This is a genomic window from Pseudomonas syringae (assembly GCF_000737245.1).
GTDB classification, from domain to species: domain Bacteria; phylum Pseudomonadota; class Gammaproteobacteria; order Pseudomonadales; family Pseudomonadaceae; genus Aquipseudomonas; species Aquipseudomonas syringae_J.
Window position 1 is genome coordinate 1 of sequence record NZ_JPQU01000024.1, and the last position, 57,342, is coordinate 57,342.

The 57,342-nt window shown below is 58.5% G+C and carries 49 protein-coding genes (1 of these 49 only partly in view); 34 read left to right on the forward strand and 15 right to left on the reverse strand.

Annotation, left to right across the window (positions count from 1 at the left end; all coding sequences use genetic code 11):
- The 6 genes from IV01_RS27005 to araD1 all read left to right on the forward strand — a co-directional run.
- Window positions 1–268: hypothetical protein (locus tag IV01_RS27005; RefSeq protein WP_032627340.1), on the forward strand; the 268-nt coding region annotated here is incomplete at its 5' end.
- 127 nt (window positions 269–395) lie between these two features.
- Complete coding sequence (locus IV01_RS17530; protein WP_032627341.1) at window positions 396–1,739, forward strand: MFS transporter; 1,344 nt, start codon at window positions 396–398, stop codon at window positions 1,737–1,739.
- Entirely contained in the window at window positions 1,732–2,688 is a 957-nt protein-coding gene (locus IV01_RS17525) for an amidohydrolase family protein (protein WP_032627342.1), read from the forward strand. The genes IV01_RS17530 and IV01_RS17525 overlap by 8 nt, the downstream gene beginning before the upstream one ends.
- Window positions 2,685–3,689 carry a 4-hydroxythreonine-4-phosphate dehydrogenase PdxA gene (locus tag IV01_RS17520; protein ID WP_032627343.1) on the forward strand — a complete coding sequence of 335 codons (1,005 nt, stop codon included), beginning with the start codon at window positions 2,685–2,687 and terminating at the stop codon, window positions 3,687–3,689. Before IV01_RS17525 ends, IV01_RS17520 begins: the two co-directional genes overlap by 4 nt.
- A gap of 378 nt (window positions 3,690–4,067) precedes the next feature.
- The gene (locus IV01_RS17515) at window positions 4,068–5,243 is read left to right on the forward strand and encodes an L-rhamnonate dehydratase (protein ID WP_032627344.1); all 1,176 of its coding nucleotides are present in this window, start codon (window positions 4,068–4,070) and stop codon (window positions 5,241–5,243) included.
- A gap of 123 nt (window positions 5,244–5,366) precedes the next feature.
- Window positions 5,367–6,362, forward strand: coding sequence for an AraD1 family protein (gene araD1, locus IV01_RS17510; protein ID WP_032627345.1), 996 nt, complete (start codon window positions 5,367–5,369; stop codon window positions 6,360–6,362).
- A gap of 199 nt (window positions 6,363–6,561) precedes the next feature.
- On the opposite strand, the gene trmA is transcribed toward araD1, so the two are convergent.
- Together trmA and IV01_RS17500 are read right to left on the reverse strand one after the other, a co-directional pair.
- A complete protein-coding gene (trmA, locus tag IV01_RS17505; RefSeq protein ID WP_032627347.1) occupies window positions 6,562–7,653 on the reverse strand; it encodes a tRNA (uridine(54)-C5)-methyltransferase TrmA in 1,092 nt (363 codons plus the stop codon).
- Window positions 7,650–8,945: an NCS2 family permease gene (locus IV01_RS17500; RefSeq protein WP_032627349.1), complete on the reverse strand. Its 1,296-nt coding sequence runs from the start codon at window positions 8,943–8,945 to the stop codon at window positions 7,650–7,652. The genes trmA and IV01_RS17500 overlap by 4 nt, the downstream gene beginning before the upstream one ends.
- 734 nt (window positions 8,946–9,679) lie before the next feature.
- On the opposite strand from IV01_RS17500, the gene IV01_RS0124820 reads away from it, so the two are divergent.
- From IV01_RS0124820 to IV01_RS17490, 3 genes are read left to right on the forward strand one after another with little or no spacing between them, the layout of a single operon-like run.
- On the forward strand, window positions 9,680–10,216 hold the full coding sequence (locus IV01_RS0124820) for a (2Fe-2S)-binding protein (protein WP_032627350.1): 537 nt from the start codon (window positions 9,680–9,682) through the stop codon (window positions 10,214–10,216).
- Window positions 10,213–11,202, forward strand: coding sequence for an FAD binding domain-containing protein (locus IV01_RS17495; protein WP_032627351.1), 990 nt, complete (start codon window positions 10,213–10,215; stop codon window positions 11,200–11,202). Before IV01_RS0124820 ends, IV01_RS17495 begins: the two co-directional genes overlap by 4 nt.
- Window positions 11,199–13,397 (forward strand): xanthine dehydrogenase family protein molybdopterin-binding subunit, encoded by a 2,199-nt coding sequence (locus IV01_RS17490; protein WP_032627352.1) that lies wholly within the window; start codon window positions 11,199–11,201, stop codon window positions 13,395–13,397. The genes IV01_RS17495 and IV01_RS17490 overlap by 4 nt, the downstream gene beginning before the upstream one ends.
- Before the next feature lie 164 nt (window positions 13,398–13,561).
- On the opposite strand, the gene IV01_RS17485 is transcribed toward IV01_RS17490, so the two are convergent.
- Complete coding sequence (locus IV01_RS17485; RefSeq protein ID WP_032627465.1) at window positions 13,562–14,809, reverse strand: MFS transporter; 1,248 nt, start codon at window positions 14,807–14,809, stop codon at window positions 13,562–13,564.
- A 565-nt stretch (window positions 14,810–15,374) separates the two neighbouring features.
- On the opposite strand from IV01_RS17485, the gene IV01_RS17480 reads away from it, so the two are divergent.
- The 3 genes from IV01_RS17480 to IV01_RS0124825 are packed head-to-tail and all read left to right on the forward strand — an operon-like array spanning window position 15,375 to window position 18,053.
- Window positions 15,375–16,814, forward strand: a complete 1,440-nt coding sequence (locus tag IV01_RS17480) for a cytochrome ubiquinol oxidase subunit I (protein ID WP_032627353.1) — start codon at window positions 15,375–15,377, stop codon at window positions 16,812–16,814.
- Between the two features lie 3 nt (window positions 16,815–16,817).
- The gene (gene cydB / locus IV01_RS17475) at window positions 16,818–17,825 is read left to right on the forward strand and encodes a cytochrome d ubiquinol oxidase subunit II (protein ID WP_032627354.1); all 1,008 of its coding nucleotides are present in this window, start codon (window positions 16,818–16,820) and stop codon (window positions 17,823–17,825) included.
- A 57-nt stretch (window positions 17,826–17,882) separates the two neighbouring features.
- Window positions 17,883–18,053 (forward strand): DUF2474 domain-containing protein, encoded by a 171-nt coding sequence (locus IV01_RS0124825; protein WP_032627355.1) that lies wholly within the window; start codon window positions 17,883–17,885, stop codon window positions 18,051–18,053.
- A gap of 204 nt (window positions 18,054–18,257) precedes the next feature.
- Here the strand turns inward: IV01_RS0124825 and IV01_RS17470 are convergent, their stop codons facing one another.
- Together IV01_RS17470 and IV01_RS17465 are read right to left on the reverse strand one after the other, a co-directional pair.
- On the reverse strand, window positions 18,258–19,382 hold the full coding sequence (locus IV01_RS17470; RefSeq protein ID WP_032627356.1) for a methyltransferase: 1,125 nt from the start codon (window positions 19,380–19,382) through the stop codon (window positions 18,258–18,260).
- A 119-nt stretch (window positions 19,383–19,501) separates the two neighbouring features.
- Window positions 19,502–19,735 carry a LuxR C-terminal-related transcriptional regulator gene (locus IV01_RS17465; RefSeq protein ID WP_050507357.1) on the reverse strand — a complete coding sequence of 78 codons (234 nt, stop codon included), beginning with the start codon at window positions 19,733–19,735 and terminating at the stop codon, window positions 19,502–19,504.
- 516 nt (window positions 19,736–20,251) lie between these two features.
- Here IV01_RS17465 and IV01_RS17460 point away from each other — a divergent pair.
- Window positions 20,252–21,028 carry a ferredoxin--NADP reductase gene (locus IV01_RS17460; protein ID WP_032627357.1) on the forward strand — a complete coding sequence of 259 codons (777 nt, stop codon included), beginning with the start codon at window positions 20,252–20,254 and terminating at the stop codon, window positions 21,026–21,028.
- 149 nt (window positions 21,029–21,177) lie between these two features.
- On the opposite strand, the gene mscL is transcribed toward IV01_RS17460, so the two are convergent.
- Window positions 21,178–21,624 (reverse strand): large-conductance mechanosensitive channel protein MscL, encoded by a 447-nt coding sequence (mscL, locus tag IV01_RS17455; RefSeq protein ID WP_032627358.1) that lies wholly within the window; start codon window positions 21,622–21,624, stop codon window positions 21,178–21,180.
- Window positions 21,625–21,817: 193 nt separating this feature from the next.
- Here mscL and radA point away from each other — a divergent pair, with 193 nt between their 5' ends.
- On the forward strand, window positions 21,818–23,185 hold the full coding sequence (gene radA / locus IV01_RS17450; protein ID WP_032627359.1) for a DNA repair protein RadA: 1,368 nt from the start codon (window positions 21,818–21,820) through the stop codon (window positions 23,183–23,185).
- Window positions 23,186–23,310: 125 nt separating this feature from the next.
- Here radA and IV01_RS17445 read toward each other — a convergent pair whose 3' ends face one another.
- Window positions 23,311–23,679: a PilZ domain-containing protein gene (locus IV01_RS17445; protein WP_032627361.1), complete on the reverse strand. Its 369-nt coding sequence runs from the start codon at window positions 23,677–23,679 to the stop codon at window positions 23,311–23,313.
- A gap of 290 nt (window positions 23,680–23,969) precedes the next feature.
- Between IV01_RS17445 and IV01_RS17440 the strand changes: the two genes are divergently transcribed.
- From IV01_RS17440 to yjiA, 3 genes are all read left to right on the forward strand, one after another.
- Window positions 23,970–26,045, forward strand: a complete 2,076-nt coding sequence (locus IV01_RS17440; protein ID WP_032627362.1) for a carbon starvation CstA family protein — start codon at window positions 23,970–23,972, stop codon at window positions 26,043–26,045.
- Window positions 26,046–26,063: 18 nt separating this feature from the next.
- Entirely contained in the window at window positions 26,064–26,261 is a 198-nt protein-coding gene (locus IV01_RS17435) for a YbdD/YjiX family protein (RefSeq protein ID WP_032627364.1), read from the forward strand.
- 152 nt (window positions 26,262–26,413) lie between these two features.
- Window positions 26,414–27,391 carry a GTPase gene (yjiA, locus tag IV01_RS17430; protein ID WP_032627365.1) on the forward strand — a complete coding sequence of 326 codons (978 nt, stop codon included), beginning with the start codon at window positions 26,414–26,416 and terminating at the stop codon, window positions 27,389–27,391.
- 192 nt (window positions 27,392–27,583) lie between these two features.
- On the opposite strand, the gene glyA is transcribed toward yjiA, so the two are convergent.
- Both glyA and IV01_RS17420 read right to left on the reverse strand, forming a co-directional pair.
- The gene (gene glyA, locus IV01_RS17425; protein WP_032627367.1) at window positions 27,584–28,837 is read right to left on the reverse strand and encodes a serine hydroxymethyltransferase; all 1,254 of its coding nucleotides are present in this window, start codon (window positions 28,835–28,837) and stop codon (window positions 27,584–27,586) included.
- A gap of 381 nt (window positions 28,838–29,218) precedes the next feature.
- Window positions 29,219–33,067 (reverse strand): EAL and GGDEF domain-containing protein, encoded by a 3,849-nt coding sequence (locus IV01_RS17420; RefSeq protein WP_032627368.1) that lies wholly within the window; start codon window positions 33,065–33,067, stop codon window positions 29,219–29,221.
- Between the two features lie 451 nt (window positions 33,068–33,518).
- Here IV01_RS17420 and ettA point away from each other — a divergent pair, with 451 nt between their 5' ends.
- Window positions 33,519–35,183: an energy-dependent translational throttle protein EttA gene (gene ettA, locus IV01_RS17415; protein WP_032627371.1), complete on the forward strand. Its 1,665-nt coding sequence runs from the start codon at window positions 33,519–33,521 to the stop codon at window positions 35,181–35,183.
- Window positions 35,184–35,378: 195 nt separating this feature from the next.
- On the opposite strand, the gene IV01_RS17410 is transcribed toward ettA, so the two are convergent.
- From IV01_RS17410 to IV01_RS17400, 3 genes are all read right to left on the reverse strand, one after another.
- Window positions 35,379–35,876 carry a GreA/GreB family elongation factor gene (locus IV01_RS17410; RefSeq protein ID WP_032627373.1) on the reverse strand — a complete coding sequence of 166 codons (498 nt, stop codon included), beginning with the start codon at window positions 35,874–35,876 and terminating at the stop codon, window positions 35,379–35,381.
- Window positions 35,877–36,113: 237 nt separating this feature from the next.
- A complete protein-coding gene (locus tag IV01_RS17405) occupies window positions 36,114–37,967 on the reverse strand; it encodes a DUF4105 domain-containing protein (protein ID WP_032627375.1) in 1,854 nt (617 codons plus the stop codon).
- A gap of 97 nt (window positions 37,968–38,064) precedes the next feature.
- The gene (locus IV01_RS17400) at window positions 38,065–38,553 is read right to left on the reverse strand and encodes a DUF3015 domain-containing protein (protein WP_032627376.1); all 489 of its coding nucleotides are present in this window, start codon (window positions 38,551–38,553) and stop codon (window positions 38,065–38,067) included.
- A 282-nt stretch (window positions 38,554–38,835) separates the two neighbouring features.
- Here IV01_RS17400 and IV01_RS17390 point away from each other — a divergent pair, with 282 nt between their 5' ends.
- From IV01_RS17390 to IV01_RS17370, 5 genes are all read left to right on the forward strand, one after another.
- Window positions 38,836–41,271, forward strand: coding sequence for a Lon protease family protein (locus IV01_RS17390; RefSeq protein WP_032627379.1), 2,436 nt, complete (start codon window positions 38,836–38,838; stop codon window positions 41,269–41,271).
- Window positions 41,272–41,518: 247 nt separating this feature from the next.
- Window positions 41,519–41,848: a hypothetical protein gene (locus IV01_RS17385; protein WP_032627381.1), complete on the forward strand. Its 330-nt coding sequence runs from the start codon at window positions 41,519–41,521 to the stop codon at window positions 41,846–41,848.
- 162 nt (window positions 41,849–42,010) lie between these two features.
- On the forward strand, window positions 42,011–42,499 hold the full coding sequence (locus IV01_RS17380) for a TIGR00645 family protein (protein ID WP_032627382.1): 489 nt from the start codon (window positions 42,011–42,013) through the stop codon (window positions 42,497–42,499).
- Window positions 42,500–42,617: 118 nt separating this feature from the next.
- Window positions 42,618–42,923, forward strand: a complete 306-nt coding sequence (locus IV01_RS17375; RefSeq protein WP_032627383.1) for a DUF6482 family protein — start codon at window positions 42,618–42,620, stop codon at window positions 42,921–42,923.
- A gap of 216 nt (window positions 42,924–43,139) precedes the next feature.
- Complete coding sequence (locus IV01_RS17370; RefSeq protein ID WP_032627385.1) at window positions 43,140–43,757, forward strand: FKBP-type peptidyl-prolyl cis-trans isomerase; 618 nt, start codon at window positions 43,140–43,142, stop codon at window positions 43,755–43,757.
- 80 nt (window positions 43,758–43,837) lie between these two features.
- Here IV01_RS17370 and IV01_RS17365 read toward each other — a convergent pair whose 3' ends face one another.
- Window positions 43,838–44,080, reverse strand: coding sequence for a hypothetical protein (locus IV01_RS17365; RefSeq protein ID WP_032627387.1), 243 nt, complete (start codon window positions 44,078–44,080; stop codon window positions 43,838–43,840).
- A 300-nt stretch (window positions 44,081–44,380) separates the two neighbouring features.
- Window positions 44,381–45,349, reverse strand: a complete 969-nt coding sequence (locus tag IV01_RS17360) for a polyprenyl synthetase family protein (RefSeq protein ID WP_032627388.1) — start codon at window positions 45,347–45,349, stop codon at window positions 44,381–44,383.
- 240 nt (window positions 45,350–45,589) lie between these two features.
- Here IV01_RS17360 and rplU point away from each other — a divergent pair, with 240 nt between their 5' ends.
- The 5 genes from rplU (at window position 45,590) to IV01_RS17335 (ending at window position 49,530) form a co-directional block, all read left to right on the forward strand.
- Window positions 45,590–45,904 carry a 50S ribosomal protein L21 gene (gene rplU / locus IV01_RS17355; protein ID WP_003230856.1) on the forward strand — a complete coding sequence of 105 codons (315 nt, stop codon included), beginning with the start codon at window positions 45,590–45,592 and terminating at the stop codon, window positions 45,902–45,904.
- Window positions 45,905–45,938: 34 nt separating this feature from the next.
- Window positions 45,939–46,214 (forward strand): 50S ribosomal protein L27, encoded by a 276-nt coding sequence (gene rpmA, locus IV01_RS17350; RefSeq protein ID WP_002551972.1) that lies wholly within the window; start codon window positions 45,939–45,941, stop codon window positions 46,212–46,214.
- A 227-nt stretch (window positions 46,215–46,441) separates the two neighbouring features.
- Window positions 46,442–47,665, forward strand: a complete 1,224-nt coding sequence (gene cgtA / locus IV01_RS17345) for an Obg family GTPase CgtA (protein ID WP_032627389.1) — start codon at window positions 46,442–46,444, stop codon at window positions 47,663–47,665.
- Between the two features lie 103 nt (window positions 47,666–47,768).
- Window positions 47,769–48,887, forward strand: a complete 1,119-nt coding sequence (gene proB / locus IV01_RS17340) for a glutamate 5-kinase (protein ID WP_032627392.1) — start codon at window positions 47,769–47,771, stop codon at window positions 48,885–48,887.
- Window positions 48,888–49,059: 172 nt separating this feature from the next.
- A complete protein-coding gene (locus tag IV01_RS17335) occupies window positions 49,060–49,530 on the forward strand; it encodes a CreA family protein (RefSeq protein WP_032627393.1) in 471 nt (156 codons plus the stop codon).
- A gap of 178 nt (window positions 49,531–49,708) precedes the next feature.
- On the opposite strand, the gene rpsT is transcribed toward IV01_RS17335, so the two are convergent.
- The gene (rpsT, locus tag IV01_RS17330; protein ID WP_027899711.1) at window positions 49,709–49,987 is read right to left on the reverse strand and encodes a 30S ribosomal protein S20; all 279 of its coding nucleotides are present in this window, start codon (window positions 49,985–49,987) and stop codon (window positions 49,709–49,711) included.
- Between the two features lie 250 nt (window positions 49,988–50,237).
- Between rpsT and murJ the strand changes: the two genes are divergently transcribed.
- The 6 genes from murJ to ispH all read left to right on the forward strand — a co-directional run.
- Entirely contained in the window at window positions 50,238–51,776 is a 1,539-nt protein-coding gene (gene murJ / locus IV01_RS17325; protein ID WP_032627395.1) for a murein biosynthesis integral membrane protein MurJ, read from the forward strand.
- Window positions 51,777–51,909: 133 nt separating this feature from the next.
- The gene (ribF, locus tag IV01_RS17320) at window positions 51,910–52,836 is read left to right on the forward strand and encodes a bifunctional riboflavin kinase/FAD synthetase (protein WP_032627396.1); all 927 of its coding nucleotides are present in this window, start codon (window positions 51,910–51,912) and stop codon (window positions 52,834–52,836) included.
- Window positions 52,837–52,856: 20 nt separating this feature from the next.
- The gene (gene ileS / locus IV01_RS17315) at window positions 52,857–55,688 is read left to right on the forward strand and encodes an isoleucine--tRNA ligase (protein ID WP_032627398.1); all 2,832 of its coding nucleotides are present in this window, start codon (window positions 52,857–52,859) and stop codon (window positions 55,686–55,688) included.
- Complete coding sequence (gene lspA, locus IV01_RS17310; RefSeq protein WP_032627400.1) at window positions 55,681–56,184, forward strand: signal peptidase II; 504 nt, start codon at window positions 55,681–55,683, stop codon at window positions 56,182–56,184. Before ileS ends, lspA begins: the two co-directional genes overlap by 8 nt.
- Window positions 56,177–56,629, forward strand: a complete 453-nt coding sequence (locus IV01_RS17305; protein ID WP_032627401.1) for an FKBP-type peptidyl-prolyl cis-trans isomerase — start codon at window positions 56,177–56,179, stop codon at window positions 56,627–56,629. Before lspA ends, IV01_RS17305 begins: the two co-directional genes overlap by 8 nt.
- 63 nt (window positions 56,630–56,692) lie before the next feature.
- Window positions 56,693–57,342: the 5' portion of a 4-hydroxy-3-methylbut-2-enyl diphosphate reductase gene (gene ispH / locus IV01_RS17300; protein WP_032627402.1), read on the forward strand. 298 nt of this gene lie beyond the right edge of the window; the window shows 650 of its 948 coding nt (coding positions 1–650); it begins with the start codon at window positions 56,693–56,695; its stop codon lies off the right edge, out of view.

The window sequence follows — 57,342 nt, forward strand, 5'->3', positions numbered from 1 at the left end:
CCTGGCGTGCCGCGTACCCCTGTGGGAGCGGTGCTTGCTCGCGATGAACGATGACTCGGTAGGACTGATGAACCGGGGCGTCTGGTTAGCGGGCAAGCCTCGCTCCAACGGGAAACTCAGTCGCCTGTTGGAGCCGAGCTTGCTCGCGAAGAACGATGACGCGGTGTGGCTGGCGTGCCGCGTACCCCTGTGGGAGCGGTGCTTGCCCGCGATGAACGATGACTCGGTAGGAGCCGAGCTTGCTCGCTCCCACCGGACTGGGCATTGATTCAAACATAGCGATACTCCAGGGTTATCACCGTATGTGTTTTTTTGATTAGACGGTTATCACTTCGCCTCGGATAGTGATCGCCACAGCAACACCACAACAAAAACAATAAAACGAGGTACGCACCATGGATCGTTCCAGTGCACCCGTGCACCTGCCTGCTGCAGGTGTCGCTACCGGTAATCCGGCAGTCGCTACAACGGCCCGAGCCACTTCAGTTCGCTGGAAGATTTTCGGGATTATCTTTCTGTTGACCATGGTCAACCTGATCGACCGGGTTTCGCTGTCCATCGCCATGCCCACCATCGCCAAAGAATTCGAACTTTCGCCGAGCATGCAGGGCTTGATCCTCAGCAGTTTCTTCTGGGCCTATGCGCTGCTGCAGATTCCCGGCGGCTGGATGATTGACCGCTTCGGTCCGCGCCGGGTGATCACTTGGTCCACCGGGTTGTGGGGCACGTTTCAAGTACTGGCCGGGTTCGCTACCGGCGGTGTCTCGCTGCTGTTTGCGCGGATGTTCCTCGGCGCGGCCGAAGCGCCGTTGTTTCCCTCAGGCGGCAAACTGATTTCCCTGTGGCTGGCACCCAGCGAACGCAGCCGCGGTGCGGTCATGATGGACAGCGGCAGCCCGCTGGGCGTGGCGCTTGGCGGTTTGATCATTGCTTACCTGATCGCGACTCTGGACTCTTGGCGCATGGCGTTCGTCATCGCTGGTGTGGCGACCCTGATGCTGGGCTGGGTGTCATGGCGTTATCTGCGCGACGACCCCTCCGTGCATCCACAGGTGAATCAGGCAGAGCTGGACAAGATCAACGCCGGTCGCGCCACGCCCGCTGCCGAAGCGGCCCGTGCGCCGGTCAAAGGTCTGGGCATTGCTGCCCGTTCCCTGACAGGCCTGCTGGTGGGTCGGTCCAGTTGGGCAATGGTCTATTTCGGTTTGCTAACCTGGGGCCCGAGTTATCTCGCCCAGGCTCGGGGCTTTGATATCAAAGGCATCGGCGCGGCGACCTTCGTGATTTTCATCTTCGGCGCGCTGGGCTCGTTGACCGGCGGCTTTCTATGCGATGGCTTGATTCGCAAAGGCGTGCGTCGGGGTCTGGCGATCAAGGGCCTGCTGACCTTCTCGGGCCTGGTTGCCTTGGGCGCACTGATCTTGCTACCTACCTTGAGTGACCCGTTTGCGGCAGTCGGCGTGCTGGCAATGACGGCGTTCTTCCTGATGTGGGGCAGCCTGTACTGGAGCTTCCCGGCGCTGCTCGCGGCTCCGGCCCGGGTCGGCCTGATCGGCAGCGTCATGAACCTGGCTGGCAGCGTCGGTGGGATCTTCGTACCGATTCTGGTCGGGGTGATCCTGCAATATTTCGGCGGCTTTGGCGCGGTGTTGAGCTTCTTCGCCATCTGCGCAGCGCTGTTTGTTCTTGCCACACTGTTTATCAGCCTGGATGGTCAGCGTGAGGTGGCCGATGTCTGACTTGTACGACGGCCCCATCGTCGATGCCCACCATCATTTCTGGGACCCGCAGACCAACTACCATCCATGGTTGGCTGAGGGCGTGAACATCCCGTTTCGATACGGTGACTACTCGGCGATCAAGCGGCTTTACCTGCCGCAGGAATACTTCGCCGATGCAGGCCAGCATCACGTGGTGCAGACCGTCTACGTCGAGACCGAATGGGACCCCAGCGACCCGATTGGCGAGACGCGCTTTGTCGAGCAACTGAACGCCCGCTACGGCGTGCCGAACGCCATCGTCGCCCAGGCCTGGCTCGATCACCCGGACGCCATTGATCTTCTGCGTGCCCAGGCAGCTTTTGCTGGCGTGCGCAGCGTGAGGCACAAACCGGGCGGCCCGCAGGCGCCGCAACAAGTCGGCACCCAACGCAGCCTGATGAGCGACCCGCACTGGCGTCGCAGCTTTGCCGCTCTGCACGATCTGGGTCTGCATTTCGATTTACAGACACCCTGGTGGAATCTGCCGGAAGCCGAACTGCTGGCTCGGGATTTTCCCGAAACCACGATCATCCTCAATCACGCCGGTCTGCCTTCGGACCGCAGCGAGCAAGGGCTTGCCGGTTGGCATGCAGCCATGAGCCGACTGGCCGAGCAGCCAAATATCGTGGTGAAAATTTCTGGTCTCGGCCAGCGTGGCAAACCCTGGCGGGCGGAAGACAACGCCTGGATCGTGAGCGAGATCATCGCCATGTTCGGCGCAGAGCGGGCGATGTTTGCCAGTAATTTTCCGGTGGACAGCCTGTGCGGCTCGTTCGACGACATTTATGGCGGCTTCAAGCAGATCGTTCGCGATTTGCCCATTGCCCAGCAGCAGCAACTTTTCTATAGCAATGCGCAACGTGTCTATCGTTGCGAGCCTTCAGCCACTGCGCAGACGTGGCCCGAACAGATGAGGAATCAAGCATGAGCAAGACCCGAATTGCGATGGTATTGGGCGATCCGGCTGGCATTGGCCCTGAGCTGATTGCCCGTCTGCTGGCCGAGCCGCAGGTGCGCAGCCAGGCCCAGGTGATCCTGATTGCTGACGAAGCAGAAATGCAGCGCGGCATGCAGATCGCGGGCAAAGAGTTTCCGTATCGTCAGGTGGAGTCGTTGCAGGATTTGGACTTCAGCGATGACACGCCGCTGTTCTTCAATTATCGCGGTGATACGACAGGCGAATTCGCCCGCAGCGAAGCCAGTGTCATGGGCGGGCGTTATTGCCTGGACACGCTGAAAATCGCCGTCGAGCTGACCGCCGCGAAAACCACCGACGCCGTGTTGTTCGGCCCGCTGAACAAAACCTCGCTGCACATGGCAGGCATGGCTCATAGCGACGAATTGCACTGGTTCGCCGAACTGTTGGGCTTTGATGGTCCGTTCTGTGAATTCAACGTGCTGGACAATCTGTGGACTTCGCGCGTGACGTCCCATGTCGCGTTGTCAGCAGTGCCGGGCATGCTCAATCAGAATCGGGTAGTCGAGGCGATTCGCCTGATCGACACCGCGCTCAAACGCAACGGGCTGGAACGTCCGCGTATCGGCGTGTGTGGCCTCAACCCGCACAACGGCGACAACGGCTCGTTCGGGCGTGAGGAGCTGGACATCATCGGCCCCGCCGTGAAAACCGCTCAGGAGCAGGGTATTGCCGCCGACGGCCCTTACCCCGGCGACACGATTTTCCTCAAAGTGCAGGGCGATGCCAGTGCCTTTGATGCAGTGGTGACCATGTATCACGACCAGGGGCAGATCGCGATCAAACTGATGGGCTTCTCCCGGGGCGTGACCGTGCAAGGCGGGTTGCCGATCCCGATCACTACGCCTGCGCATGGCACTGCGTTTGATATCGCCGGGCAGGGTAAGGCCAACGTCGGCGCAATCCGCCAGGCCTTCGAAATCGCCTGCCGGATGGGGCGTAGTTCTTATTGATTTAACGCAGCAGCTCTTTTTGGCCGCAGATCGGTTTGCCTAACGATCTGCGGTTTTTTTGTTGGATTTTCGGTGAAGGGAATATCGCCATCGCGGGCAAGCGCGCTCCTACAGTTGGAATGCGGATATGAAGTAGGAGCGCGCTTGCCCGCGATGACGTCAGATCTTGCACCGCAGCGTCCTGATACGGACGCTGATAACTTTATCCCGGGATATTCTCTTTCACCGATCACCCCAAGCTATCACTGGATACGCATAAGTGATTAGCCGTCCCCCTTCGCAGCTGGCTAAATTTCCCCATCGACTTGTCGATCAACAACTACAAAAAGCCGGTCCCGCGCCATGCAGGACATACCGGCGCATAAGGAAAAGCAGCCCATGAAAATCAAAGCGATTCGTACCCGTGTCTTCGAATGGAAAGGCAAGGTTGTTCCTCCTCAAGCGCACTTCTGCACCAATGCCAGCGATATCCTCTTCGAACGTGGCGATGCCATGGGGTCGTTCCGTTTTCACGGCTGGCTGGTGGTCGAGATAGAAACTGACACTGGCCTGGTCGGCATCGGTAACTGCGCCCTGGCGCCGCGGGTGGCAAAGGAAATCATCGACACCTACCTGGCACCCATCGCCATCGGCGAAGACCCGTTCGACAACGAATATATCTGGCAGAAGATGTATCGCCAGAGCCACGCCTGGGGTCGCAAAGGCATCGGCATGGCGGCCATTTCGGCCATCGACATCGCCATCTGGGACATCATGGGCAAGGCCGTGAACAAGCCGGTCTTTAAACTGCTCGGCGGCCGGACCAAGGAAAAGATCTGGACCTACGCCTCCAAGCTGTATGCCAACGACAACCTCGATCTGTTCCTAGAAGAAGCCCAGGGCTATCTGAATCAGGGCTTCACCGCGCTGAAAATGCGTTTCGGTTATGGCCCTAAAGACGGCCCTGCCGGTATGCGTCGTAACATCGAGCAAGTGCGCGCCTTACGCGAGCTGGCTGGTCCTGACGTGGACATCATGCTTGAGTGCTACATGGGCTGGACCCTGGAATATGCGCGCCGCATGTTGCCGAAACTGGCCGAATTCGAGCCGCGCTGGCTCGAAGAACCGGTGATTGCCGATGACATCGAAGGCTATATCGAGCTGAAAAAGATGAACATCATGCCGATCTCCGGCGGTGAACATGAATTCACTTCCTACGGCTTCAAAGACCTGCTGGAACGCCGTGCTGTGGACGTGATTCAGTACGATACCAATCGCGTCGGCGGTATTACCGCCGCGCGCAAGATTAACGCCATGGCCGAGGCCTGGTCGGTGCCGGTCATCCCCCATGCCGGGCAGATGCACAACTACCACCTGACCATGTCCACCACCGCGTCGCCAATGGCCGAGTTCTTCCCGGTGTTCGACGTTGAGGTCGGCAACGAGCTGTTCTACTACGTGTTCAAGGGCGAGCCTCAGCCGGTCAATGGCTATATCCAGCTGGATGACAACAAACCGGGGCTGGGACTGGAAATTTCCGATGAGTACCTGAGTGATTTCAACATCATCGAGTAACGCTCGATTTGTAGGAGCGCGCTTGCCCGCGATTAGGTCGGTACATCCAATGCATCTCTATCGGCAGGTATGGCCCTTCGCGGGCAAGCGCGCTCCTACGGTTCTCAATCTGTGGAGATAACCATGCGCCTTATCCAGTTCGAAACCCAATCCGGACAACGCCACGTCGGCCTCGTCGATGGCGAGCGGGTCAATGTTGTACGTGATACCCAAAGCACTCGCGAGCTGGCGCTGACCGCTATTCGCGCCGGCAAAAGCCTGGCCGATCAAGTCGCCAGCCGCGGCACCGAGCCGGGACCGGAATACGCAACGTTGCTGCAAAACCGGCAAATCCTGCCGCCGCTGGATCACGAAGATCCGGCCCATTGCCTGATCAGCGGCACAGGCCTGACCCACTTGGGCAGCGCTTCGGCACGGGACAAGATGCATCAGCATGAAGGTCAGGTCGAAGCGGGCATGACCGACACCATGAAAATCTTCAAGTGGGGCATTGAAGGCGGCAAACCGGCAGCTGGTGAGGTCGGTGCCCAGCCGGAATGGTTCTACAAGGGTGATGGCAGTATCGTCGTGCGGCCTGGTGCTGATTTCCCGGTGCCGTCATTTGCCGAAGACGCAGGCGAAGAACCAGAGCTCACCGGCCTGTATGTGATTGGTGATGACGGCCAGCCGTATCGGCTCGGTTATGCCTTGGGCAACGAGTTTTCCGACCACGTGATGGAGCGCCGCAATTACCTGTACCTGGCGCATTCCAAATTGCGTTACTGCGCTTACGGCCCGGAATTGCGAGTGGATGAGTTACCGCGCCATTTGTCCGGGATGAGCCGCGTGCTGCGCGATGGGCAAGTGCTGTGGGAAAAGGAGTTTCTCAGCGGCGAAGACAACATGTGCCACAGCCTGGCCAACCTTGAATATCACCACTTCAAGTACGCGCAGTTTTTGCGTCCGGGGGATGTGCATATTCACTACTTCGGCACCGCGACCCTGTCGTTTGCCGACGGCGTCAAAACCCAGCCGGGCGACCGCTTCCAGATCAGTCTGGATGCCTTCGGCGCACCGCTGGAAAACGGCATCGGCGAAGGGCCGCAGGCAGTGGGGATTGGGCAGATAAAAGCGCTGTAAAGCTCGTGCTTAGGAATGTGCGCGTCGTACGTACAGCCGCGCTGTTGTGCTGCAAACACGGAACCTGTAGGAGCGCGCTTGCCCGCGATGCGGAGTGTCAGCAAAAGATGTCTTGCCTGACCTACGCCATCGCGGGCAAGCGCGCTCCTACATAAAAAGCATTCCAATTCAGATAGTCAGTTTTTTTTGATGGAAGCTGTCACCGGCGAACTAGCAACACCCCCGACTCCATATGGTGGGTATACGGGAACTGGTCGAACAGCGCGCAACGCTCCACACGGTGGGTGTCGTTGAGCTGGGCGATGTTGGCGGCCAGGGTTTCCGGGTTGCAGGAAATGTACAGGATTCGCTCGAAACGACGGGTCAACTCGCAAGTGTCTGGATCCATCCCGGCACGCGGCGGATCAACGAACACACTGCCGAACTCATAGCTCTTCAAATCCACGCTATGCAGACGGCGGAACGGGCGCACTTCGTTCAGGGCTTCAGTCAGCTCTTCAGCGGACAGACGCACCAGGGTCACGTTGTCCACAGCGTTATCGGCCAGGTTGCTCAAGGCAGCGTTGACTGAAGTTTTGCTGATTTCAGTGGCCAGCACTTTGCGCACCCGGGTCGCCAAGGGCAGAGTGAAGTTGCCGTTGCCGCAATACAGCTCCAGCAAATCATCTTCCCGGTCGCCTAGTGCTGCGTAGGCCCATTCGAGCATCTTCTGGTTCACGGTGCCGTTGGGCTGGGTGAACGCGCCTTCGGGCTGGCGATAGCTGAAGGTGCGACCGGCGACGTCCAGCTGTTCGGTTACGTAATCACGACCAATCACCAGACGCTGGCCCTTGGAGCGGCCGATCAGGCTTACGTCCAGATCAGCTGCCAGCTTCTCGGCTTCGGCCATCCATTCGTCGTCCAGCGGGCGGTGATAACACAGGGTGATCATCGCGTCGCCAGCCAGGGTGGTGAGGAAGTCCACCTGAAACAACTTGTGATTGAGGACTTTGCTGGCTTCCCAGCGATCACGCAGCACCGGCATCAAGGCATTGATGCGCAGGCTGGCTATCGGCAGGCCGTCCAGCAGGATCGGGTTCTTGTTATCGCCGGGGGTGAACATCGCATAGTGACGCTTCTGGTCTTCGCGCCACAGGCGGAACTCGGCACGCAGCCGGTAGTTTGCCGTGGGCGAGTCGAAGATCTGCGGCTCGGGGGCGTCGAACGGTGCCAGCAGCTCACGCAGGCGCTCGGTTTTGGCGGCGAGCTGAGTATCGTAGCTCGCCGGATCGAAAGGAATACTCGCACTCATGCCGGAAACCAACCCAATTTGATAACGAACAGGATCGACAGGATCACCAGCGCAGGATTCAACTCGCGCCACTGGCCTGACAACAGTTTGATGCCTGTCCAGGCGATGAAACCAAAGGCAATGCCGTTGGCGATGGAATAGGTGAAAGGCATCGCCAGGGCAGTGATCACCACCGGCGCCGCCACCGACAGGTCATCCCAGTCGATTTCCGCGAGGCCGGAGGTCATCAGTACTGCGACAAACAGCAACGCCGGAGCGGTGGCGAATGCCGGAACACTGCCCGCCAGCGGGGCAAAAAACAGCGCCAACAGGAACAGTATCGCCACCACGATGGCCGTCAGACCGGTACGGCCGCCAGCGCTCACGCCTGCAGCTGATTCGATGTAACTGGTAGTGGTTGATGTGCCCAACAGCGAGCCGGCCATGGCGGCGGTGCTGTCGGCGATCAGGGCGCGGCCCATCTTCGGCATATGACCATTCTTGTCCATCAGGCCAGCACGCTTGGCAACGCCGATCAGGGTGCCGGAGTTGTCGAACAGGTCGACGAACAGGAAGGCGAAGATCACGCTGATCAGGCCGATATCAAAAGCGCCTTTGATGTCCAGCTGCAGGAAGGTCGGGGCAAGGGATGGTGGCATGGAAACTACGCCACCGAACGGCGTGACGCCCAGCAGGATCGAAACGATGGTCACCGCCAGAATACCGATCAGCACTGCGCCACGGACCTGGAGTTTCTCCAGGGCAACGATCAGGAAGAAACCCAGGGTCGCAAGTACCGGAGCAGGCTGCCTCAGGTCGCCTATGCCAACCATGGTGGCCGGGTTACTGACCACGATGCCGGCGTTATGCAGGGCAATCAGCGCCAGAAACAGGCCGATACCGGCGGCAATCGCCGAACGCAGCGGTAGCGGGATGCTGTTGATGATCCATTCGCGGATGCGAAAGATCGACAGGATGAAGAACATCACCGCCGACAGGAACACCGCGCCCAACGCGACTTGCCAGGTGTGGCCCAAGTGCAGCACCACGGTGTAGGTGAAGAACGCGTTGAGGCCCATGCCCGGTGCCAGGGCAATCGGGTAGTTGGCGATGATGCCCATGGTCGCCGAGCCGATGGCCGCAGCCAGACAGGTGGCGACGAACAGTGCGCCCTTGTCCATGCCAGTCGCCCCAAGGATGCTTGGGTTGACGAACAGAATGTAAGCCATCGCCAGAAAGGTCGTGACGCCCGCGAGAATCTCGGTGCGCACATTGGTGTTGTGTGCCTTGAGTTGAAACAGCCGTTCCAGCATGTCTGGCTCCCCGGTGACGCGCCTGCGCCGTGAATGAATCGACTCAGACAGCAAAGCACAGACAGCCAAAGCGGTCCGCGGATTTTGTGCCGGTCGGAAAAAGCCGCGCATGATACCAGTCGCGCGGACTTATGACTGCCTGGCGATGAACGGCTGTTGGCGCAGCTTTCCTGTAGGAACTGAGGTTGCTCGCGATGAACGATGACGCGGTTGCCCGATACACCGCAGCGCCTAGTTTGCGGGCAAGTCGGAATGCCGCCCATACGCTCCAACGGAGGAATGCGGCTTGTAGGAGCGCGCTTGCCCGCGATGAACGATGACGCGGTATGCCTGATACACCGCAGCGCCTGCTTCGCGGGCAAGTCGGAATGCCGGCCACACGCTCCAACGGAGGAATGCGGCCTTGTAGGAGCCGAGCTTGCTCGCGATGAACGATGACGCGGTATGCCTGATACACCGCAGCGACTGCTTCGCGGGCAAGTCGGAATGCCGCCCACACGCTCCAACGGAGGAATGCGGCTTGTAGGAGCGCGCTTGCCCGCGATGAAAGATGACGCGGTACATCTGCCGAACCGCGTTGCCTGAATAGCGGGCAAGCACCGCTCCCACAGGTACGCATTCCAACCGTAGCTCCGCGCACCCCATCAAAAACGCTGAACGATTGCCAAATCTCATAAGTCGTACCCCTAAGACGCAGAAAACTGCGCTGTTTGAATACCTACCGTGAGGTTCCCATGAGTTCACCATCAACCCAGGATTTCGCCGGCCATGCGATCACCCTGACGCTCAATGGTCAGGCGCGACAGCTCAATGTTCAGCCCTGGACCACGCTGCTTGACCTGCTCCGTGACCAGCTCGATCTGGTTGGCACCAAGAAAGGTTGCGACCACGGCCAATGCGGCGCCTGCACGGTGCTGCGCGATGGCAAACGGATTAATTCCTGCCTGACCCTGGCGATCATGTGCGACGGCGCCGAGCTGACCACCATTGAAGGTCTGGCGGACGGCGACCAGTTGCATCCGATGCAGCAGGCGTTCATCAAACACGATGCATTCCAGTGCGGTTATTGCACGCCGGGGCAGATCTGCTCCGCCGTCGGGCTGGCCAATGAGGGGCGGGCTGGCAGTACCGCCGAGATCAAGGAATTGATGAGCGGCAACCTGTGCCGTTGCGGCGCGTACAGCAACATCGTCGCTGCTGTAGAAGAAGCGCTGCCTCAAATGGACCAGCAAGCAACAGGCAGATTCGAGAAAGCGGGAGGCAGCCGATGAACCCTTTTACTTATAGCCGACCCACCAATGTCAGCGAGGCCGTCAACCTCAGTGGCGCGGCGACCCGGTTTATCGCGGGTGGCACCAACCTGCTCGACCTGATGAAGGAAAACCTCACCCGCCCCGAGCACCTGATCGACATCACTGGCCTGCCTCTGAATGAAGTCAGTGAAACCGCCGAAGGCGGGCTAATGATCGGCGCGCTGGTGAGTAACGCCGATCTGGCCTGGCATCCACTGATCGAGCAGCGTTATCCATTGCTCTCCCAAGCGGTGCTGGCGGGTGCCTCGCCGCAGTTGCGCAACATGGCGAGCACCGGTGGCAACCTGTTGCAACGCACCCGCTGCTATTACTTCTATGACTCGACGGTGCCGTGCAATAAGCGCGAACCGGGCAGCGGCTGTCCGGCGCGGGATGGCCTGAACCGAATCCATGCGATCCTGGGTGCCAGCGATGAATGCGTCGCCACGCATCCGTCCGATATGTGTGTCGCCCTTGCGGCGCTGGAGGCGGTGGTGCATGTCGAAGGTCGGGCAGGGCAGCGCCGCATCGAGTTCGCAGATTTCCACCGTCTACCAGGCGACGCGCCGCAGCGGGATAACCAACTCGCCGATGACGAGCTGATCACCGCCGTCGAGTTGCCACCTCCAGGCTTCGCCGGACAGGGCAACTACCTGAAGATCCGTGATCGAGCGTCTTACGCGTTTGCCCTGATCTCTGTGGCCGCGGCCCTCGATCTGGACGGCGACGTCATCCGTGGCGCACGTCTGGCTCTGGGCGGCGTCGCTCACAAACCGTGGCGCGACAAGGCCGCCGAGCAGCTGTTGATCGGCAAGCCAGTCTCCCGGGACAGCTTCGCCGCTGCGGCCGATGCCCTACTGGCCGACGCCCAGCCTCTTGAACACAACGCTTTCAAAGTCAAATTGGCACGTCGGGCGATTATTCGCGCCCTGAGCGATGCTGCAGTGGGAGGAAATGCCCGATGAATACCCCAGTATCGCCAATCGGTCAGGCCTTGGATCGGGTCGACGGCCAACTGAAAGTCACCGGTGGGGCCCGTTATGCCGGGGAATACCCGGAAACCGGTCTGCTGTACGGCAGCGTCGTCTCCAGCACTATTGCTCGCGGACGGGTGACTCACATCGACATTACCGAAGCCTTGCGTGTGCCGGGCGTGGTCATGGTGTTGGATCACAAGAACCGGCCCAAGCTCGCCAGCTATGACGAAAGCTACGAAGATGCCGATTCGGCAGAGGGTTCACCGTTCCGTCCGTTGTATAACGATCGGGTGCTGTACAGCGGCCAGCCGCTGGCCCTGGTCGTGGCCGAAACCCTGGAACTGGCACGCTATGCCGGGTCGCTGGTGCGCATCGAATATCTGGTCGAGCCTCATCAGACCGATCTACCGGCGGTGAGCGAGCAAAGCCATCCAGCACCTGCCGAGCTGCCCAAGCCCCGGGGCAACTTTCAAGCCGAGTTTGCGGGTGCCGCGCTGCGTGTCGATGCGCATTACAGCACCCCGGTGGAACATCACAACCCGATGGAGCCTCACGCGTCGACTGTTCTGTATCAACCCGACGGTAGCCTGCACATTCACGACAAGACCCAGGGGCCACAGAACTGTCAGGATTACCTGCACAAGGTGTTCGACATCGAGAAGGAAAAAATCCGCGTGTTTGCGGCCTTCGTCGGTGGTGCCTTCGGTTCAGGTCTGCGGCCGCAGTACCAGCTGCCATTGGCGGTGATGGCAGCGCTGGAACTCAAGCGCTCGGTCCGTGTGACCCTGACCCGCCAGCAGATGTTCACCTTTGGCTATCGCCCGCGCACCTTGCAGCATTTGCGACTGGGCGCGGCGGCCAACGGTCGGCTGATGGCGGTGGCCCACGAGGCGATTGGTCAGACCTCGCGGTTTGAAGACTTCACGGAACACGTCGTCGAGTGGAGCGGCATGCTCTATAAATGCGACAACGTGGAGTTGACTTACAAACTGGCGCCGCTGGATGTTCACACCCCGCTGGACATGCGCGCGCCAGGTGCCGCGTTGGGCGTCATTGGCCTGGAATGCGCCATGGACGAGTTGGCCTGCGCGCTGGCTATCGATCCGGTCCAGCTGCGGCTGATCAATTTCGCTGAGCGCAACGGCAATGAAGACAAGCCCTACTCTAGTAAAGAGCTGCGTGCCTGTTATGCCGAAGGCGCCGAGCGTTTCGGCTGGAGTCGTCGCAACCCGGAACCGCGCAGCATGCGTGAAGGCCGACAGCTGATCGGCTGGGGCATGGCGGGCGGTGTCTGGGAATCCATGCAGATGAAGGCCAGTGCCAAGGCGCACATCGACGCGGCAGGCAAATTGACTGTCAGCAGCGCCACCACGGATATCGGCACCGGCACCTATACCGTCATGACCCAGATTGCCGCAGCGGCAGCGGGGGTTTCTGTTGCCGATACAACGTTCCTGCTCGGTGATTCTTCTTTGCCGACTGCGCCGTTGCAGGGTGGCTCGTTCACCGTGTCATCGGTGGGCACAGCGGTGCAGCAGGCCAGCAAGGCGTTGCGTCAGAAGCTGTTTGAAGTGGCGCGTCAGGTTGATCCACGCTTTGCATCGGCGCGGGCCGATCAAATGACCGTTGCCGAGGGCTATCTGAATCTTGGTGATCATCGGATTGCGGTCAGCGAAGTACTCAGCGGCCTGCCTGACGGCCTGGCTGTACAGATCGACGCCGAGCCTGACAAAAAGCGCGAAGGCTATGCCACGGCCACCCATTCGGCAGTGTTCGTTGAGGTGCAGGTGGATGAAGACCTGGGCAGCATTCGTGTCAGCCGTGTGGTCAGCGCCATCGCCGCAGGTCGCGTGGTCAACCCGAAAATGGCCCGTAGCCAGATTCTCGGTGGCGTAGTCTGGGGCATCGGCATGGCGCTGCATGAAGAGACCCAGACCGATCACAACCTCGGCCGCTTCATGAATCACAGTCTGGCGGAGTACCACGTACCGGTTAACGCCGATATTGGCGACATTGATGTGATTTTTGTCGAAGAAGAAGACAACATCGTCAATGCGCTGGGTTCCAAAGGTGTCGGTGAAATCGGCATTGTCGGCGTGGCGGCAGCGGTAGCGAATGCCATCTACCACGCGACAGGCAAGCGGGTGCGGGACTTCCCGATAACGCTGGATAAGGTGCTCTAAAGACAGCATCACATCCTGTGGGAGCGGTGCTTGGTCTGGGCGGCATTCCGACGATAAGGCCGGACTCGGTTCACTTTGAATTGCGGCGCCCTTATCGTCGGAATGCCGCCCAGACCAAGCACCGCTCCCACAAAATTCATCCTGGCATCGATCGGACGCGCTTCTTAAACCTTCACCTCTTCCGCCTCCGCCACCACATCGCGCATGCGATCCCGGTTGGCCAGGGTCGGGAACAGTTTGATCCAGATTCCGGTCACCGCGAGGGTGCCCACGCCCCCCATGACTACGGCCGGGACTACCCCGAACCAGTGGGCCGTCAGGCCTGATTCAAATTCTCCCAGCTGATTCGATGCGCCAATGAACAGCCCGTTGACTGCGCTGACCCGTCCGCGCATCTCGTCGGGCGTCTCCAGCTGCACGAATGACGCACGGATCACCATGCTGATCATGTCCGCTGCGCCCAGCACCACCAGCACCGCCATGGAAAACCAGAACGATGTCGACAGGCCGAAGGCAATGGTTGCTACGCCGAAAACCCCGACGGCGGTAAACATCACCCGACCCACATGCCGTTCGACATTGAAGTGCGCCAGCCACAGCGACATGGCCAGTGCGCCAACTGCCGGTGCCGAGCGCAGCATGCCCAGGCCCCAGGGGCCGGTGAGCAGGATGTCCTTGGCGAATACCGGTAGCAGCGCTGTTGCGCCCCCCAACAATACGGCGAACAAATCCAGCGAAATGGCACCCAATACGTCAGGACGACTGCGGATGAAGCGAATCCCGGCCAGCAACGAGTGCAAGGTCGCCTTGCCCTTGTTCAGCGGCGTCTGCCGGGCGGGCAGGCTGAGCATCAGCGAGCAGGCAATCACATACAGCAGCACTGTCGGGCCATAGACCCAACTGCTGCCGAACGCATAAAGGAAACCGCCCAGTGCCGGCGCCACGATGGTTGCCGATTGCTGCGCCGATTGCGCAGCGGCAACGGCCCGAGGGAACAGCGCCGGCGGCACGATGCTCGGCAGCAGGGCCTGGGTGGTAGGCATCTCGAATGAGCGGGAAGCGCCGAGTGCGAAGGCCAGAATGAAGATCATTTCCCGTGTGACACTGTCGGTGCTGCTGCCAATGAACAGCGCCAGTGCGATGCACGCCTGTGCAGTCTGGCAAATCGCCGCGACCTTGCGCCGGTCGTAGCGGTCAGCGACGTGGCCGGTGTGCAGCATGAACAGGACGCGGGGCGCAAACTCAACCAGCCCGACCAGACCCAGGTCCAGCACGTTGCCGGTCAGTTGATAAAGATTCCAGCCGATGGCCACGGTCAGCATCTGGAAACCGCTGGCGGTGAAGATACGGGCGAACCAGAACGCGACGAACGGACGATGATGGCGCAACAACACAGGTGCTTGAGTCGACATGAGCAACAGCAGCCAGGCGGGAGGGGGGGCAAGATTACCAGTTTGTAACATTACGTTGCGTTAAAGGGATCCATTAAATAAACAAGCCGTATGGATTCGCGCTATTTCTGTACCCCTTCGTAAAGGTGCGCTGTCGAGCAGCAAGTGGTGGGCTTGTGGGGCGACCGGGGTGGCGCTCCACCTTGCTCGCGAAGGCGGTGTTCAGGTTGAAAGGACGCTCAGGTTTTTCGGGCCCCTTCGCGAGCAAACTCGCTCCCACAAAAAACCATATAAATTCAATGGCTTATTTTGATATGCCGATGAGATCTACAGGGATTTCCAGACCTGAGGCAACTCGCCACGCGACAAAAGACCACACGCTCGATATGTCCAAATACGACTACTCTTTGACAGTCAGTTGATCTGCGTCAATGCCCGAAAAGGCAAAAGAAGCAGCAGGCGGCTTGACGGACTCCCTGGAGTGCGAAACGAGATCGAACAATCTTGTTACGCAATGCTCATAACCGTGGGGGCAGTGGCTGCTGGCCTCGGGTCGTCAGTCGTATCACCTGATAGAGGAAGACCTATGTTCGGTTTAGATGCACTTGAGCTCGCCCGAATTCAGTTCGCGTTTACCATCTCGTTCCATATTCTGTTCCCTGCCATCACCATCGGCCTGGCGAGTTACCTGGCCGTGCTCGAAGGCCTGTGGCTGAAGACCCATAACAACGTTTATCGAGACCTTTACCATTTCTGGTCGAAGATATTTGCCGTCAACTTCGGCATGGGTGTTGTGTCAGGTCTGGTCATGGCGTACCAGTTTGGTACCAACTGGAGCCGCTTCTCCGACTTTGCCGGGGCCGTCACCGGACCTCTGCTGACCTATGAAGTGCTCACCGCATTCTTCCTCGAAGCGGGCTTCCTCGGCGTCATGCTGTTCGGCTGGAACCGCGTCGGCCGCAATCTGCACTTCTTTTCGACGGTCATGGTCGCCATCGGCACCCTGATCTCGACATTCTGGATTCTCTCGTCCAACAGCTGGATGCAGACGCCGCAAGGCTTCGAAATCATTGACGGTCGGGTCATCCCGACGGACTGGTTCGCCGTGGTCTTCAACCCGTCATTCCCGTACCGCCTGCTGCACATGTCCATTGCCGCTTTCGTGGCCACGGCGTTCTTCGTCGGCTCGTCCGCTGCCTGGCATTTGCTGCGCGGTCGCGATACCCCGCAAGTGCGCAAAATGCTTTCCATGGCAATGTGGATGGCGTTGATTGTTGCCCCTGTGCAAGCGGTCGTCGGGGACTTCCACGGTTTGAATACCCTTGAGCATCAACCAGCGAAAATCGCTGCGATTGAAGGCCACTGGGAAAACGTCGGTGACGAACCTACGCCGCTGATCCTGTTCGGCCTGCCGGATATGAAAGAAGAGCGCACCAAGTACGCGGTGGAAATCCCGTACCTGGGCAGTTTGATCCTGACTCACAGCCTCGATAAACAGGTGCCGGCGCTCAAGGAATTCAAGCCTGAGGACCGTCCGAATTCGACCATTGTGTTCTGGTCGTTCCGGGTCATGGTCGGCCTGGGCTTCCTGATGATCTTCACTGGCCTGTGGAGTCTGTGGCTGCGCAAGCGGGGCACGCTGTACCAGAATCGTCTGTTCCTGTACCTGGCCTTGTGGATGGGTCCGTCTGGTCTGATCGCCATTCTGGCTGGCTGGTTCACCACAGAAATCGGTCGTCAGCCATGGGTCGTCTACGGCCTGATGCGCACCGCCGATGCATCATCCGGGCACAGCGTGATGCAGATGAGCATCACCCTGGTGCTGTTCGTGGTGGTGTACTTCCTGCTGTTCGGTGCCGGTCTGGGTTACATGATGCGTCTGGTGCGCAAAGGGCCAAAAGCCTACGTTGAGCACACGCCTCAGGGCGGTCCGGGCCAAAAACGCACACCGGCACGTCCTCTGTCTGCTGCGGTTGAAGGTGCAGAAGACGGCGACAATCTCGACAGTCTGGGTAAGGGGAACTGAGCCATGGGTATTGATCTTCCGCTTATCTGGGCCGTGATTATCATCTTCGGCATCATGATGTACGTGGTGATGGACGGCTTCGATCTCGGCATCGGGATTCTCTTCCCGTTCATGAAAGACAGCGGCGACCGCGACGTGATGATGAATACCGTCGCTCCGGTCTGGGACGGTAACGAGACCTGGCTGGTGCTGGGTGGTGCCGCTTTGTTCGGCGCCTTCCCGCTGGCCTACTCGGTGGTGCTGTCGGCGCTGTATCTGCCACTGATCCTGATGCTCATGGGGCTGATTTTCCGTGGCGTGGCTTTCGAGTTCCGCTTCAAGGCCACTGAAGAGAAACGTCACCTGTGGGACAAAGCCTTTATTGGTGGCTCACTCGCAGCGACGTTCTTCCAGGGTGTGGCGCTGGGTGCTTTCATCGACGGTTTTCCGGTGGTCAATCGCCAGTTTGCCGGAGGAGGCCTGGATTGGCTTACGCCGTTCACGGTGTTCTGTGGCCTGGCGTTGATCGTGGCTTATGCACTGCTGGGTTGCACCTGGCTGATCATGAAGACCGAAGGCGCGCTGCAAAAAGCGATGCACGATCTGGCCCGTCCATTGGCCACCGCGCTGCTGGCGGTGATCGGTGTAGTCAGCATCTGGACGCCGCTGGCTCACGCAGACATCGCCAGCCGCTGGTTCACGCTGCCGAACCTGTTCTGGTTCCTGCCGGTGCCAATTCTGGTGTTGGTGACCATGTACGGTTTGTTCAAGGCCGTGGCGCGCAATGCCAACTACACCCCGTTCCTGCTGACCCTGTTGCTGATCTTCCTTGGCTACAGCGGTCTGGGTATCAGCCTGTGGCCGAACATCGTGCCGCCGTCGATCTCCATCTGGGACGCGGCTTCACCGCCGCAGAGCCAAGGCTTCATGCTGGTGGGGACGCTGTTCATTATCCCGTTCATCCTGGGTTACACCTTCTGGAGCTACTACGTATTCCGCGGCAAGGTCACCCATGAAGATGGTTACCACTAGTAGAAAGCAGCCCCGGTGCGTGGCGCCGGGGCTATATCGATAGAGGAGAAACTGGCGATGTCAGGCAACGAATCTTTTCATGACGAGCAAGACCCGGCGATGAAAAAGCCGCTGTGGCAGCGACTGGCATGGCTGGTCGGCATCTGGGCCGCCAGTGTTTTTGCGCTGTTCATTGTCGCCAGCTTGCTACGACTGTTCATGAACGCTGCAGGTCTGACGACCCACTGATTTGCATATCCCGTCCCGCGTCCCATCGACGCGGTTTTCAACCCTCCTTATGGAGGGTTTTTTTGCTCAATATTCGGGGGAACGGTGGGAGCGAGCTTGCTCGCGAAGGCAATATTCCTGCGCACAGATATCTGCCAGACGGGCGGACCTCTTCGCGAGCAAGCTCGCTCCCACAGGGAGCAGTTAAACCCGTAGGACCGGCTGTTACTTCCGGGCCTTGAGAATCACAAACTTCGGCGTCGCCGCAACTTGCTCAACCCCGCGAAACAGGCGTGCCAGCTTGGTGTGGTAACCCAGATGACGATTGCCGACTACATACAGTGCACCGCCAGGGACAAGCGCGTTGCGGGCCTGCTGGAACATGCGCCAGGCGAGAAAATCCCCCACCACCTGTTGCTGATGGAAGGGCGGGTTGCAGAGCACTACGTCCAGCGAATCAGGCTCTTGAGCGGCCAGACCATCATCCGCACGCAGCACCACGTCGCGATCACCCAAGGCAATCTGCCAGTTTTCGGCGGCGGATTGCACCGCCATGAACGACTCGTCCACCAGGGTGTAATGCGCCTGCGGATTGCTCAAGGCGCTGGCAATCGCCAACACCCCATTGCCGCAACCCAGGTCAGCGACGCGCGCGGCACCAAGGTTTTTCGGTAGATAAGGCAGGAACGCCCGGGTACCGATGTCCAGACCTTCGCGGCAAAACACGTTGGCGTGATTGAGCAGCTCGATAGCCGGGTCATCCAGTTTATAGCGGGTCGGGTAGGGCGACTCGACGATTGCCTTGAGCTCGGGCGTGGCGAACAGCAGCCGTGCCTTTTTGACGGCCAGAGAGGCGCTGACCGGGCCGATATATTCCTCGATCAGCTCACCCGCCGAGCGCGGCAAGTGTTTAACCATCGCCGCGGCGACCACTCGGGCATCGGGGGCCAGTTGGCCTTGCAGGCGGATCAGTTGCTCTTCCAGCAGTGCCAGGGTTTTTGGTACGCGGATCAGGACCCAGTCGAAGGGGCCACTAATGGCTTCGCTGGCAGGGATCAGCGTCACTGCGTCATACGCCATACCGTTGCGGGTCAGATTTTTCTGCAAACCCTGAGCGGCAAGAAAGGAGTCAGTGCTGCTGGTGACGGTGGCATGTTGGGCCAGACTGGCTGCCAGGGCGCCAAAGCTGTCATTAAGCACCAGCACTTTGCTTTGCAGCGTCAGGCCTTGTTCAGCGACGAAATTGAGTAAGTATTCATCCGCAGCATCGAACGCCTGCAGCGGTTCGTCCTGCTGTTCCGGTTGGCGGATGAGATCAAGCTGGGCGAACGGAGTATCAAGCAGCGGCATGGGCGGGGGAACTCTGGGTTTGTCACCGATACCCGTGGATGCGGGTTCGTGGAAGGCGGTGATTTTACGTGCTTTTTGCCGATTGGCATCCCTTCGTTTCCCAGTCCATGCTGCCTTGCTCAAAACATCCCGCTCAATGCCGCCTGCACCACAGCCGAAATCTTGTTCGAAGCCCCCATTTTCTGGACCGCGTTGGCCACATGAAAATGCACTGTGCGTTCTTTCATGCTCAAAATGATGGCGATGTCCGCCGCCGTTTTGCCTTCCGCACTCCATTTCAGTATTTCGATCTCTCTTGTAGTGAGCTGATGGTTGGGAAACTCATGCACATGTGCCAATGAAAGCGACCCCATATTGCCTCCGTGCTTCTCTAAGTCCTTTAGTCCTGTGTTGCCGTTTGAGTGTAGAAAAGGATTCTGTCGCACAAATACACCTGAATGGCCCGGCAGACAAATGGAGTTCTGGCGATCTATCCCGTGGAGATCTAGCGGTTTGGCCAGACCGTTATAGATCGGGGCTCGCCGAGTTTCGCTGCGATTGGGTCTGGATGTCCGGCTATACGTCCAAGAGAGAAATGGTCTAACCGGGCTGTATGTTTTATCGGCCGCAAGCCCAGGTGCGACGTGGGACCGGCTTTAGCCGGGAAGGAGCCGATACATCCCCCCGATATTTATCGTCTGAAATGCCGCCTTCCCGGCTAAAGCCGGTCCCACTTAATCACTTGCGATCAAACATAGAATCTTCTGCACAGGTCTGCGGCGCCGTAGGGCGATGTTTCACATCGATACCACTACAAACCACCGGTGTTTATCCATCGCGCTTTGCGGGACACTGGCCCCTGTTTTCATTTGCAGGAGCCAGGATCAACCATGACCGCCAGCGCTGAAAAGTACACCCGCCAGACGCTTCTTGACGTGACGCCGCTGACCCCAAGCCTGTTCACTCTGCGCACAACCCGCGACCCGGGTTTTCGCTTCACGGCCGGGCAGTTTGCGCGCCTGGGGGTGACTAAAGCCGATGGCAGCATCGTCTGGCGGGCGTACTCGATGGTGTCCTCACCCCATGACGAGTTTCTGGAGTTTTTCTCGATTGTCGTGCCCGACGGCGAGTTCACCAGTGAGCTGAGCCGGCTGCGGGAAGGTGACACCTTGCTCATCGAAAAACTGGCCACGGGTTATCTGACAGTGGACCGGTTCGTTGATGGTCGGGATCTGTGGTTGTTATCCACAGGTACGGGAGTCGCCCCGTTCCTGTCGATCCTTCAGGATTTCGAGGTGTGGGAGAAGTTCGAGCGCATTGTGTTGGTGTACAGCGCCCGGGAATCGAAGGAGCTGGCCTATCAAACGCTGATTGCAGGGCTGACGGAGCGTGATTATCTGGCCGAGTACGCGGACAAGTTGATCTACGTGCCGGTGGTCACTCGGGAGCAAATTCCAGGCGCGCTGAATGGGCGCATCACGCAGTTGATTGAAAGTGGCGAGCTGGAAAGAGCTGCGGGTTTGCCGCTCAATCCTGAACACTCAAGGGTGATGATCTGCGGCAATCCGCAAATGATCGAAGACACCCGGGCATTGCTCAAGGCGCGGGACATGAACCTTAACCTGACACGCCGACCAGGGCAGGTTGTGGTGGAGAATTATTGGTAGCACATCGCAGGCAGGCAGAACCCAAGACCCATGTGGGAGCGAGCTTGCTCGCGAAGGCAGTCTAGCAGTCGCAATATTGGCTGCGGATGTACTGGCCTCTTCGCAAGCAAGCTTGCTCCCACAGGGCTTCGGTCTCTGCGGCCTCGCACTTAAAGTGGATGCTTAGGATCCACAGTGATCGGCGCAGCAGGCTGATGCTGCTCTTTCAACAGATCGCGAATCTCACCCAGCAGCAACTCCTGCTTGGTGGGAGTTGGCGGCAGGGTTGGGGCCTTGGCTTCTTCACGCTTCAGACGGTTGATGGCTTTGACACCCATGAAGATGGCGAACGCCACGATGATGAAGTCGATGACGGTCTGGATGAATTTGCCGTAAGCCAGCACCACTGCGGGGGCTGCGCCTTCTGCGGGCCTGAGGATGACTGCAAGGTCGCTGAAATCAACGCCGCCGATCAGCAGCCCTAGAGGCGGCATGATTACATCGCCGACGAACGACGAAACGATCTTGCCGAATGCCGCACCAATGATGATACCGACGGCCATATCGACCACGTTACCTTTGACGGCAAAGGCTTTGAACTCGCTAAGTACGCTCATGGGATATTCCTTGTTACAGATTATTGGGTCCAGTGCAGTGTAAGACAGCTGCACGCTTTGCGCTGGGCACCTTTAGTCGACCGAGCGCTGCCAGGGAAGTTTTATCGGAGATAGCAAAAAGCTGTCATTCAGGCGCACAAACGCGTCAGCGTGAGGTGGGTTATGATTGCCGACTTTTACCAGTGGGGTTGTCATGGCCAAGGCCAAACGCTTGTATGGCTGCACCGAATGCGGCGCGACTTTTCCCAAGTGGGCCGGGCAATGCACTGAATGTGGTGCCTGGAACACCCTCGTCGAAACCGTTCTGGAAAGTGGCAGCGCCGCGCCGCCCAGCGGACGCTCCAGCTGGACCGGGCAACAGACCCAGCTCCGCACCCTCGCTGAAGTCAGCGTCGAGGAAATTCCGCGTTTCTCCACCAACTCCGCTGAACTGGATCGGGTGCTGGGCGGTGGTCTGGTGGACGGCTCGGTGGTGCTGATCGGTGGTGATCCCGGCATCGGTAAATCCACGATCCTGCTGCAAACCCTGTGCGCGATTGCCGAGCGCATGCCTGCTTTGTATGTCACGGGCGAAGAATCCCAGCAGCAGGTCGCCATGCGCGCCCGTCGTCTGGGTTTGCCGCAGGACAAGCTCAAGGTCATGACCGAAACCTGCATCGAAAACATCATCGCCACGGCCAAGGTGGAAAAGCCCAAGGTCATGGTGATCGACTCGATCCAGACGATCTTCACCGAGCAGCTGCAGTCCGCGCCGGGCGGCGTCTCCCAGGTACGGGAGAGTGCGGCCCTGCTGGTGCGTTACGCCAAGCAGAGCGGCACGGCGATTTTCCTTGTGGGCCATGTCACCAAGGAAGGCGCGTTGGCCGGCCCGCGAGTGCTCGAGCACATGGTCGACACGGTTCTGTACTTTGAAGGCGAGTCCGACGGGCGTCTGCGCTTGTTGCGAGCCGTGAAGAACCGTTTTGGTGCAGTCAACGAGCTGGGCGTGTTCGGCATGACCGACAAGGGCTTGAAGGAGGTCTCCAACCCATCAGCTATCTTTCTGACCCGTGCTCAGGAAGAAGTCCCCGGCAGTGTGGTGATGGCCACATGGGAAGGGACGCGGCCGATGCTGGTGGAGGTGCAGGCGTTGGTTGACGACAGCCACATGTCAAATCCGCGTCGGGTGACCTTGGGTCTGGATCAGAACCGGCTGGCCATGTTGCTGGCGGTGCTGCATCGCCATGGCGGCATTCCGACCCACGATCAGGATGTGTTCCTCAATGTGGTGGGCGGCGTCAAGGTTTTGGAAACTGCTTCCGATCTGGCGTTGATGGCCGCCGTCATGTCCAGCTTGCGCAACCGGCCGCTGCCCCACGATTTGCTGGTGTTCGGTGAAGTGGGTCTGTCGGGCGAAGTGCGCCCGGTGCCCAGCGGTCAGGAGCGTCTCAAAGAGGCCGCCAAGCATGGCTTCAAACGGGCGATCGTCCCCAAAGGCAACGCCCCGAAAGAAGCGCCGCCGGGATTGCAAGTCATTGCCGTGACGCGGCTGGAGCAGGCGCTGGATGCGTTGTTTGAGTGATGTTTGCGTAGCCTCGTAGGAGCGCGCTTGCCCGCGATGACGGTATTCCAGACCCAGAAGTTGTAGCGGGTGTAATGGCCCATCGCGGGCAAGCGCGCTCCTACCGTTAATAGCTCAGCAGCTCTTCAAACCTCAATCAACGCCGCCAACTCTCGCTCCAGCTCGTCCTGATCGGCCAGGTTCAGTTCGATCAGCCTTCGCAGGTGGCTGATGGATTCCAGGCTGATATGTTCACAGACGAAACCCAACTGCCCGTGATCATCATGGGTCAGCCGCGCCTCCATTTGCACATGGACCTCGTTGCTCAGCTTGATGTCCGCGGTGAAAGGCTCATGAGTGTCGGCCTGCCATGGCTCGGGGCGTTCGATGAGCAGGCCCTTCAGAGATAAATCCACAAGCTGCACTTGCCAGCGCTTTTCGCCCTGACGAAGCTCGGTTTTCGCATCAAAGGCAATGCGCTTGAAACGTCTGCGGTCTGCGTGGGAGTCGGTCATCGAGTCACTTCTCTTGGCATCGACTGACGGCTGTCAGCGGGTTAACGCCGATCAACAGCGTCGTGTCTACCGACAATAGACCCGATCAGCGGCAGCGAACAGGTTTTGCCATGGGATTTACACTTCCTGGCCCCCAGAAGTGCCTTTTTCTGGTGCGCTATCGGGCGCGGTATCTGTTTTGACGTCTATTGGTTCTTTTTGCTCTAGACCTTCGTGGGGGGTGGCCTTTCGCTCCGACAGAGCTAAACTCCGGTGGCTGGCCTTCTAGTCATTCTGCTGGAATATAAAAAATGAAAAATAATAATAGCCTTATGCGCCATGTGCCTTGGCTGATCGTTGCAATTGTCGGGGCTTGTGCCCTTGGGGTCGTGGCCTTGCGTCGCGGAGAAGCAATCAACGCCTTGTGGATCGTGGTCGCTGCGGTTGCCATCTACCTGGTCGCGTATCGTTATTACAGTTTGTTCATTGCCCGCCATGTCATGCAGCTCGATCCGCTGCGGGCTACACCGGCGGTCGTGAACAACGATGGTCTGGACTATGTGCCGACCAACAAACACATTCTTTTCGGTCACCACTTTGCTGCCATCGCTGGCGCTGGTCCGCTGGTCGGTCCGGTCCTGGCAGCGCAGATGGGCTACTTGCCCGGCACGCTCTGGCTGATAGCCGGTGTGGTACTGGCCGGTGCGGTGCAGGATTTCATGATCCTGTTCCTGTCCACACGCCGTAACGGTCGCTCCCTGGGCGACATGGTGCGTGAAGAAATGGGCCGCATACCCGGCACCATCGCGCTGTTTGGCTGCTTCCTGATCATGATCATCATCCTCGCGGTGCTGGCGCTCATTGTGGTCAAGGCCCTGGCTGAAAGCCCGTGGGGCATGTTCACGGTGCTGGCGACCATCCCGACGGCAATGTTCATGGGCGTCTACATGCGCTACATCCGCCCGGGCCGCATTGGCGAGATCTCGGTGATCGGTGTTGTGCTGTTGCTGCTCTCGATCTGGGTCGGCGGCATGGTTGCTGCCAGTCCTGAGTGGGCGCCGATGTTCACTTTCACCGGCGTGCAGATCACCTGGATGCTGGTGGGCTACGGTTTTGTCGCGGCCATGTTGCCGGTCTGGCTGTTGCTGGCACCGCGTGACTACCTGTCGACTTTCCTGAAAATCGGCACCATCGTTGCCCTGGCCATCGGCATCCTGATTCTCGCGCCAGAGCTGAAAATGCCCGCGCTGACCCAGTTCACTGACGGCACCGGCCCGGTCTGGAAAGGTGCACTGTTCCCGTTCCTGTTCATCACCATCGCGTGCGGTGCGGTATCGGGCTTCCACGCGCTGATCTCTTCCGGCACCACGCCGAAGCTGCTGGATAACGAAACCAACGCCCGCTACATCGGTTACGGCGGCATGCTCATGGAGTCCTTCGTGGCGATCATGGCCATGGTTGCTGCTTCGGTGATCGAGCCGGGTATCTACTTCGCCATGAACAGCCCGGCTGCAATCGTGGGCGGTGACGTGGTGACTGTTGCCCAGACGGTCAGCAGTTGGGGTTTTGCCATTACACCTGAGCAACTGACCGCAGTTGCCAAGGACATCGGCGAGAACACCGTACTGGCCCGCGCTGGTGGCGCGCCAACCCTGGCGGTCGGTATTGCGCAGATCCTGCACCAGGCCTTGCCTGGCGCCAGCACCATGGCTTTCTGGTACCACTTCGCGATTCTGTTTGAAGCGCTGTTCATCCTGACTGCAGTAGACGCCGGTACCCGTGCCGGTCGCTTCATGCTGCAGGACTTGCTGGGCAGTTTCGTTCCAGCCCTCAAACGTACCGAGTCCTGGACCGCCAACGCCATCGGCACCGGTGGTTGCGTGGCGCTTTGGGGTTATCTGCTGTATCAGGGCGTGATCGACCCGCTGGGCGGCATCAATACCTTGTGGCCGTTGTTCGGTATCTCCAACCAGATGCTGGCCGGTATCGCGCTGATGCTGGCGACGGTCGTGCTGATCAAAATGAAACGTCAGCGTTATATCTGGGTGACCATGCTGCCAGCCACCTGGCTGCTGATCTGCACCGTGACCGCTGGTTTCATCAAGCTGTTCGATAGCAACCCGGCAGTGGGTTTCCTGGCCTTGGCCAAGAAATACAGCACCGCAGCTGACGCCGGTCAGATCCTGGCTCCGGCCAAGACCATGGACCAGATGCAGCACGTGATTTTCAACGCTTACACCAACGCGACATTGACGATCCTGTTCCTGTTCGTGGTGTTCAGCATCCTGTTCTACGCGCTGAAAGTCGGCGTCGCGGCATGGGGCAACAAAGAACGCACGGACAAGGAAGCGCCTTTCCAGGCGTTGACGACTCCGACTCAGGTTTGATCAAGAGAGGATCTGTATATGTTCAATGACCTGAGTCGCCTCGGGAAATACCTCGGTCAGGCCGCGCGCCTGATGGTGGGCATGCCCGACTACGACAACTATGTCGCGCATATGCAGGTCAAACACCCTGACAAGCCGGTGATGGACTACGAGGCGTTCTTCCGGGAACGCCAGGAAGCCCGATACGGCGGCAAGGGTGGGCCTAAATGCTGTTGATCGGTTGATCGGCAGCAGGCGTTAACCTGTGGGAGCGGTGCTTGCCCGCGATAAGGCTGGATGCGATTCACTTCAGATCGCGTCCAGCCTTATCGCGGGCAAGCACCGCTCCCACAGTTGTTTTGTGTTGTTAATTAAGTACAGGAGCACCCATGACCACCCCGCAACCCATCCCCGTCACCGTCCTCAGCGGCTTTCTCGGCGCCGGCAAGACGACGTTGCTGCGTCATTTGCTCAAGACCGAACACGGCCTGAAGATCGCCGTGATCGAGAACGAATTCAGTGATGCCGGTATCGACACCCAACTGTTGGGTGACGAGCCGGTGCAAGTCATGACCCTGTCCAACGGTTGTGTCTGCTGCACCATTCACACCGACCTGACCAAGGCCTTGTTCCTGCTGCTGGAGCGTCTGGACAGCGGTGAAATTGCGTTCGATCGGTTAGTTATCGAATGTACTGGACTGGCCGACCCCGCGCCCGTGGCCCAGACGTTTTTCATCGATGAAGAGCTGCGCGAACGCTATATCCTCGACGGCATCATTACCCTGGTGGATGCGGCCAATGCCGACATCCACTTGGCGCAGACAATCGCACAGGCGCAGATCGGCTTTGCAGACCGCCTGCTGGTGAGCAAGCGTGATCAGGTGGACGAAGCGACCTTCGACGCACTCAGCGCTCGCCTGACCCGCATCAACCGCCGTGCGCCGATCCGTGTGGTCGAGCACGGAAAGATCGACCTGGCCGAGCTGCTGGACGTGCGAGGTTTCAACCTGAATGCCGACCTCGGCGGCGGCATGACCTTGCGCCCGTTGGCACCTGCGGGGAATTCAATTGATCGCATCTCCAGCCTCGTTCTACGTAGCGACGCGCCGCTGGATATCGACAAGCTCAGCGAGTTCATGAACGAGTTGCTCGAAGAGCACGGCCCGCAGCTATTGCGATACAAAGGCGTGCTCAACATCGCTGGCGAACCGCGACGCATGGTGTTTCAAGGCGTACTGAAGCTGTATGGCTTTGACTGGGATACTGAGTGGGCGCAAGACGAGACGCGCGAAAGCGTGATCGTGTTCATTGCCGATGAGCTGCCGGAGGAGAAGATCCGGGCGGGGTTTGCCAAAGTCGCAGGTTGACTTCTCCCTTGTAGGAGCTCACCGAGGTTACGAGGCCAGCGATCGCGGTGTGTCAGAAAAACAGTCATCGCTGGCCTCGTAACCTCGGTGAGCTCCTACAGGTCTGGTGTTGCCTGATCTCCTACGGCGTCCACAAAAAAGCCCCGGCTCTTACGAACCGGGGCTTTTTGTTACTGCTGCAAACGGAGCTGATTAAGCGCCGTACACCGGCAGTTTGGCGCAGATGGCTTTTACTTTTTCGCGTACGGCATCGATCACAGCTTCGTTGTTCAGGTCGGCCAGGATGTCGCAGATCCAGGTCGCCAGTTCCTTGCACTCTGCTTCCTTGAAGCCGCGAGTGGTCACAGCCGGTGTGCCGAAGCGCAGGCCGGAGGTGACGAACGGGGAGCGTGGGTCGTTCGGTACGGAGTTCTTGTTGACGGTGATGAAGGCGCGGCCCAGGGCGGCGTCTGCGTCTTTACCGGAGATGTCCTGCTTGATCAGCGAGAGCAGGAACAGGTGGTTTTCAGTACCGCCGGAAACCACGTCGAAACCACGCTCGATGAACACACCAGCCATGGCCTTGGCGTTTTTCACCACTTGCTGCTGGTAAGCCTTGAACTCAGGCTGCAGCGCTTCCTTGAAGCACACGGCCTTGGCGGCAATGACGTGCTCCAGTGGGCCGCCCTGGGCGCCCGGGAATACAGCGGAGTTCAGCTTCTTCTCGATGTCGGCGTTGGCGCGCGCCAGGATCAGGCCGCCACGTGGACCGCGCAGGGTCTTGTGGGTAGTGGTGGTGACCACATCAGCGAACGGGACCGGGTTCGGGTAAACGCCAGCGGCAACCAGACCGGCGACGTGCGCCATGTCGACGAACAGGTAAGCGCCAACCTTGTCAGCGATCGCGCGGAAACGCGGGAAGTCGAGGATCTGTGAATAGGCAGAGAAACCGGCCACGATCATTTTTGGCTTGTGCTCAACGGCCAGACGCTCGACTTCGTCGTAGTCGATCATGCCGTTGGCGTCGATGCCGTATTGAACTGCGTTGTACAGCTTGCCCGACGAGCTGACGCTGGCGCCGTGAGTCAGGTGACCGCCGTGTGCCAGGCTCATGCCCAGAATGGTGTCGCCACCTTGCAGCAATGCCAGATAAACCGCGCTGTTGGCTTGGGAGCCGGCGTGCGGCTGAACGTTGGCGTAGTCAGCGCCGAACAGCTCTTTGGCACGGTCGATGGCCAGTTGCTCAACCACGTCGACGTATTCGCAGCCGCCGTAGTAACGCTTGCCTGGATAACCTTCCGCGTACTTGTTGGTCAGGACCGAGCCCTGAGCTTCCATCACCGCTGGGCTGGTGTAGTTTTCCGAAGCGATCAGCTCGATGTGCTCTTCTTGGCGCTGAGCTTCTTGCTCCATTGCGGCAAAGAGATCGGAGTCGTACTTGGCGAGAGTCAAATCACGGCTGAACATGGCGGTCCTCAGGGATCGGGGCAGAAAAGGAGGGCATTCTAACTCATTGGCTTTTATCTGGCATATGAAAGGCAGTCATGTGCTGGACAAGCGGCTTTCATCTGGATCGGCGCGTCTTTCGAATGAAGTTGCGATTTCATGTGGGAGCGGTGCTTGCCCGCGATAAGGGCGATGCGGTCCAAGGTAAGCCGTGGTGTTCTTATCGCGGACAGGCACCGTTTCGCTTCAACCGGGAAGAGGCCAGTACATCCACCCGATATTTATCGTCTGAAATGCCGCCTTCCCGGCTAAAGCCGGTCCCACGTCGTTACATTTGCTTGCGAGCAAATATAGAATCTCCCACATAGACAGCGTCTTCCGCAGGAATTGTGGTGCGCAGCATCAATCAAACATGAACAGCGCTTCATTGCTGTACTGCGCCTCGAACCGGCTGGCGGGCATCGGGCGGCCGAAGAGGTAGCCTTGCACCTCATCGCAGCCATGTTCACGCAGGAACTCCAGCTGCTCATGGGTTTCCACGCCTTCGGCGATGACCGCCAGGTTCAGGCTGTGCGCCATGGCGATGATGGCGCGGGCAATTTGTGCATCCTGCTCGCCGGAAGGCAGGCCATCGACGAAGGTGCGGTCGATCTTGAGGATGTCGATGGGGAATTGCTTGAGGTAGTTGAGCGACGAATAACCGGTGCCGAAGTCGTCAATCGCAATGCTCAGGCCCAGACGCTTGAGGCCGGCCAGGATCTGCATCGCCTGATCGACTTCGCGCATCAGGATGCTTTCGGTCAGTTCCAGCTCCAGGCAGGCGGGCGGCAGGCCGGTCTCCTTGAGGATGCTGGCGATGCGATTGCCCAGCTGTCCATCGGCGAACTGCCTTGCGGAGATATTCACCGAGACCTTTGGCACGCGAACCTTGGCCTGATGCCAGGCTTTGAGCTGTCGACAGGCTTCGGTCAGCACCCAGTCGCCCACCTCGACCACCAGCCCAAGCTCTTCCAGCACCGGAATGAACTCCACCGGCGGCACCAGTCCGCGCCGCGGATGACGCCAGCGCAGCAATGCTTCGGCACCCGTCAGGCGCTTGCCGTCACCGCTGAATTGCGGTTGGTAATACAGGGTGAATTCCTGCTGTTCCAGGGCGTGGCGCAAATCGCTTTCCAGCTCCAGACGCTCCAGCGCCGTGGCGTTCATATCAGCCTGATAGAACTGGAAGTTGTTTTTACCGCGCTCTTTAGCGTGATACATCGCGGTGTCGGCGTTCTTCATCAACTGGCTCAGCTCGTTGCCATCCTGCGGGCTCAGCGCGATGCCGATGCTGGCGGTGACAAAGAACTCGCGGCCTTCCAGTACGAAAGGCGTCACCAGACTGTTCAAAATCTGTTCAGCGACATTGACTGCTCGATTCAGTGCAATCTGTCGCGTTGGACTCGGCTGCAGCAACAAGGTGAACTCGTCGCCACCCATGCGCGCGACGGTATCGTCATCGGAGACACAGGCCAGCAGACGCGTGGCCATCTCCTGCAGCATCCGGTCGCCGGCGGCATGGCCCAGGGAGTCGTTGATCGGTTTGAAGCGGTCCAGGTCGAGGAACATCAGCACGACCCAGGCCTGTTGCCGCTCGGCCTGTTGCAGCGCGGAATGCAGGCGGTCCTGGAACAGTGAGCGGTTCGGCAAATGGGTCAGTGCGTCGTAATAGGCCAGACGATGAATGCGTTGCTCGCTGGCTTTGCGCTCACTGATGTCAGTGAAGAAGCACACATAACTGGCCAGATCGCCTTCGTCATCGAGTACTGCCGTGATGCCGACCCAGGCTGGATAATGTTCTTCGCTGCGGCGTTTGAGCCAGACTTCGCCCTCCCAGCTGCCGCGCTGATGCAATTGCTTGAGGATGTATCTCAGGTGCGCTTCCTGATGCTCGTCGACCGTGAGCAGGTTCGGCAACTGATCAAGGACCTGCGACACCTCATAGCCGCTGACCCGGGTGAACGCTTCGTTGGCCTGGACGATGTAGCCCGCTGGATCGGTGATCAGAATCGCCGAGGTGGAATGCTCGAAAACCGTCGCCGCCATGCGCAGGTCTTTTTCCGCCCGGCGTTGTTGGCTGATATCACGGCCAACACCGAGGATCCCTTCGAAGTTGTCTTGCTCATCCCAGACCAGCACCAGACGCAGCTCGATAGGGATCTTGCGCCCGTCGGCGCGCAGGCAGTCAAACAGGAACAGCTGAGTCGGGATTGCGTGACGCAGTTTCGCCAGTTCGTCCGGTTTATCCAGCACTTTAGTGATGCGCTCCATCAGCCCATGAATGCCCGCCAGTTGTTGCGGGTTGGCGACGGTGGAGTTCCAGCCGTGTTTGAGAATCCATTCGGCGCTGTAGCCCAGCACGCCGAGAACCGAAGGGCTGACGTAATTGGGGTTGAGGGTATTGTCAGTGGAAAAAATCACATCGCTGATGCTTTCCGCCAGCATGCGGTAGCGTTTTTCACTGTCACGCAGGGATTCGCTGGCTTCCAGTTGTTCGGTAATGTCCTTGGCGACGCCGACGATGCGCGTCACCTGATCATCCTTGTCTCGTGACAGCGCCTGCTCGCGGATGTCGAAACGTCGCCAATTGTTGTCTCGCGCCCTGAACCGCAGCTGGCATTGCAGCAACTCGCTGTGCCCGCGATGACGCTGGCGCAGACGCATGTCCTGGTAGCTTTCGGCATCTTCGGGGTGCAGCAGGATTTCCCAGAAGAACTCGCCCATGCGCAGCAGCTCGGTCTTGCTGTAGCCCAGCGTGCGACCAAGGTTATGGTTGCTGTAGATCATTCGCTGGCTGAGCACGTCCTGCACGTAGAGGTGATCCGGCACGGTGCGCACCACGTCGGACCAGAAACCTTCGCGCTCTTGCTGGGACAGTTCGACCTGCTTGCGGCTGGTGATATCGCCGATGCTGAGGATAACCGCATGGAAATCCTGGCGGTCTTCGGGCAGACGCAGGACCAGCCACAGGTACTGATCCTCGCCGTGCTCCTGAGTCAGACGGATTTCGATTTCAAGCTGGTGGGTGCCCGAGAGCAGCGCGTGGATCAGTTGAATACCAATGCCCTGTCGGGAGCGCGAGCATCCGCCGATCAAGTGCTGCCATGCCTGCTGGCTTGACTCTAGTTGCAGCAGGCTCAGGGCAACCTGATTGACTTCGGTGATGCGCAGCTTGCTCAGCAGCGCGTTGAACTGCCCTGGCTGGGTCTTGAGCAGTTCTTCCAGATCGTTGCTGTTCTCCACGCCAAGGACGTCCAGATAGCCGGGGAGCCCCGACATATCAAGCACGCATATCGCCACCCCGGCACCTTCGAAGATGTTCTGGTAGCGGCGCCGGCTTTCATGCAGTTGAAGCTGTCGACGGCGCAGGCTGAACAGTGCGATCAGCGGCAGTATCGACAGCAGTAGCCCAATCACGCACTTGCCAATCAGTGGGCCGAGCAGCTTTTCTCGGGCCTTGGTTATGTCGAACAGTCCGCGCAGTTGCCAGTCGCTGTTGGGCAAGGGCTCGAGCATCACACTTTCAGTTTCGCCAACACTGCTGATCAGCGGCTCTTTATTCGCGGGGACGTCACGAAACAGCAGGCTTGAGGTGGTGCGGTTTTCCAGGCGCCAGATGGGCTGGAAGTCCTGGGTAGTCTGCTGCGTCAGTGTTTTCAGCGCATCAGGCGCCAAGCGCAGTACCCAATAGTTCTGATTAAGTGCACCGGGCTGACGGATAAACAGATAAATCTGCGATCCGTCCTCATCGTTGTCGTAGTAAAAAGGCAGCCCAACTGCCTTATGCAGTGCGTGCTTGAGGAATTCTTTGTCATCGACGGTTGGCATGCTGTCGGCGAGAATCTCACCTGCTGCGGTGAGCCATGCCATGCTGCGTAGCGCTGGCAGGGATTGACGCAGGCTATTGACCAGCGTCGATTGCTCTTCCGGCCTCGGCGCTTGTTGCTTGTCGTCGTTCAGCAGGTTGAGCGCGACCTGGGCGCTCATGGCCATATTCAGGCTCACCCGATCGGCCAGCTGCACGCTGTAATCGAGGCTGCGCTGGCGTTGCCGCTCCTGAGTCAGCTGAAACTGATCGATCAGTTGCCACAGAATGAGGGCAAGCATAAGCAGTGTCAGCGCCGCCAGCCCGCCCTTCAAGGAGCCACGCAACGGTTGACCTGTAGCGCCCTGGGCTGCGCGCGATGCGAGAGGAAGAGTAGGTGTGGGCAACTTTTATCCTGACTACCGGACTGACGCAGCGAATACGAGCGCGAGATGCACTATAAACCGGTCGCCCAAAAGGCGGCTAGCATGCCTTGACTTGTGGCGAAGTGCCAGCCCCATTGGGTCAGACCGTTTGCCCTGGCGTGCGCATTCGGGTAGCTTTGCCCAACGCGCAGCTTCTGCCGACTTCTGCATGAGTGACTCCACTGCATGGGCAGTAATCCTGCTAATCGCGGCGCATGCGCGCAAGAGCGTAATGCAAACTACGATCCAACTCCCGAAGCTTCGCTGCTCCACCCCTGATCTTTGAATCAAGGCCTGGAACTGTCCGGTGGCAAGCGCCACAGATAAATAAAAGCTTTTTTCGGGACGCGGTACTAAGCTCGCGCACTATTTAACGTCACACCCTCGTCAACGTCACATACCAGTCAACAGTCACAAATCAGGTTTTTATTCCATGGCCCAATACGTCTTTACCATGCATCGGCTGAGCAAAGTTGTGCCGCCGAAGCGGGAAATTCTGAAAAACATTTCTCTGTCGTTTTTCCCGGGCGCCAAGATCGGCGTTCTCGGCCTGAACGGCTCGGGTAAATCCACGCTGCTGAAAATCATGGCCGGCGTTGATACCGAATTCGACGGCGAAGCACGCCCGATGCCGGAGCTGAACATCGGTTACCTGCCTCAGGAGCCACAGCTGGACCCGACCAAGACCGTGCGTGAAGTGGTTGAAGAAGCCGTCAGTGTCATCAAGAACGCTCAAGCGCGTCTTGACGAAGTGTATGCCGAATACGCCGATCCGGATGCCGATTTTGACAAGCTGGCTGCTGAACAGGCCAAGCTGGAAGCGATCCTGCAAGCCGCTGACGGCCACAACCTTGATCGTCAGCTGGAAGTTGCCGCCGATGCGCTGCGCCTGCCAGCCTGGGACGCCAAGGTTGAAGTACTTTCCGGTGGTGAGAAACGTCGTGTAGCGCTGTGCCGTCTGCTGCTGTCCGCTCCGGACATGCTGCTGCTCGACGAGCCTACCAACCACCTGGACGCCGACTCCGTTGCCTGGCTTGAACACTTCCTGCACGATTTCCCGGGCACCGTGGTTGCGATTACGCACGACCGTTACTTCCTGGACAACGTGGCTGGCTGGATTCTGGAGCTCGACCGCGGCGCTGGCATTCCTTACGAAGGCAACTATTCGGGCTGGCTGGAAGCCAAGTCGGATCGTCTGGCTCAGGAATCCAAGCAGCAGTCGGCCCACGAAAAAGCCATGAAAGAAGAGCTGGAATGGGTTCGCAAAGGCGCCAAGGCGCGTCAGTCCAAATCCAAGGCGCGTTTGCAACGTTTTGAAGAAATGCAGTCCCAGGAATTCCAGAAGCGCAGCGAGACCAACGAGATCTACATCCCGGCCGGTCCGCGTCTGGGCGACAAGGTCATCGAATTCAAAAACGTCAGCAAGGGTTACGGCGATCGCGTGCTGATCGACAACCTGTCGTTCGCCATGCCTAAAGGCGCCATCGTTGGCGTAATCGGCGGTAACGGTGCGGGTAAATCCACACTTTTCCGTATGTTGATGGGCAAAGAGCAACCGGACTCAGGCAGCATCGAGATCGGCGAAACCGTGCAGTTGGCCTGCGTTGACCAGAGCCGTGACGACCTGGACGGCAGCAAGACGGTGTTCCAGCAGATTTCCGATGGCTCCGACCAGATCCGCATCGGCAACTACGAAATCCCGTCCCGTACTTATGTCGGGCGTTTCAACTTCAAAGGCGGCGATCAGCAGAAGTTCGTCAAGGACCTCTCCGGCGGTGAGCGCGGTCGCTTGCACCTGGCATTGACCTTGAAAGAGGGCGGCAACGTCCTGCTGCTCGACGAACCTTCCAACGACCTCGACGTGGAAACCCTGCGTTCCCTTGAAGAAGCGTTGCTGGACTTCCCTGGCGCCGCCATTGTGATCTCTCACGATCGGTGGTTCCTGGACCGGGTTGCTACCCACATCCTGGCCTATGAAGACGATTCGCAAGCAGTGTTCTTTGAAGGTAACTACACCGAATACGAAGCTGATCGCAAAAAGCGTCTCGGCGACGCGGCCGCCCAGCCACACCGGGTACGCCACAAAAAACTGGCCTGATTTATTCAGGTGGTACAAAAAACGGAGCCTTCGGGCTCCGTTTTTTTGTGGCGCATATTAAGACGCAAGCGGACGTGGGACCGGCTTTAGCCGGGAAGGCGATGTTTCTGCGACGCATCTTGACTGTATCGACCTCTTCCCGGCTGAAGCCGGTCCCACGTGGTGAACCCAAAAGTGAGTCAGTTCATCCCGACGTCAGACATCCGGCTCTATCAGCACAACCTCAATCTGCTGATCTCCCGCCGGACGTTTCCACAGCACCTCATCACCCTTTAATGCACCGATCAATGCCCGGCCCAGCGGTGAAGCCCAGTTGATCAGCCCGGCGCTGGCATCGGCCTGGTCCTCGCCCACCAGCTGTACTCGATGCTCATTATTCTCTTCATCGACATAAGTCACCCAGCTGCCAATCTGGACTTTCTCCGTGGAAATGGCGGGGGTGACCACTTGGGCGCTTTGCAGGCGGTTATTGAAGTAGCGCAGGTCGCGCTCCAGATCGGCGAGGCGCTGCTTATCGTTGTCTTCGCCCATCGCAGACAGTTCGCTGTGTTGGGCTTGCAGTTCGGCGACCCGGTCCTGCAACTGCAGCAGGCCGTGGGCGGTGACGTAATTGGGTTGTTCGCTGACCAGACGCTCTACCGGTTGGCTGGCGTCGGCAGCGGCATTGTCTTCGTTGACGAACGCGCGGCTCATGGCTTTTCTCCTTTAGTCAGAGTTAGGCCATGGGCGTAGGGATTTAGTTTCGTCAGAAGGGATGTGAGCTGTGACTCAAGCAGGACCTGTGGGAGCGAATTTATTCGCGAAAGCGGTGTCAAGGATTTCGGTGTTCGTTCAGGTATTGATAGGGTGCCGCATCCGACGCGTTCGCGAATAAATTCGCTCCCACGGTGCTCGGCGTTAGCCATTGCGCCGTAGGTGTTTCAACAAAGATCAATAGTGATACCACTTCACCTCAAGCATCACTTCGTTCTGCGGCGAGCTCAGCTGGCTGAATTCACGCTGGGCACTCAGGCGCAGGCCGACGTTGCGTGACAATTCCCATTGCTGATTGAGGCTGATGTTGCGGCGCACTTCGCCATTGGTGAAGTAATCGCCTTTGGTCTCCAGGCTCAGGTTGCCCAGCGGATTGCGCCACAGCACGCCGGTATTGAAACCCGCCGCCGGCGAAACGAACTCGGCGAAGTCATTGTTGTGTTCGACCCGCACCGTGCCCAGCGCGAAGCCCAATACGTCTTCGCCCAATTGCCAGGTGCCGCCCGCGCCGCCATTGACGTGGGAAACCAGAGTTTCATCACCGTGCTTGCCCAACACGCGTTCCAGACCGCCCGCCACTTGCCACGACCAGGGTTGCAACAGTGCATTGCGCGGCGTCAGCGAGCGAATAGTGGCCAGATCCAGTTGTTGCAGCTGCCAGTGGTTGCCTTCGTACTGGCGCAACTTGAGTTGCAGAATCTCGATCTGCGCGCCCAGCGGAAAGCCATACGCGTTGTCGTTCAGGTCGTGATAGGCCATGCGCAGGCCATATTCGGCGAAGGCCTTATCGTCACGGGTGCCGACGCCTGCCTGCCAGGTACGGGACTCATGGCCGTCTTCCGGCAAGCCGGGCCGCTGAATATCCAGCGGGGTCGGCGGGTTCTGGTTGATCGCGCGTAACAATTCGAAACTGCGCTGCGAACGCTCGCTGTCTCGTTCCAGGCCATTGGCGCGGTAGCGCTCCAGACGATAAGCCGCATCCTGAATCAACGCGCGACGCTCTTTGGATTGCGCCAAGTATTCCGGGTTTTGCAGTTGTTTCTGATCGGCGCTGACGTCCAGTACCCATTGCTGCTCGGTGCTGTCCAGTGGCTTGGCGCGCTCAAGCAGCTCGCGTTCCCGGGAAGGGCGGTAATCGATTTTCTCCACCAGACCTGCGGCTTTCACCGCCTTGACCGTGTCGGTGGGAATGGCGGTCAGCGGGAATTGTTCGGTCAGTTGCAAGCCGGGGCGTGCAACCTGCAGCAGTTCCAGCAGGCGATAGGAGCAGTTTTCGTCGAAGAAGAAGTAACCAAAGCGGATCTGCTTCAATTCCCAGACATGCTCAACCATGCGCCCGGTTTCTTCCGGGGTCAGGTTCAGGTGGTATTCCCACAAGTCGCGGTTTTCCAGGCTGCGGTATTCGGACAGCTTCTCTTGATAAGGCACAAGTGCAAACAGGCCGGGGTAGCCGCCCATCAAGCCTTTCCAGGCATACAGGATGCTGTTGTCCATACCTTCGATGTAGGCACCGAAGTTGATTGCATAGCTGAGCAGGGCAGTGTTGTTGGTTTTCACGTCAGCCTGATCGATACGCAGCAACGTGTGGCCGAACATCGATGACGGGCTGTTGAGATAGGCCGCCGGGAAGATCATCACGGCGCTGTCAGGTGCCACGTCCTTGAACCACTGGGTGAACTCTTTGCACGCCAGGGTCGGCAAGTCGGTGAGATGCAGTTGATCCTTCAGCCATCGGGTGCGGGCCGGGTAAACACATTGGGCATGCTTTTCCCCGGCGCTGGCGGGGGCGTAGATCGCATCAAGGGTAGCGCTCAATTCAGCCTTCGGGTCGTGGGCACCGTCAGCAGAAAGGAAGAATTTGGGGTCGTCGACATAACTACGCCAGCCGCCCAGCTTGGCGGTTTCGTAGTGCCCCAGGGAAATCCAGAACGGCTCGTTGGCCAGTTGCTGCAAACGTTCATCGCTCGCGTGTTGCGCGGCGGACAGCGGGGTGCAGACGCAGAGCGCCAGATACACAAGGCGTTTGAGCATAGAGAGCAACTATTCAGGAAATGGGGCTGTTCAGAAAATAGCGTGTAGCGAACAAAACAACGCCCGCACCTCTGGGTAGAGGGCGGGCGCAACGAGCTTATGCCTGGGTAGCGTATTTCGCCAGGGTTGGATCGTTTTTCAGCACATCGAGGGTGTTGGTGTGAACGTCTTCAGCGGTGGCGTCAGCCTTGCTGAAGATCTGGTTGAAGTGCTCGTGGGTAACTGCGGCGAAATGCGCACGGTCTTGCGGTGCAACGCCCAGAACCACCGCGTAGGTAGTCAGTGCTTCACCCTGACCCATCGCCATGTCCTTGGAAAGCTCGTCCATCATGCCGTTCATGGCAATCCAGGATTTGCCGCCGTAGGTCAGCGCGCTGTTGGTGGAGCAGCCGTTGGTGCCCGACGTCATGCCGAAGGTGGCGTTACCGGAGGTGCCGTTGGTAGTCGATGCGAGGAAGTGAGCGGGAGTACCGCGCTGACCTTCAAACAACATGTTGCCCCAACCGCAATCCGGACCACCTGGAGCCTGGGCCATAGCGTTGATGGAAACAGCTGCGAAGAGAGTACCGAGAAGAATCCGTTTCATAGCTTTATTCTCTTTATATTCAACCAAGGGTCAGGGTTCATGGCTTCGTGATACGCCAAGGCGGCCAGTTGTTTTATTTCTGGTACGCCAGACTTGGAGCTTAGGTGCCATACAAGGGTTCCGCCGGTTATTACAAAATGTTGTTGAAAATAGACCCGGATTAACCGCTCTGCCTTGGGCATTGCCCGCTGCGTGACGCTTTAAGGATTTTCCTGTCTTGCATGTCGCGTGCAGCGAGCGCCAGAATGCCGCCATCTGCCCCGCCTGATGTAAGGATGCCCGATGCCCGATACTGTTGCTGCCAGCCTGCGTCTTGCGCCTGAAGCGCTGACACGTCCTTTTTCCGCTGAACAGTTCAGCTTCTCGACGACCAATGATCTGGAGCCCTTTCGCGGTGTGCTCGGCCAGGAACGAGCAGTAGAAGCCCTGCAATTCGGTGTGGCCATGCCACGCCCTGGTTACAACGTGTTCGTCATGGGCGAGCCCGGCACTGGCCGTTTCTCGTTCGTGAAGCGTTATCTCAAGGCTGAAGCCAAACGCCTGCAGACGCCGTGCGACTGGGTTTACGTCAATAACTTCGATGAGCCTCGCGAACCACGTGCATTGGAGCTGCCGCCGGGTAGCGCTCATGAATTCATTTCCGATATCGGTGGTCTGATCGACAACCTGCTTGCGACCTTCCCGGCGGTGTTCGAGCACCCGTCCTACCAGCAGAAGAAAAGCGCCATTGATCGCGCCTTCAACCAGCGCTACGACAAGGCGCTGGACGTGATCGAGCGTCTTGCGCTGGAAAAAGACATCGCCCTGTATCGCGATAGCACCAATATCGCCTTCACGCCGATGCTCGACGGCAAGGCGCTGGATGAGGCTGAGTTTTCGCAGTTGCCTGAGGCTGACCGCGAGCGTTTCCATGAGGATATCTCCGGCCTCGAGGAACGCTTGAACGAAGAGCTCGCCAGCCTGCCACAGTGGAAGCGTGAGTCCAGCAACCAGCTGCGTCAGCTCAACGAAGAGACCATCACTCTGGCGTTGCAGCCTTTGCTGGCGCCGTTGTCCGAGCAATACGCCGAAAACGCAGCTGTGTGTGCCTATCTGCAGGCCATGCAGGTTTACCTGCTGAAAACCGTGGTCGAGCAGTTGGTCGACGACAGCAAGACCGACGCTCAGGCGCGCAAGCTGCTTGAAGAGCAATACAGTCCGAGCCTGGTGGTCGGTCATTCGGCCAGTGGCGGCGCCCCGGTGGTGTTCGAGCCGCACCCGACTTACGACAACCTGTTCGGTCGCATCGAGTACAGCACCGATCAAGGCGCGCTCTACACCACGTATCGGCAGCTACGGCCCGGTGCGTTGCATCGTGCCAACGGTGGCTTCCTGATTCTGGAAGCGGAAAAAATGCTCAGCGAGCCGTTTGTCTGGGACGCACTCAAGCGTGCATTGCAGTCGCGCAAGCTGAAGATGGAATCGCCGTTGGGTGAAATGGGCCGCCTCGCCACGGTCAGCCTCACCCCGCAAGTCATTCCGCTGCAGGTCAAAGTGATCATCATCGGTGCGCGTTCGCTGTATTACACGCTGCAAGATCTGGATCCGGACTTCCAGGAGATGTTTCGCGTACTGGTGGATTTCGACGAAGACATCCCGATGTACGACGAAACTCTGGAGCAGTTCGCTCAGTTGCTGAAAACCCGTACTTCTGAAGAAGGCATGGCGCCGTTGACGGCCGATGCCGTGGCACGTCTGGCGACTTACAGCGCACGTCTGGCTGAGCATCAGGGGCGTTTGTCGGCGCGTATTGGTGATTTGTTTCAACTGGTCAGCGAAGCGGATTTCATTCGCCAGCTGGCCAGCGATGACAAAACCGACGCCGGCCACATCGAACGGGCGCTCAAGGCCAAGGCCACGCGCACCGGGCGGGTGTCGGCACGGATTCTCGATGACATGCTCGCCGGTATCATCCTCATCGATACCGATGGCGCTGCGGTGGGCAAATGCAACGGCCTGACCGTGCTGGAAGTTGGCGATTCGGCCTTTGGTGTGCCGGCGCGGATTTCTGCAACGGTTTACCCCGGTGGCAGCGGCATCGTCGACATCGAACGTGAGGTCAACCTTGGCCAGCCGATTCACTCCAAAGGCGTGATGATCCTGACCGGCTATCTGGGCAGCCGGTATGCGCAGGAATTCCCGCTGGCGATCTCCGCGAGTATCGCTCTGGAGCAATCCTACGGTTATGTGGATGGCGACAGCGCGTCTCTCGGCGAGGCATGCACCTTGATCTCGGCATTGTCGAAAACGCCGCTCAAGCAGTGCTTCGCGATTACCGGATCGATCAACCAGTTCGGTGAAGTGCAGGCAGTGGGCGGGGTCAACGAGAAAATCGAAGGCTTCTTCCGGCTCTGCGAGGCACGTGGGCTGACGGGCGAGCAGGGCGCAATCATTCCACAAGCCAACGTAGCGACGCTGATGCTTGATGAGCGTGTGCTGCAGGCCGTGCGCGCCGGGCAATTTCATGTGTATGCGGTGCGTCAGGCTGACGAAGCCTTGAGCCTGCTGGTGGGTGAGCCTGCGGGCGAGCCGGACGAGAATGGCGAATTCCCGGAGGGCAGCGTCAACGCCCGGGTCGTCGAGCGCTTGAGGGACATCGCTGAAATGCTCAGTGATGAAGACCTCAAGGAAGAGCTGGAGAAGGAGCCAGCGCAGTTGGCGCCTGAGTTGAAGCCTTAAACACCAGATTTCTGTAGGAGCGAGCTTGCTCGCGATGGCGTCACTTCAGACGAATTTATCGATAGATAAACACCCATCGCGAGCAAGCTCGCTCCTACAGGGTCTTCTAGCGAAAACCGTTCATCCCCCAGCCTTTCTCAATTCACCATTTCTTCTATTCTGTCTCGTTACCACGGTTGTCAAAGGGACTGACGCGCCTTACAGCACTTCATGTGCGGCGAATACCGTAGCCAATAAGGAGCTCGCCATGCCGCGCAGCCTCTGTCTTACCCGCCAATGTCTGGGTCTGATGACCCGAATCGAATGCGCGATACGCCCCCTTTCAGGTGAAAACGGCATGTGGACGTTGCTGTTTGCGGCTGGAATGTCCGGGGAGCAACCTTCCGCCATCAAATGCCAGGGGCCTTTTTCCGGGCCTAAAGCTGCTGAGTCAGTCATGACCGCCATCGCCGAAAGCCTTGTCCTGCATGGTTATCAGCAAGTGGATGACATGCCGATCTGGGGTTTGCATTTACAGAGTGAACTGCGCCGCATCAATGCTGACACCTCGCGGATCCAACGCAGCTCGCCGTTCTAAGCCGTTTTACTCATCTCCAGACGTAACCTTGCCGTTCGCTTGAAGCGAAAGGCAGCAGTGGTTACGTTGTCTCAGCCCCCTCTGCGCGGCTTTAGGTCACATTCTGCGAATTCCAGATGGGCTGATATACTCGCCGGCATTTCCAAACATCTGTGAGTCTCAATGGAACGCTTTATCGAAAATGCCATGTACGCCTCGCGCTGGCTGCTGGCTCCGCTGTATTTCGGTTTGTCCCTGGGTTTGCTGGCACTGGTCCTGAAATTCTTTCAGGAAATCATCCACGTTCTGCCCAACGTCTTCGCACTGGCTGAGTCGGATCTGATTCTGGTTTTGTTGTCGCTGATCGACATGGCGCTGGTCGGCGGCCTGTTGGTCATGGTGATGATCTCCGGTTACGAGAACTTCGTCTCCCAGCTGGATATTGACGACGATAAAGAGAAACTCAACTGGCTGGGCACCATGGACTCTTCGTCGCTGAAGATGAAAGTGGCGGCTTCTATCGTTGCGATTTCCTCTATCCACCTGCTGCGTGTGTTCATGGATGCGAAGAACATCGAGTCGGAGCACCTGATGTGGTACGTGATCATTCACATGACCTTCGTAGTCTCGGCATGCGCCATGGGTTATCTGGACAAGGTCACCAAGCACTGATCGTTCAGCCGCGTGATACAACGCCGCCCGGCCGTTGAAAGATGGACGGGCGGCGTCGTTTCTGGTGGTTGAAATCCGTTATCTTGGTATCCAGCCGCGATCAACGAGGGATTTGCAGATGACCGAAAACCAATTGGCCGAACTTCTCAATGCTGGCTCTATCGACGAGCTGAACCTGATCTCCATTGAGGGTGGTATCTATCTGCTCGAAGCTCGTTCCATGGGCACAGTGCAACTGCTCAGGGGTGAGCGTGGCGAGACACGGCACTTGCGCTCCGTCGAGCACGCTCGTGAGTTGCTCCGGGAGTTCCCACCGGTGCCATTTCACTTGATCCACGCCGTGGTCCATGACGAAATGTGCGGCATGCCGGTGGATAAACGCGAGGCCCTGCGCGTGCCGATCAGTTTTGATTCGAAGTGGTAACGGCGGCACGTATCGCTGGATGCGCATAATCCTGTGGGAGCGGTGCTTGCCCGCGATAAGGCTGGACGCGATTCACTTTAGATCACCTAAACCTTATCGCGGGCAAGCACCGCTCCCACAGGTGCGTGTAGGGTCATAACGCCTATCTATGCTAGGCTTCTCGCCCTTTTGGTTCGGGGCGCTTTGTTTTGAGCGTTCCCTTTGCGGAGCAGTGATATGTCCGAAGTCAACCTGTCCACCGACGAAACCCGCGTTAGCTACGGCATCGGCCGTCAGTTGGGCGATCAGCTGCGCGACAACCCACCACCGGGCGTTAACCTGGAAGCGATCCTGGCTGGTTTGACCGATGCGTTCGGTGGCAAGCCGAGCCGTGTGGGTCCGGAAGAAATGTCCGCGAGCTTCAAAGTCATCCGCGAAATCATGCAAGCCGAAGCAGCTGCCAAAGCTGAGCAAGCTGCTGGCGCGGGCCTGGCTTACCTGGCTGAGAACGGCAAGCGCGAAGGCGTGACCACGCTGGCTTCCGGCCTGCAGTTCGAAGTCCTGACTACGGGTGACGGCGCCAAGCCGACTCGCGAAGATCAGGTCCGCACTCACTACCACGGCACGCTGATCGACGGCACCGTGTTCGACAGCTCCTACGAGCGTGGCGAGCCGGCTGAATTCCCGGTTGGTGGTGTGATCCCAGGCTGGACCGAAGCTCTGCAGCTGATGAGCGCCGGTAGCAAATGGCGTCTGCACGTGCCGAGCGAGCTGGCTTACGGCGCTCAGGGCGTTGGTAGCATCCCGCCGCACAGCGTACTGGTATTCGATGTCGAGCTGCTCGACGTTCTCTGATCGACCTTTAGTCAATCAGTCGCGTGTTGAACGAATCGCTGTGATTCGTTCAGCACCGTTGGCCAACGACAGGTTCATGCTCAGTGCAGCTCGCTGATAGGGCGTAATGCCCGCGCATAGCAGAACAGAAACAGGTTACGCACCAGCTCCTTGAGAACGATCGGCTCGCTTGAGCTCAAGTCATGCACATCCAGATCGCCCTGATCACGTAGTTCATCCAGCGCTTCCTCCTCCAATACCGCACAAACTTCACCCGTCTCGCGATGCAGTATTCGCAGATAAGGGTGTGGACGGTCCAGCCAGGCATCAATCAAATAGGTCATGTCGTTCTCCTTGAAAAGTTTCAATGAGAATAATTCTTATTGGCGGAATAGCAAGTCTCTATTGAGAATTGTTCGCATTTTACGCTGAGTGGTTGATGTGGGTCAGCTGCAGTTGGTGATTTGGAATGGGTTTCCTGTGGGAGCGAGGCTTGCCCGCGATAAGGTTTCGGTGATCTGTCTGTTAAAACGCGGTGTCTGTAACGCGGGCAAGCAACGCTCCCACAGGATCGAGGTAATTCACGAAATCGGGCCCAACAAAAAGCCCGTCACATGGACGGGCTCTTTCGAAACAGCGGGCGATCAGTGGGTACGGGCTACCGCAAACTCACTCAGCTCCACCAGCGCGTCGCGGTATTCGCTCGGCGGCAGGGCTTCCAGGCATTTGATTGCGCGGGCGACATAGTCACGGGCCAACTGGGCGGTGTAATCCAGTGCACCGGCGCTTTCGACGGCGGCGCGGATGCTTTCCAGATCTTCCAGGCCGCCTTTCTGAATGGCCTGACGGACCAATGCAGCCTGTTCGGCTGTGCCTTCGCGCATGGTGTAGATCAGCGGCAGGGTCGGCTTGCCTTCGGCCAGATCGTCACCGACGTTCTTGCCTAGGGTTTCAGCGTCGCCACGGTAGTCGAGCAGGTCGTCTACCAGCTGGAAAGCCACACCCAGGTGGTCGCCGAAGGTGCGCAGGGCTTCACTTTGCTCTTCACTGGCGTTGCACAGCGCGGCGGCGCTATGGGTCGAGGCTTCGAACAGCATGGCTGTCTTGCCGCGAATCACTTCCATATAGGTTTCTTCGGTGGTGCTGGCGTCACGAACTTTCGACAGCTGCAACACTTCGCCCTCGGCGATTACCCTGGTCGCTTTCGACAGGATCTTCATCACCGGCATCGAGCCGAGTTCGACCATCATTTCGAACGAGCGGGAATAAAGGAAGTCGCCCACCAGCACGCTGGGTGCGTTGCCCCACAGTGCGTTGGCGGTAGAGCGGCCGCGGCGCATGCCGGACATGTCGACCACGTCGTCATGCAGCAAGGTCGCGGTGTGCAGAAATTCGATGGTGGCAGCCAGCAGGCGCAGGTCATCGCCCTCACGGCCCAGTGCTTTGCCACAGAGCAGCACAAGTAATGGACGCAGGCGTTTACCGCCAGCAGAGGTTATGTAGTCGCCGATTTTCGAGACCAACGGTACCCGCGACGTCAGCTGCTTCTTGATAATGACGTCGACGGCACTAAAATCGTCCGCCACTGCGCGGTAGAAGGCTTGAGGTTGCATCAGCGAGAGGTGCTCCAGAAGGGTTGCGCCGCATGCTAGGTCGCGGGTCAGAGCGTGTCAAGGTATGACATCCAGCCTCTTGCAACAGCACGGGGCGTTGCGTACAATCGCGCACCCTAACTTTCCTGGGCAGCACCTGCCTTACGCAATTGCGACCGGGCCGTTCCAGCCCCAAGCAGCCATGCCAGCCGATACTCTACTTATAAAGAGCTGGGTGAGCAGGATTTACGGAGAAATACCATGTCTTATGCAGTAATCGTTACCGGTGGCAAGCAGTACAAAGTTGCTCCAGGTGAATACCTGAAGATCGAAAAGCTGGAAATCGCTACCGGCGAATCCGTTACTTTTGATCGCGTTCTGTTGGTTGCCAATGGCGACGACGTTAACATCGGCGCACCAGTTGTTGCCGGCGCTACCGTTGTAGCTGAAGTGATCTCCCAAGGTCGCCACGACAAAATTCGCATCATCAAGTTCCGTCGTCGTAAGCACCACATGAAGCGTATGGGCCACCGCCAGTGGTACACCGAGATCAAAATCACCGGTATTCAGGCTTAATTTCAGCCTAATCCCTCACTAGGAGAATTGACTCATGGCACACAAAAAAGCTGGTGGTAGTACCCGTAACGGTCGCGATTCAGAAGCTAAACGCCTTGGCGTGAAGATGTATGGCGGCCAGGCAATCATTCCGGGCAACATCATCGTGCGTCAGCGCGGCACCCAATTCCACGCTGGCTACGGCGTTGGTATGGGCAAAGATCACACCCTGTTCGCGAAAGTGGAAGGCGTGATCAAGTTCCAGGTTAAAGGCGCCTTCGGTCGTCGCTACGTGAGCATCGTTCCGAAGACTGAAGTCTCCGCAGCGTAATCATGCAGCAGCTGGAAAAGCCCTGTCTCGCGACGGGGCTTTTTCGTTTTTGAAGGATGTGGCTGTAAAAGGCTTTGGTGAGTCTCTTGCAAAACTGTTTGTGCGGGCTGTTGTGATGTTGACCTCTGAGGTCGCTGGTTTTTGATCGGTATCGCAACGCTCATTTTTGCAAGAGCCTTATGTAATTTATGTTGTTCTGCTCGTCCCTGTGGCGGGAGGCGTGCGTTATGAAATTTGTAGATGAAGTATCCATTCGAGTAAAAGCCGGTGATGGCGGCAACGGTTGCATGAGCTTCCGTCGCGAGAAATTCATCGAGAATGGCGGTCCTAACGGCGGCGACGGTGGTGATGGTGGCTCGATCTTCATGGTCGCTGACGAAAACCTCAACACCCTGGTTGACTACCGTTACACCCGTCACTTCGACGCCGAGCGCGGTTCGAACGGTGGCAGCGCAGACTGCACCGGCAAGAAGGGCGAAGAGCTCGTCCTGCGTGTGCCGGTTGGCACTACCGTGATCGACGCCAGCACTCAGGAAATCATTGGCGACCTCACCAAGGCGGGTCAGCGTCTGCTGGTTGCCATGGGCGGGTGGCACGGCCTGGGTAACACGCGTTTCAAATCCAGTACCAACCGCGCGCCGCGTCAGACCACTCCGGGTAAGCCGGGTGATCAGCGTGACCTCAAGCTTGAGCTGAAAGTGCTTGCTGACGTCGGTTTGCTGGGTCTGCCGAATGCTGGCAAAAGTACCTTTATCCGTTCTGTGTCCGCGGCCAAGCCGAAAGTGGCTGACTATCCGTTCACGACCCTGGTGCCAAACCTGGGTGTGGTCAGTGTCGATCGCTGGAAGAGCTTCGTGGTTGCAGACATTCCAGGTCTGATCGAGGGTGCTTCCGATGGCGCGGGTCTGGGGATTCGCTTCCTCAAGCACTTGGCGCGTACTCGCTTGCTGCTGCACCTCGTTGACATGGCGCCACTGGACGAAAGCAGTGCGCCGGACGCCGCTGAAATCATCACCAACGAGCTGGTCAAATTCAGCCCGTCCCTGGCCGAGCGTGATCGCTGGCTGGTGCTGAACAAGTGCGACCAGATCCTTGAAGAAGAGCATGAAGCTCGGGTCAAGGAAATCGTTGATCGTCTGGAGTGGACCGGTCCTGTCTATGTCATCTCGGCAATCGCCAAAGAAGGCACTGAGCAGCTTAGTCGCGACATCATGCGCTATCTCGAGGAGCGCAGCCTGCGTATCGCTGAAGAGCCTGGCTACGCCCAGGAGCTGGCCGAGCTGGATCAGCGCATCGAAGACGAGGCGCGTGCCCAGCTGCAAGCGCTGGATGATCAGCGTGCTCTGCGCCGTAGCGGTGTGAAGAGCGTGCATGACATCGGTGACGATGATTGGGATGAAGAAGATGTCGATGACGAAGATGGTCCGGAAATCATTTACGTCCGTGACTGATCCTCTGCAGTAAACTAGACGCCGCTTATTTATAAGCGGCGTTTTTGTATCTGATATCTTGAATTTGTATCTACCAAAACTCTCTGGCTAAGGTTGGAAGATGATGCGCAGCAAAGTGACAGGTGCCCAGCGTTGGGTCGTGAAGATTGGCAGCGCCTTGCTGACGGCAGATGGCAAAGGGCTGGATCGTTCGGCGATGGGTGTTTGGGTCGAGCAGATGGTGGCGCTGCACGAAGCAGGCGTTGAATTGGTGCTGGTGTCTTCCGGTGCCGTGGCTGCCGGTATGAGCCGTTTGGGCTGGACGTCGCGACCCAGTGCCATGCATGAGCTGCAGGCCGCTGCCGCAATCGGTCAGATGGGTCTGGTTCAGGCGTGGGAATCCAGTTTTGCCGAGCATGGCCGCCATACAGCGCAGATTCTTCTGACACACGATGATTTGTCTGATCGCAAACGCTACCTGAACGCTCGCAGCACCTTGCGCACCCTTGTTGAGTTGGGCGTGGTGCCGGTCATCAACGAAAACGACACCGTTGTGACTGACGAGATCCGCTTTGGTGACAACGACACCCTGGCTGCGCTGGTCGCCAATCTGGTTGAAGCGGACTTGCTGGTGATTCTGACTGACCGTGACGGCATGTTTGATGCGGATCCGCGCAACAATCCCGAGGCGCAGTTGATTTACGAAGCTCGGGCGGATGATCCGGCGCTGGATGCGGTCGCCGGCGGCACGGGTGGTGCGCTGGGGCGTGGCGGTATGCAGACCAAGCTTCGTGCCGCTCGTCTGGCGGCTCGCTCGGGGGCGCACACCGTCATCGTTGGCGGGCGCATTGAGCGCGTGCTGGCTCGTCTGAAGGCGGGTGAGCGGCTGGGTACGCTCCTGTCGCCTGAGCGCGAGATGCTTGCTGCTCGCAAGCAGTGGTTGGCGGGGCATCTGCAAACCCGTGGCACCCTGGTGCTGGATGAAGGTGCTGTCGCGGCGCTGAGTCGTGATCACAAAAGCCTGTTGCCGGTGGGCGTCAAGCTGGTGCAAGGCAGTTTCCGTCGCGGTGAGATGGTGGTTTGTGTTGCGCCTGACGGCCGAGAAATCGCTCGGGGTTTGAGCAACTACAGTGCCCTTGAAGCTCAAAAAATAATTGGTCAGTCTTCCGAGGCTATCGTGCGCGTGCTCGGCTATATGGCTGAACCGGAGCTGGTGCATCGGGATAACCTGATACTGGTTTGAAATGCTGTTTCTGTAGGAGCGCGCTTGGTCTGGGCCGCATCCGGACGATTGCGTCATGTCAGGCGGCAAATTGTTGGCTGGCACGACGCTATCGTCCGGATGCGGCCCAGACCAAGCGCGCTCCTACGGCTTTGCGGTGTGAGCCAGCCTTCTACAAGACAAGGAATACGTAATGCGCGTAATGAAAGGATTGCTCGGGGCTTTGCTGGTGCTGCCGATGCTGGCTTCTGCTGAAGAAATCGGTCAGGTATCGACAGTGTTCAAGCTCGTCGGCCCCAATGATCGGATCGTGGTCGAGGCCTTTGATGATCCGAAGGTCGATGGCGTGACCTGTTATCTGTCTCGCGCCAAGACGGGTGGGGTGAAGGGTGGTCTTGGTCTGGCGGAAGATCGTGCGGAGGCGTCTATTGCCTGTCGTCAGGTTGGACCGATCCACTTCAAGGAAAACCTCAAGGACGGTGATGAGGTCTTCAAGGAGCGTACCTCGCTGGTGTTCAAGACCATGCAGGTGGTGCGTTTCTTCGATAAAAAGCGTAACTCGCTGGTGTACCTGGTCTACAGCGACCGAATCATCGAAGGCAGCCCGCAGAATGCTGTGACGGCGATTCCAATCCTGCCGTGGTCGCCAGCGCCAGCGCCGTGAACAATAAATCTCTGTAAGAGCGCACGAGCACCGCGAGGCCGCGATGGCGGTGTATCAGGCAGGCCGCTATCGCTGCCTCGCGGTGCTCGTGAGCTACAGATAATGCGGTGATTCAACAAATCACAGACAACAAAAAACCGACCCTTAGGTCGGTTTTTTAACAGCTCAAGCTTATCGCTTAGGCTGCAGCAGCAACGCTAAGGTCTTTGATGTGACCATTCAGGCGGCTTTTATGGCGAGCAGCTTTGTTCTTGTGGATGATACCTTTATCGGCCATACGGTCGATAACAGGAACAGCCAGAACATAGGCAGCTTGCGCTTTTTCAGCGTCTTTTGCGTCGATGGCTTTAACTACATTCTTGATGTAGGTACGAACCATGGAACGCAGGCTGGCGTTGTGGCTGCGACGCTTCTCAGCCTGTTTTGCACGTTTTTTGGCGGAAGGTGTGTTGGCCACCGTCGAGCTCCTCGAAAGACTTTTAGGAAATAGCTTACAAAATAGGCCGCGAATCATGCCGATGACTGAATTGATTGTCAAGGGTCGTCGATAAGTTCCGCCGAGCGGTGGACGTATTCGACCGGGATATTTATTTCCGGTGCGCGACCTGTAAACTCGCCGGCTTTGGCTCTGGGCTTTTGCGGCGCAGAGTATCGCATAAATGGACAGGTTAATCGCCGGTCCTTTAGCCAAGGCGCTAAATTCTTTAATGAACCTACTCAAATCATTGGCCGCCGTTAGCTCTATCACGCTGCTTTCAAGGGTGCTGGGCTTCATTCGTGACACCATCATCGCGCGCACCTTTGGCGCCGGGATGGCCACCGATGCCTTCTTTATCGCCTTCAAATTGCCCAATCTGCTGCGTCGGATTTTTGCCGAGGGGGCTTTTTCCCAGGCCTTCGTGCCGATCCTGGCGGAATATAAAAGCCAGCAAGGCGAGGAGGCCACGCGGACCTTTGTGGCTTACGTAACAGGCTTGCTGACGCTGGTGCTGGCGCTGGTCACGTTGCTTGGTGTCGTTGCTGCGCCCTGGGTGATCTGGGCCACGGCACCGGGCTTTGCCGATACGCCGGAGAAATTCGCGCTGACCTCGGATCTGTTGCGAGTAACCTTTCCTTATATATTGCTGATCTCCCTGTCTTCTCTCTCGGGTGCGATTCTCAACACCTGGAACCGCTTTTCCGTTCCGGCCTTCGTGCCCACGCTGCTCAATGTCAGCATGATCTTCTTTGCCCTGTTCCTGACGCCTTACTTCGACCCGCCGGTAATGGCCCTCGGCTGGGCCGTGCTGGTGGGCGGGCTTTTGCAGCTGCTCTACCAACTCCCGCACTTGAAAAAGATCGGCATGCTGGTATTGCCGCGCCTGAATCTGCGCGATAGCGGGGTTTGGCGTGTAATGAAACAGATGCTGCCCGCCATCCTTGGCGTCTCGGTAAGTCAGATTTCTCTGATTATCAATACGATTTTTGCCTCGTTCCTTGTGGCTGGTTCGGTGTCCTGGATGTACTACGCCGACCGTTTGATGGAATTGCCATCGGGTGTGCTGGGCGTTGCGCTGGGTACAATTCTGTTGCCGATCCTCTCGAAAACCTACGCCAACAAGGATCGCCAGGAATATTCAAGGATTCTGGATTGGGGGTTGCGTCTTTGCTTCGTCCTGGTCCTGCCCTGCACGCTGGCGCTGGGTATTCTTGCCGAGCCGCTGACCGTTTCCCTGTTCCAGTACGGTAAATTCGACGCGATGGATGCGGCCATGACGCAGCGCGCCTTGATCGCTTATTCCGTGGGTTTGCTGGGGATCATCGTGATCAAGGTCCTCGCGCCAGGGTTTTATGCGCAACAAAATATTCGCACCCCGGTGAAAATCGCCATCTTCACCCTCATAGTGACTCAACTGCTGAACCTGGTTTTCATCGGTCCGCTGCAGCACGCTGGTCTGGCGTTGGCAATCAGTGTGGGTGCCTGTATCAATGCTTTGTTGTTGTTCTGGCAGTTGCGCAAGCAGGATCTGTTTCAACCGCAACCAGGCTGGACGAAGTTTTTCTTCAAGCTGGTGCTGGCCGTCGGCGTAATGTCTGGCGTATTGCTGGGGCTGATGCACGTTATGCCGGAGTGGAGCGAGGGGCACATGCTGGAGCGCTTCATTCGCCTGGGTGGGCTGGTTGCAGCGGGGCTGATCGCCTATTTTGCGTCGCTGCTATTGCTGGGTTTTCGCCTGAAAGATTTCGCCCGTAGCGCGGTAATGTGAGTAGCAGTTGTAACGGGTGGTCGTCGGTTTTTTGCGTTGCAGGCCGATGACTGTTGTTTTGCCTCGGTGAGTTGCCTGTCGTCCGGGGCTGTGTGTGGTTATAATCGGCCACTTTATGAGCAAGAAGTGCGTTATGCAGCTGGTTCGAGGCCTCCATAATCTGCGCCCCCAGCATCGGGGCTGCGTCGCCACTATTGGCAACTTTGACGGTGTTCACCGGGGCCACCAGGCTATTCTGGCGCGCTTGCGTGATCGCGCTGTCGAGTTGGGCGTACCCAGTTGCGTGGTCATTTTCGAGCCGCAACCCCGTGAGTTTTTCACTCCGGCCACCGCACCGGCGCGTCTGGCGCGGTTGCGGGACAAGCTTGAACTGCTGGCCGCCGAAGGCGTAGACCGGGTGCTGTGTCTGGCGTTCAACCAGCGTTTGAGCAAGCTCAGTGCGGCGGAATTCGTCGACACGGTGCTGATCGAAGGGTTGGGAATACAACATCTTGAGGTGGGCGATGATTTCCGGTTCGGTTGCGACCGAATCGGCGACTTCGACTTCCTGCAGCAAGCGGGCAATGTCCGTGGCTTCACGGTCGAAGCGGCGCAGACCGTTGAGATTGATGGCGTTCGCGTCAGCAGCACCAAGGTGCGCAACGCCCTGGCAGTGGCGGATTTTGCCCTTGCCGAGCGGATGCTTGGCCGCCCGTTCCGGATTACCGGGCGCATCCTGCACGGCCAGAAGCTGGCGCGGCAACTGGGTACGCCCACTGCCAACGTGCAACTCAAGCGCCGTCGCGTCCCGCTGACCGGGGTGTATCTGGTCAGTGCGAGCATTGACGGCAAGACCTGGCCGGGAGTCGCCAATATTGGCGTGCGCCCGACTGTGGCAGGTGATGGCAGTGCCCACCTTGAAGTGCATCTTCTGGATTTTGCCGGCGATCTTTATGACCGGCGTTTGACGGTGGCTTTCCACCATAAGCTGCGTGATGAGCAGCGTTTCGCCTCACTGGAGGCGCTCAAGACGGCGATCAATGCGGACGTCGCCGCCGCCCGTGCCCATTGGCACGGCTAACCGCTAATTAAGAGCCCGAAATGACCGACTACAAAGCCACGCTTAATCTTCCGGACACCGCCTTCCCGATGAAGGCCGGCCTGCCCCAGCGCGAGCCGCAAACTCTGCAGCGCTGGGACAGCATTGGCCTGTACCAGAAGCTGCGCGAAATTGGCAAGGATCGTCCAAAGTTCGTTCTGCACGACGGTCCTCCTTACGCCAACGGCAATATTCACATCGGTCACGCCGTTAACAAGATTCTCAAGGACATGATCACTCGCTCGAAAACCCTTTCGGGCTTTGACGCGCCTTATGTTCCGGGCTGGGACTGCCATGGCCTGCCGATCGAGCACAAGGTCGAAGTGACCCACGGCAAAAACCTGCCTGCGGACAAGACGCGTGAGCTGTGCCGCGCCTATGCCGCTGAGCAGATCGAAGGTCAAAAGGCCGAGTTCATCCGTCTGGGTGTGCTGGGTGACTGGAGCAATCCTTACCGCACCATGGACTTCGCCAACGAGGCTGGGGAAATCCGTGCCCTGGCGGAAATGGTCAAGGGCGGCTTCGTGTTCAAGGGTCTCAAGCCTGTGAACTGGTGTTTCGATTGCGGCTCGGCCCTGGCTGAAGCTGAAGTCGAATACCAGGACAAGAAGTCCTCCACCATCGACGTTGCGTTCCCGATTGCCGATGAGGCGAAACTGGCTGCGGCATTTGGCCTGGATTCCCTGAGCAAGCCTGCCTCCATCGTGATCTGGACCACCACCCCGTGGACCATCCCTGCCAACCAGGCGCTGAACGTTCATCCCGAGTTCGAATACTCGCTGGTGGATGTGGGCGACAGGTTGCTGGTGCTGGCTTCGGAACTGGTCGAGTCGTGCCTGGTTCGCTACAAGCTACAAGGGACAGTCCTGGCCACCACTACGGGTGCGGCGCTGGAGCTGATCAACTTCCGTCATCCGTTCTATGATCGTCTGTCGCCGGTGTATCTAGCGGACTACGTCGAACTGAGCGCCGGTACTGGCGTGGTTCACTGCTCGCCAGCCTATGGCGTCGACGACTTCGTGATCAGCAAAAGCTACGGCTTGACCAACGACGACATCATCAGCCCGGTGCAGAGCAACGGCGTGTATGTGGAGTCGCTTGAGTTCTTCGGTGGCCAGTTCATCTTCAAGGCTAACCAGAACATCATCGACAAGCTGGCCGAAGTCGGCAGCCTGATGGACACCGAGACCATCACTCACAGCTACATGCACTGCTGGCGCCACAAGTCGCCACTGATCTACCGCGCCACAGCGCAGTGGTTCGTGGGCATGGACAAGCAGCCTGAAGTGGGCGACACCCTGCGCGAGCGGGCCGTGAAAGCCATCGAAGACACCCAGTTCGTACCAGCATGGGGTCAGGCTCGCCTGCACTCGATGATCGCCAATCGTCCGGACTGGTGCATCTCCCGTCAGCGCAACTGGGGCGTGCCGATCCCGTTCTTCCTGCACAAGGAAAGCGGTGAGCTGCATCCACGTACTGTAGAGCTGATGGAAGAAGTGGCGCTGCGCGTCGAGAAAGAAGGCATCGAAGCCTGGTTCAAGATGGACGCCGCCGAGTTGCTGGGTGATGAGGCGCCGAAGTACGACAAGATCTCCGATACCCTGGACGTCTGGTTCGACTCGGGCACCACTCACTGGCACGTGCTGCGCGGTTCACACCCGATGGGCCACGAGAGCGGTCCGCGCGCCGATCTATACCTGGAAGGTTCCGACCAACACCGTGGCTGGTTCCATTCGTCGCTGCTGACCGGCTGCATGCTGGACGACCACGCGCCGTACCGCGAATTGCTGACTCATGGTTTCGTTGTCGACGAGAACGGTCGCAAGATGTCGAAATCGCTGAACAACGTCGTGGCGCCGCAAAAGGTCAACGATTCACTGGGCGCGGACATCATGCGTCTATGGGTATCGGCAACTGACTACTCCGGCGAAATGGCGATTTCCGACCAGATCCTGCAGCGCAGCGCTGACGCTTACCGGCGGATCCGCAACACTGCACGCTTCCTGCTCTCGAACCTGAGCGGCTTCAACCCTGCGACCGACATCCTGCCGCCGGATGAAATGCTCGCCCTGGATCGCTGGGCCGTGGACCGTGCGTTGCTGCTGCAACGCGAGCTGGAAGAGCACTACGGCGAATACCGCTTCTGGAACGTGTACTCCAAGATCCATAACTTCTGCGTGCAGGAACTCGGTGGTTTCTACCTGGACATCATCAAGGACCGTCAATACACCACGGCTGCCGACAGCACCGCGCGTCGCTCGTGTCAGACCGCGCTGTTCCACATCTCCGAGGCGCTGGTGCGCTGGATCGCACCGATCCTGGCCTTCACCGCTGACGAACTGTGGCAGTACCTGCCGGGCGAGCGTAACGAGTCTGTGATGCTCAACACCTGGTATCAGGGCCTGAGCGAAATGCCAGCCGACTTCGAACTGGACCGCGCCTACTGGGAGCGGATCATGGCGGTCAAGGTCGCGGTCAACAAGGAAATGGAAAACCTGCGTGCGGCCAAGGCGATTGGCGGCAACCTTCAGGCTGAAGTGACCTTGTATGCTGAAGACTCGCTGGTGGCTGACCTGTCGAAGCTGAGCAATGAATTGCGCTTCGTGCTGATCACCTCAACGGCCAGCGTCGCGCCTCTGCTGGACGCGCCAGCCGATGCGGTAGTGACCGAAGTTGCTGGTCTGAAGCTCAAAGTGGTCAAGTCCGGTCATGCCAAGTGCGCCCGTTGCTGGCACCACCGCGCAGACGTCGGCGTGAACCCGGAGCATCCAGAAATCTGCGGTCGTTGCGTCGATAACATCAGCGGCACGGGCGAGGTTCGCCACTATGCCTAAATCAGGCTTGGGTCGTTTGTCGTGGCTCTGGTTGAGCTTGCTGGTGCTGGTCATTGACCAGGCCAGCAAGTATTACTTCGAGAACCGACTGGAATTGTACGAACAGATCGTGATCATTCCGGACTATTTCAGCTGGATGCTGGCCTACAACACGGGCGCGGCCTTCAGCTTCCTGGCCGACAGTTCGGGCTGGCAGCGCTGGCTGTTCGCCCTGATCGCCATCGTGGTCAGTGTCGTGCTGGTGGTCTGGCTCAAGCGTCTTGGACGCGATGAAACCTGGCTGGCCATTGCCCTGGCACTGGTTCTAGGTGGCGCGCTGGGTAACTTGTACGATCGCATCGTCATTGGCCATGTGATCGACTTTATCTTCGTGCACTGGAAGGAACACGGCTTCCCGGCCTTCAACGTGGCGGACAGTGCAATCACTGTGGGCGCAATCATGCTGGCGCTGGATATGTTCAAGAGCAAGAAAACCGGAGAAACCGTTAATGACTGAACAGTTATTGACCGAGCAACGCATCGGTCAGAACACGGAAGTCACTCTGCATTTTGCGTTGCGCCTGGAAAACGGCGACACGGTCGACAGCACGTTTGAAAAGGCCCCGGCCAAATTCAAGGTGGGTGACGGCAATCTGTTGCCAGGTTTCGAGGCTGCAATATTTGGTTTCAAGGCTGGTGATCGACGCACTGTGCAGGTTCTGCCGGAAAACGCCTTCGGCCAGCCAAACCCGCAAAACGTGCAGATCATCCCCCGTTCGCAGTTTCAGGACATGGAACTGTCGGAAGGTTTGCTGGTGATCTTCAACGATGCGGCCAATACTGAGCTGCCGGGCGTGGTGAAAGCTTTCGATGACGCGCAAGTGACCATCGACTTCAATCACCCGCTGGCGGGCAAGACCCTGAACTTCGAAGTGGAAATCTTTGAGGTCAGAGCGCTTTAAGCGTTGAGTCTGAACCGAGCCCGGCCTTTGCCGGGCTGTTTCGCACGTAGATAAGAGGCACCTATGCAAATCAAACTCGCCAACCCCCGCGGCTTCTGCGCTGGAGTGGATCGTGCGATCGAAATCGTCAATCGCGCCCTGGAAGTGTTTGGCCCGCCGATCTATGTGCGCCACGAAGTGGTTCATAACAAATTTGTCGTCGAAGACCTGCGCGCTCGCGGTGCGATCTTCGTCGAAGAGCTGGATCAGGTCCCGGATGACGTCATCGTTATCTTCAGCGCCCACGGCGTTTCACAGGCCGTGCGCACCGAGGCATCCGGTCGTGGTTTGAAAGTGTTCGATGCGACCTGCCCGTTGGTGACCAAGGTCCACATTGAGGTTGCTCGCTACAGCCGTGATGGCCGTGAGTGCATCCTGATTGGTCACGAAGGGCACCCGGAAGTCGAAGGCACCATGGGCCAGTATGACGCCAGCAATGGTGGAGCTATCTATCTGGTCGAGGACGAAGAGGACGTTGCCAATTTGCAGGTGCGCAACCCGCAGGCCTTGGCGTTCGTAACCCAGACGACCTTATCCATGGACGACACCAGCCGTGTGATCGATGCACTGCGAACTCGCTTTCCAGCGATTGGCGGTCCACGCAAAGACGACATCTGCTACGCCACGCAAAACCGCCAGGACGCGGTCAAGCAACTGGCTGATGAGTGCGATGT

Excerpts from the sequence above, each read along its gene's own strand:
- IV01_RS17530 (WP_032627341.1), top strand. The coding sequence starts at position 396 with ATGGATCGTTCCAGTGCACCCGTGCACCTGCCTGCTGCAGGTGTCGCT.
- IV01_RS17525 (WP_032627342.1), top strand. The coding sequence starts at position 1,732 with ATGTCTGACTTGTACGACGGCCCCATCGTCGATGCCCACCATCATTTC.
- IV01_RS17520 (WP_032627343.1), top strand. The coding sequence starts at position 2,685 with ATGAGCAAGACCCGAATTGCGATGGTATTGGGCGATCCGGCTGGCATT.
- IV01_RS17515 (WP_032627344.1), top strand. The coding sequence starts at position 4,068 with ATGAAAATCAAAGCGATTCGTACCCGTGTCTTCGAATGGAAAGGCAAG.
- araD1 (WP_032627345.1), top strand. The coding sequence starts at position 5,367 with ATGCGCCTTATCCAGTTCGAAACCCAATCCGGACAACGCCACGTCGGC.
- trmA (WP_032627347.1), bottom strand. The coding sequence starts at position 7,653 with ATGAGTGCGAGTATTCCTTTCGATCCGGCGAGCTACGATACTCAGCTC.
- IV01_RS17500 (WP_032627349.1), bottom strand. The coding sequence starts at position 8,945 with ATGCTGGAACGGCTGTTTCAACTCAAGGCACACAACACCAATGTGCGC.
- IV01_RS0124820 (WP_032627350.1), top strand. The coding sequence starts at position 9,680 with ATGAGTTCACCATCAACCCAGGATTTCGCCGGCCATGCGATCACCCTG.
- IV01_RS17495 (WP_032627351.1), top strand. The coding sequence starts at position 10,213 with ATGAACCCTTTTACTTATAGCCGACCCACCAATGTCAGCGAGGCCGTC.
- IV01_RS17490 (WP_032627352.1), top strand. The coding sequence starts at position 11,199 with ATGAATACCCCAGTATCGCCAATCGGTCAGGCCTTGGATCGGGTCGAC.
- IV01_RS17485 (WP_032627465.1), bottom strand. The coding sequence starts at position 14,809 with ATGTCGACTCAAGCACCTGTGTTGTTGCGCCATCATCGTCCGTTCGTC.
- IV01_RS17480 (WP_032627353.1), top strand. The coding sequence starts at position 15,375 with ATGTTCGGTTTAGATGCACTTGAGCTCGCCCGAATTCAGTTCGCGTTT.
- cydB (WP_032627354.1), top strand. The coding sequence starts at position 16,818 with ATGGGTATTGATCTTCCGCTTATCTGGGCCGTGATTATCATCTTCGGC.
- IV01_RS0124825 (WP_032627355.1), top strand. The coding sequence starts at position 17,883 with ATGTCAGGCAACGAATCTTTTCATGACGAGCAAGACCCGGCGATGAAA.
- IV01_RS17470 (WP_032627356.1), bottom strand. The coding sequence starts at position 19,382 with ATGCCGCTGCTTGATACTCCGTTCGCCCAGCTTGATCTCATCCGCCAA.
- IV01_RS17465 (WP_050507357.1), bottom strand. The coding sequence starts at position 19,735 with ATGGGGTCGCTTTCATTGGCACATGTGCATGAGTTTCCCAACCATCAG.
- IV01_RS17460 (WP_032627357.1), top strand. The coding sequence starts at position 20,252 with ATGACCGCCAGCGCTGAAAAGTACACCCGCCAGACGCTTCTTGACGTG.
- mscL (WP_032627358.1), bottom strand. The coding sequence starts at position 21,624 with ATGAGCGTACTTAGCGAGTTCAAAGCCTTTGCCGTCAAAGGTAACGTG.
- radA (WP_032627359.1), top strand. The coding sequence starts at position 21,818 with ATGGCCAAGGCCAAACGCTTGTATGGCTGCACCGAATGCGGCGCGACT.
- IV01_RS17445 (WP_032627361.1), bottom strand. The coding sequence starts at position 23,679 with ATGACCGACTCCCACGCAGACCGCAGACGTTTCAAGCGCATTGCCTTT.
- IV01_RS17440 (WP_032627362.1), top strand. The coding sequence starts at position 23,970 with ATGAAAAATAATAATAGCCTTATGCGCCATGTGCCTTGGCTGATCGTT.
- IV01_RS17435 (WP_032627364.1), top strand. The coding sequence starts at position 26,064 with ATGTTCAATGACCTGAGTCGCCTCGGGAAATACCTCGGTCAGGCCGCG.
- yjiA (WP_032627365.1), top strand. The coding sequence starts at position 26,414 with ATGACCACCCCGCAACCCATCCCCGTCACCGTCCTCAGCGGCTTTCTC.
- glyA (WP_032627367.1), bottom strand. The coding sequence starts at position 28,837 with ATGTTCAGCCGTGATTTGACTCTCGCCAAGTACGACTCCGATCTCTTT.
- ettA (WP_032627371.1), top strand. The coding sequence starts at position 33,519 with ATGGCCCAATACGTCTTTACCATGCATCGGCTGAGCAAAGTTGTGCCG.
- IV01_RS17410 (WP_032627373.1), bottom strand. The coding sequence starts at position 35,876 with ATGAGCCGCGCGTTCGTCAACGAAGACAATGCCGCTGCCGACGCCAGC.
- IV01_RS17405 (WP_032627375.1), bottom strand. The coding sequence starts at position 37,967 with ATGCTCAAACGCCTTGTGTATCTGGCGCTCTGCGTCTGCACCCCGCTG.
- IV01_RS17400 (WP_032627376.1), bottom strand. The coding sequence starts at position 38,553 with ATGAAACGGATTCTTCTCGGTACTCTCTTCGCAGCTGTTTCCATCAAC.
- IV01_RS17390 (WP_032627379.1), top strand. The coding sequence starts at position 38,836 with ATGCCCGATACTGTTGCTGCCAGCCTGCGTCTTGCGCCTGAAGCGCTG.
- IV01_RS17385 (WP_032627381.1), top strand. The coding sequence starts at position 41,519 with ATGCCGCGCAGCCTCTGTCTTACCCGCCAATGTCTGGGTCTGATGACC.
- IV01_RS17380 (WP_032627382.1), top strand. The coding sequence starts at position 42,011 with ATGGAACGCTTTATCGAAAATGCCATGTACGCCTCGCGCTGGCTGCTG.
- IV01_RS17375 (WP_032627383.1), top strand. The coding sequence starts at position 42,618 with ATGACCGAAAACCAATTGGCCGAACTTCTCAATGCTGGCTCTATCGAC.
- IV01_RS17370 (WP_032627385.1), top strand. The coding sequence starts at position 43,140 with ATGTCCGAAGTCAACCTGTCCACCGACGAAACCCGCGTTAGCTACGGC.
- IV01_RS17365 (WP_032627387.1), bottom strand. The coding sequence starts at position 44,080 with ATGACCTATTTGATTGATGCCTGGCTGGACCGTCCACACCCTTATCTG.
- IV01_RS17360 (WP_032627388.1), bottom strand. The coding sequence starts at position 45,349 with ATGCAACCTCAAGCCTTCTACCGCGCAGTGGCGGACGATTTTAGTGCC.
- rplU (WP_003230856.1), top strand. The coding sequence starts at position 45,590 with ATGTCTTATGCAGTAATCGTTACCGGTGGCAAGCAGTACAAAGTTGCT.
- rpmA (WP_002551972.1), top strand. The coding sequence starts at position 45,939 with ATGGCACACAAAAAAGCTGGTGGTAGTACCCGTAACGGTCGCGATTCA.
- cgtA (WP_032627389.1), top strand. The coding sequence starts at position 46,442 with ATGAAATTTGTAGATGAAGTATCCATTCGAGTAAAAGCCGGTGATGGC.
- proB (WP_032627392.1), top strand. The coding sequence starts at position 47,769 with ATGCGCAGCAAAGTGACAGGTGCCCAGCGTTGGGTCGTGAAGATTGGC.
- IV01_RS17335 (WP_032627393.1), top strand. The coding sequence starts at position 49,060 with ATGCGCGTAATGAAAGGATTGCTCGGGGCTTTGCTGGTGCTGCCGATG.
- murJ (WP_032627395.1), top strand. The coding sequence starts at position 50,238 with ATGAACCTACTCAAATCATTGGCCGCCGTTAGCTCTATCACGCTGCTT.
- ribF (WP_032627396.1), top strand. The coding sequence starts at position 51,910 with ATGCAGCTGGTTCGAGGCCTCCATAATCTGCGCCCCCAGCATCGGGGC.
- ileS (WP_032627398.1), top strand. The coding sequence starts at position 52,857 with ATGACCGACTACAAAGCCACGCTTAATCTTCCGGACACCGCCTTCCCG.
- lspA (WP_032627400.1), top strand. The coding sequence starts at position 55,681 with ATGCCTAAATCAGGCTTGGGTCGTTTGTCGTGGCTCTGGTTGAGCTTG.
- IV01_RS17305 (WP_032627401.1), top strand. The coding sequence starts at position 56,177 with ATGACTGAACAGTTATTGACCGAGCAACGCATCGGTCAGAACACGGAA.